The sequence below is a fragment of the Ruegeria sp. YKSD163 genome (assembly GCF_059612905.1).
In genome coordinates, this window is sequence record NZ_JBXWRM010000027.1 from 1 (window position 1) to 41939 (window position 41939).

At 60.8% G+C, this 41939-nt stretch carries 47 protein-coding genes; 24 read left to right on the forward strand and 23 right to left on the reverse strand.

Annotated features, from left to right (window positions below; genetic code table 11):
- The 11 genes from AC2FNA_RS21905 to AC2FNA_RS21955 form a co-directional block, all read right to left on the reverse strand.
- Positions 1 to 1170: TrbI/VirB10 family protein (locus AC2FNA_RS21905; protein ID WP_496830224.1), on the reverse strand; the 1170-nt coding region annotated here is incomplete at its 3' end.
- Complete coding sequence (locus AC2FNA_RS21910; RefSeq protein WP_496830226.1) at positions 1167 to 1880, reverse strand: TrbG/VirB9 family P-type conjugative transfer protein; 714 nt, start codon at positions 1878 to 1880, stop codon at positions 1167 to 1169. The genes AC2FNA_RS21910 and AC2FNA_RS21905, both read right to left, overlap by 4 nt.
- Positions 1877 to 2524 (reverse strand): VirB8 family type IV secretion system protein, encoded by a 648-nt coding sequence (locus tag AC2FNA_RS21915; RefSeq protein ID WP_496830306.1) that lies wholly within the window; start codon positions 2522 to 2524, stop codon positions 1877 to 1879. Before AC2FNA_RS21915 ends, AC2FNA_RS21910 begins: the two co-directional genes overlap by 4 nt.
- Positions 2525 to 2550: 26 nt before the next feature.
- Entirely contained in the window at positions 2551 to 3348 is a 798-nt protein-coding gene (locus tag AC2FNA_RS21920) for a type IV secretion system protein (protein WP_496830228.1), read from the reverse strand.
- Complete coding sequence (locus tag AC2FNA_RS21925) at positions 3345 to 4511, reverse strand: lytic transglycosylase domain-containing protein (protein ID WP_496830230.1); 1167 nt, start codon at positions 4509 to 4511, stop codon at positions 3345 to 3347. The genes AC2FNA_RS21920 and AC2FNA_RS21925 overlap by 4 nt, the downstream gene beginning before the upstream one ends.
- 4 nt (positions 4512 to 4515) lie before the next feature.
- Entirely contained in the window at positions 4516 to 4731 is a 216-nt protein-coding gene (locus AC2FNA_RS21930; protein ID WP_496830232.1) for a hypothetical protein, read from the reverse strand.
- The gene (locus AC2FNA_RS21935; protein ID WP_496830234.1) at positions 4728 to 7124 is read right to left on the reverse strand and encodes a VirB4 family type IV secretion/conjugal transfer ATPase; all 2397 of its coding nucleotides are present in this window, start codon (positions 7122 to 7124) and stop codon (positions 4728 to 4730) included. The genes AC2FNA_RS21930 and AC2FNA_RS21935 overlap by 4 nt, the downstream gene beginning before the upstream one ends.
- On the reverse strand, positions 7114 to 7392 hold the full coding sequence (locus tag AC2FNA_RS21940; RefSeq protein ID WP_496830236.1) for a VirB3 family type IV secretion system protein: 279 nt from the start codon (positions 7390 to 7392) through the stop codon (positions 7114 to 7116). The genes AC2FNA_RS21935 and AC2FNA_RS21940 overlap by 11 nt, the downstream gene beginning before the upstream one ends.
- 9 nt (positions 7393 to 7401) lie before the next feature.
- Entirely contained in the window at positions 7402 to 7692 is a 291-nt protein-coding gene (locus tag AC2FNA_RS21945; RefSeq protein WP_100196091.1) for a TrbC/VirB2 family protein, read from the reverse strand.
- Positions 7689 to 8456 (reverse strand): lytic transglycosylase domain-containing protein, encoded by a 768-nt coding sequence (locus AC2FNA_RS21950; protein ID WP_496830239.1) that lies wholly within the window; start codon positions 8454 to 8456, stop codon positions 7689 to 7691. The genes AC2FNA_RS21945 and AC2FNA_RS21950 overlap by 4 nt, the downstream gene beginning before the upstream one ends.
- Positions 8395 to 8754: a hypothetical protein gene (locus AC2FNA_RS21955; RefSeq protein WP_047997718.1), complete on the reverse strand. Its 360-nt coding sequence runs from the start codon at positions 8752 to 8754 to the stop codon at positions 8395 to 8397. The genes AC2FNA_RS21950 and AC2FNA_RS21955 overlap by 62 nt, the downstream gene beginning before the upstream one ends.
- A gap of 311 nt (positions 8755 to 9065) precedes the next feature.
- Here AC2FNA_RS21955 and AC2FNA_RS21960 point away from each other — a divergent pair, with 311 nt between their 5' ends.
- The 3 genes from AC2FNA_RS21960 (at position 9066) to AC2FNA_RS21970 (ending at position 13276) form a co-directional block, all read left to right on the forward strand.
- Positions 9066 to 9224: a hypothetical protein gene (locus AC2FNA_RS21960; RefSeq protein ID WP_496830241.1), complete on the forward strand. Its 159-nt coding sequence runs from the start codon at positions 9066 to 9068 to the stop codon at positions 9222 to 9224.
- Between the two features lie 179 nt (positions 9225 to 9403).
- Entirely contained in the window at positions 9404 to 10405 is a 1002-nt protein-coding gene (locus AC2FNA_RS21965) for a DUF4236 domain-containing protein (protein ID WP_496830243.1), read from the forward strand.
- Positions 10406 to 10642: 237 nt separating this feature from the next.
- Positions 10643 to 13276 (forward strand): AAA family ATPase, encoded by a 2634-nt coding sequence (locus tag AC2FNA_RS21970; RefSeq protein WP_496830245.1) that lies wholly within the window; start codon positions 10643 to 10645, stop codon positions 13274 to 13276.
- A gap of 50 nt (positions 13277 to 13326) precedes the next feature.
- On the opposite strand, the gene AC2FNA_RS21975 is transcribed toward AC2FNA_RS21970, so the two are convergent.
- Genes AC2FNA_RS21975 through AC2FNA_RS21985 form a run of 3 tightly spaced genes read right to left on the reverse strand, consistent with a single transcriptional unit; the run spans position 13327 to position 15324 of the window.
- A complete protein-coding gene (locus tag AC2FNA_RS21975; RefSeq protein WP_496830247.1) occupies positions 13327 to 14403 on the reverse strand; it encodes a beta family protein in 1077 nt (358 codons plus the stop codon).
- 11 nt (positions 14404 to 14414) lie between these two features.
- Positions 14415 to 14978: an ImmA/IrrE family metallo-endopeptidase gene (locus tag AC2FNA_RS21980; RefSeq protein ID WP_245904425.1), complete on the reverse strand. Its 564-nt coding sequence runs from the start codon at positions 14976 to 14978 to the stop codon at positions 14415 to 14417.
- Positions 14941 to 15324, reverse strand: a complete 384-nt coding sequence (locus AC2FNA_RS21985) for a hypothetical protein (protein ID WP_496830249.1) — start codon at positions 15322 to 15324, stop codon at positions 14941 to 14943. Before AC2FNA_RS21985 ends, AC2FNA_RS21980 begins: the two co-directional genes overlap by 38 nt.
- Positions 15325 to 15908: 584 nt before the next feature.
- Here AC2FNA_RS21985 and AC2FNA_RS21990 point away from each other — a divergent pair.
- Both AC2FNA_RS21990 and AC2FNA_RS21995 read left to right on the forward strand, forming a co-directional pair.
- A complete protein-coding gene (locus tag AC2FNA_RS21990; protein WP_496830251.1) occupies positions 15909 to 16301 on the forward strand; it encodes a hypothetical protein in 393 nt (130 codons plus the stop codon).
- 241 nt (positions 16302 to 16542) lie between these two features.
- Positions 16543 to 17385, forward strand: coding sequence for a hypothetical protein (locus tag AC2FNA_RS21995; protein WP_496830253.1), 843 nt, complete (start codon positions 16543 to 16545; stop codon positions 17383 to 17385).
- A gap of 67 nt (positions 17386 to 17452) precedes the next feature.
- Here AC2FNA_RS21995 and AC2FNA_RS22000 read toward each other — a convergent pair whose 3' ends face one another.
- The 3 genes from AC2FNA_RS22000 to AC2FNA_RS22010 form a co-directional block, all read right to left on the reverse strand.
- A complete protein-coding gene (locus tag AC2FNA_RS22000; protein ID WP_496830255.1) occupies positions 17453 to 18022 on the reverse strand; it encodes a PIN domain-containing protein in 570 nt (189 codons plus the stop codon).
- Positions 18019 to 18483, reverse strand: coding sequence for a helix-turn-helix domain-containing protein (locus AC2FNA_RS22005; RefSeq protein WP_496830257.1), 465 nt, complete (start codon positions 18481 to 18483; stop codon positions 18019 to 18021). The genes AC2FNA_RS22000 and AC2FNA_RS22005 overlap by 4 nt, the downstream gene beginning before the upstream one ends.
- A 156-nt stretch (positions 18484 to 18639) precedes the next feature.
- Positions 18640 to 19707: a hypothetical protein gene (locus AC2FNA_RS22010; protein ID WP_496830259.1), complete on the reverse strand. Its 1068-nt coding sequence runs from the start codon at positions 19705 to 19707 to the stop codon at positions 18640 to 18642.
- A gap of 226 nt (positions 19708 to 19933) precedes the next feature.
- Here AC2FNA_RS22010 and AC2FNA_RS22015 point away from each other — a divergent pair, with 226 nt between their 5' ends.
- From AC2FNA_RS22015 to AC2FNA_RS22050, 8 genes are all read left to right on the forward strand, one after another.
- Positions 19934 to 20818, forward strand: a complete 885-nt coding sequence (locus AC2FNA_RS22015) for a recombinase family protein (RefSeq protein ID WP_496830261.1) — start codon at positions 19934 to 19936, stop codon at positions 20816 to 20818.
- Positions 20819 to 21111: 293 nt separating this feature from the next.
- On the forward strand, positions 21112 to 22257 hold the full coding sequence (gene repA, locus AC2FNA_RS22020) for a plasmid partitioning protein RepA (RefSeq protein WP_496830263.1): 1146 nt from the start codon (positions 21112 to 21114) through the stop codon (positions 22255 to 22257).
- Positions 22247 to 23170, forward strand: coding sequence for a ParB/RepB/Spo0J family partition protein (locus tag AC2FNA_RS22025; protein WP_496830265.1), 924 nt, complete (start codon positions 22247 to 22249; stop codon positions 23168 to 23170). Before repA ends, AC2FNA_RS22025 begins: the two co-directional genes overlap by 11 nt.
- Positions 23171 to 23374: 204 nt before the next feature.
- Positions 23375 to 24508 carry a helix-turn-helix domain-containing protein gene (locus AC2FNA_RS22030; protein WP_496830267.1) on the forward strand — a complete coding sequence of 378 codons (1134 nt, stop codon included), beginning with the start codon at positions 23375 to 23377 and terminating at the stop codon, positions 24506 to 24508.
- Between the two features lie 113 nt (positions 24509 to 24621).
- Positions 24622 to 26805 carry a ParB/RepB/Spo0J family partition protein gene (locus AC2FNA_RS22035; RefSeq protein ID WP_496830269.1) on the forward strand — a complete coding sequence of 728 codons (2184 nt, stop codon included), beginning with the start codon at positions 24622 to 24624 and terminating at the stop codon, positions 26803 to 26805.
- Positions 26806 to 26904: 99 nt separating this feature from the next.
- Positions 26905 to 27378, forward strand: a complete 474-nt coding sequence (locus tag AC2FNA_RS22040; protein ID WP_496830271.1) for a UCP036055 family protein — start codon at positions 26905 to 26907, stop codon at positions 27376 to 27378.
- A 386-nt stretch (positions 27379 to 27764) separates the two neighbouring features.
- Positions 27765 to 27929: a hypothetical protein gene (locus AC2FNA_RS22045; protein WP_007803240.1), complete on the forward strand. Its 165-nt coding sequence runs from the start codon at positions 27765 to 27767 to the stop codon at positions 27927 to 27929.
- A gap of 281 nt (positions 27930 to 28210) precedes the next feature.
- On the forward strand, positions 28211 to 29263 hold the full coding sequence (locus tag AC2FNA_RS22050; protein ID WP_496830274.1) for a hypothetical protein: 1053 nt from the start codon (positions 28211 to 28213) through the stop codon (positions 29261 to 29263).
- A 189-nt stretch (positions 29264 to 29452) separates the two neighbouring features.
- On the opposite strand, the gene AC2FNA_RS22055 is transcribed toward AC2FNA_RS22050, so the two are convergent.
- Positions 29453 to 29776 (reverse strand): H-NS histone family protein, encoded by a 324-nt coding sequence (locus AC2FNA_RS22055; protein WP_496830276.1) that lies wholly within the window; start codon positions 29774 to 29776, stop codon positions 29453 to 29455.
- A gap of 424 nt (positions 29777 to 30200) precedes the next feature.
- On the opposite strand from AC2FNA_RS22055, the gene AC2FNA_RS22060 reads away from it, so the two are divergent.
- The gene (locus AC2FNA_RS22060) at positions 30201 to 30605 is read left to right on the forward strand and encodes a single-stranded DNA-binding protein (RefSeq protein ID WP_496830278.1); all 405 of its coding nucleotides are present in this window, start codon (positions 30201 to 30203) and stop codon (positions 30603 to 30605) included.
- A 213-nt stretch (positions 30606 to 30818) separates the two neighbouring features.
- Here AC2FNA_RS22060 and AC2FNA_RS22065 read toward each other — a convergent pair whose 3' ends face one another.
- From AC2FNA_RS22065 to AC2FNA_RS22075, 3 genes are all read right to left on the reverse strand, one after another.
- Positions 30819 to 31589 carry a leucine-rich repeat domain-containing protein gene (locus tag AC2FNA_RS22065; protein WP_496830280.1) on the reverse strand — a complete coding sequence of 257 codons (771 nt, stop codon included), beginning with the start codon at positions 31587 to 31589 and terminating at the stop codon, positions 30819 to 30821.
- A 164-nt stretch (positions 31590 to 31753) separates the two neighbouring features.
- Complete coding sequence (locus AC2FNA_RS22070; RefSeq protein WP_496830282.1) at positions 31754 to 32563, reverse strand: hypothetical protein; 810 nt, start codon at positions 32561 to 32563, stop codon at positions 31754 to 31756.
- Between the two features lie 19 nt (positions 32564 to 32582).
- Positions 32583 to 32801 carry a hypothetical protein gene (locus tag AC2FNA_RS22075; protein WP_496830283.1) on the reverse strand — a complete coding sequence of 73 codons (219 nt, stop codon included), beginning with the start codon at positions 32799 to 32801 and terminating at the stop codon, positions 32583 to 32585.
- Positions 32802 to 33007: 206 nt separating this feature from the next.
- On the opposite strand from AC2FNA_RS22075, the gene AC2FNA_RS22080 reads away from it, so the two are divergent.
- The 10 genes from AC2FNA_RS22080 (at position 33008) to AC2FNA_RS22125 (ending at position 39707) form a co-directional block, all read left to right on the forward strand.
- The gene (locus tag AC2FNA_RS22080) at positions 33008 to 34099 is read left to right on the forward strand and encodes an IS630 family transposase (protein ID WP_496830286.1); all 1092 of its coding nucleotides are present in this window, start codon (positions 33008 to 33010) and stop codon (positions 34097 to 34099) included.
- A 252-nt stretch (positions 34100 to 34351) separates the two neighbouring features.
- Complete coding sequence (locus AC2FNA_RS22085; protein ID WP_496830288.1) at positions 34352 to 35551, forward strand: DUF932 domain-containing protein; 1200 nt, start codon at positions 34352 to 34354, stop codon at positions 35549 to 35551.
- Between the two features lie 125 nt (positions 35552 to 35676).
- Positions 35677 to 36117 (forward strand): JAB domain-containing protein, encoded by a 441-nt coding sequence (locus AC2FNA_RS22090; protein ID WP_496830290.1) that lies wholly within the window; start codon positions 35677 to 35679, stop codon positions 36115 to 36117.
- Between the two features lie 108 nt (positions 36118 to 36225).
- On the forward strand, positions 36226 to 36744 hold the full coding sequence (locus AC2FNA_RS22095) for a DNA repair protein RadC (RefSeq protein WP_496830292.1): 519 nt from the start codon (positions 36226 to 36228) through the stop codon (positions 36742 to 36744).
- Positions 36745 to 36845: 101 nt separating this feature from the next.
- On the forward strand, positions 36846 to 37304 hold the full coding sequence (locus AC2FNA_RS22100; RefSeq protein WP_496830294.1) for a DUF6878 family protein: 459 nt from the start codon (positions 36846 to 36848) through the stop codon (positions 37302 to 37304).
- Positions 37305 to 37347: 43 nt separating this feature from the next.
- The gene (locus AC2FNA_RS22105) at positions 37348 to 37725 is read left to right on the forward strand and encodes a DUF6915 family protein (RefSeq protein WP_496830296.1); all 378 of its coding nucleotides are present in this window, start codon (positions 37348 to 37350) and stop codon (positions 37723 to 37725) included.
- A 1-nt stretch (position 37726) separates the two neighbouring features.
- A complete protein-coding gene (locus AC2FNA_RS22110) occupies positions 37727 to 37924 on the forward strand; it encodes a hypothetical protein (protein ID WP_035714343.1) in 198 nt (65 codons plus the stop codon).
- A gap of 75 nt (positions 37925 to 37999) precedes the next feature.
- Entirely contained in the window at positions 38000 to 38419 is a 420-nt protein-coding gene (locus AC2FNA_RS22115) for a hypothetical protein (RefSeq protein WP_028030772.1), read from the forward strand.
- Positions 38412 to 39056 (forward strand): DUF8835 domain-containing pootine, encoded by a 645-nt coding sequence (locus tag AC2FNA_RS22120; RefSeq protein ID WP_496830298.1) that lies wholly within the window; start codon positions 38412 to 38414, stop codon positions 39054 to 39056. The genes AC2FNA_RS22115 and AC2FNA_RS22120 overlap by 8 nt, the downstream gene beginning before the upstream one ends.
- A 57-nt stretch (positions 39057 to 39113) precedes the next feature.
- A complete protein-coding gene (locus AC2FNA_RS22125; RefSeq protein WP_496830300.1) occupies positions 39114 to 39707 on the forward strand; it encodes a DUF6088 family protein in 594 nt (197 codons plus the stop codon).
- Positions 39708 to 39823: 116 nt separating this feature from the next.
- Here the strand turns inward: AC2FNA_RS22125 and AC2FNA_RS22130 are convergent, their stop codons facing one another.
- Together AC2FNA_RS22130 and AC2FNA_RS22135 are read right to left on the reverse strand one after the other, a co-directional pair.
- Positions 39824 to 40741, reverse strand: coding sequence for a nucleotidyl transferase AbiEii/AbiGii toxin family protein (locus AC2FNA_RS22130; RefSeq protein ID WP_496830302.1), 918 nt, complete (start codon positions 40739 to 40741; stop codon positions 39824 to 39826).
- A complete protein-coding gene (locus AC2FNA_RS22135) occupies positions 40731 to 41552 on the reverse strand; it encodes a type IV toxin-antitoxin system AbiEi family antitoxin domain-containing protein (protein WP_496830304.1) in 822 nt (273 codons plus the stop codon). The genes AC2FNA_RS22130 and AC2FNA_RS22135 overlap by 11 nt, the downstream gene beginning before the upstream one ends.
- Positions 41553 to 41939 lie beyond the last annotated feature (387 nt).

Genomic DNA, 41939 nt, shown 5'->3' on the forward strand with positions numbered 1-41939 from the left:
ATCCTCGATCTGTCCAGCGGCGGCTGCGGGCAAGGCCCCGATCAGCGAGATCAGCGCGGCCGAGCCGAAGCGCTGCGCGAAGCGGGTATCGACAAAGCCGGTGGTGCCGGTGCGACCGAGCTCATCCCCACCGAAGGCGCTGATTTCCACGGTCTGGTTGTCAGGCAGGATGATGCGGTCCCAGGCTACCATGACCCGCGACTGCGCGAGCGCCACATCGGAACGGTACCGCCCCACGAGACGCGCGCCACGCGGGATCAGGACCCGCGTGCCGTCGAAGGAATGAACGTCCTCGGAGACGATGGCGCGGATCGCGCCGGGCAGTGTGCTGTCCAGCGCCGTCTCGGTCACGGCCTGGATCATCGTGCCCTGCACGACGGTGTTGCCGGGGTTCACGATCACTTCGGCCCGCGTCACTGGGGCGGGCATTGCGCCTGCCCGCACGAAGGCTTCGTCCTCATTCAAGCGCGCTGCCTCGAGGCTGTTCTCTCGGTCGGTCCCCGCCCCCATCCCAGAAAACGCGATCATGGGCGAGGCGATGCGTTCGGCGCGCGCCTCGGCTTCAGCGATCCTGCGGCGTTCAAGCTCGGCCAGCCGCAGATCCTCCTCGTTCGGTCCGAGGTCCGTGGGCGCAGGCGGGGTCAGCCGTGCAACTTCAAGATCCATGCGCAGCTGGTCGAGTTCCCGGTCGCGTTCGGTCAATTGCCGCTCGAGCGCGCGCTGCGCCTCGGTCGAGGCCTCCTGCAGCGCCGCGATCTGCGCCGTGAGGTCTGCGATGGCTTGTTCTGCCCCGCTGTCCGATGCCTCGACGGGCCGCGCGCGCAGGTCTTCGAGTTCAGCACGCAACGTGGCAAGGCTCTCCATTAGCGCCAGTTCCGACGCGGAGGGGCCGATCTCGACCGGTGGCGGCGGCGCAGGCTCGGCGATAGGCATGGGGGCCAGGTCGCCGAAGCCCGATCCCGCGGTCTGGAATTCTTCGGGAGCTGCGGTCGGCAGGGGCGCTTCCGGTGACGGCTGAAGGGCGGCCCAGGCAAGCCCCCCCACGGCCACAATCCCGGCCACGCCAAGAATCGCCGTTAGCGGGGATGGACGTGTGACCGCCCGCTTCTTGTCGCCCGTCGCCTCAAGGGCTGCAAGGCGCGCGGCAAGGTCTTCGGTGTCCTGGCTCATGATGTGGGCCCACCCATATCCTGAACACAGACCTCGTCTTCGCCGAGGCGCAGCACCCATTGCCGGTTCACGCCCGAGACGCGGATGACGCCGTCCTCGAGTGCCGTGCTGTTCACCGCCCGCTCGCCACCATTCGCATAGCGGAAGATCGCCGGGACCGGCGCGTTCCGCGCGAAACGGAAATACGTGAAGGTGCCGTCATCCCAGATGGCTGTCGGTGTGAACTCCTCGCTTGCGCTGACGGCGTAGTTCGCATTCGGCGCCTCTGCCGCGACCGCCCGGGCCGGTTGAACGCGGCTCTCGGGATAGCGGAACTGAACCACGTAATGCGGGGTCTCGCGCGCCTCGACCACGTGGAAGTAGTAGGAGCGGCGGTTCGTGTAGACGGTGATGTTGGTGGCGACACCAGAGGCGGCAGGCTTGATCGCGAAGGCGCGCCCGCCCGGAACGCCATCGAACTGGAAGCCCACCGTATCGCCCGCGATGATCGAGCGGATCGTCTCGCCCTCGCCGAATTCGACGGTGGTGACGCGGGTCAGGGTGGTGACAACGCGGTAGACCTGCCCCTCGGTCCAGGTCGCGATCCGGACGCGGTTGTCATGGGGTCCGGGGCGCGGCGTGGTCTCGGCAAAGGCTGCGGGTGCGGAAAGCACCAGGGCGCTGGCGATCAGCAGCGCGTGAACGGATGTGAGAACTGGAACAGAGGTCATTCGGAACGGTCCGATCGGATGGCATATTGGGTGACGGTGAAGCCGAAGGGGTTTTGCCAGACATCGTCGATCGAGCGGGTCCGTTCGGGTTGAAAGGCGAACATCAATGTTGCGGTGAAGGATCCGTCCTGTGCCCCTTGCGGGCTGGTCAGGCGCTTTCTGAGACGCACCTGCGCGCGGTTCTCGCCAATCAGCGTGATCGAGGCGATCTCGACGGCCATCTCGGCCGCGGGGCCATAGCGGGTCGGCGGATAGCTTTCCTGCCCAGAGGTCCACATGGCGCGCATGCTGGCCTCGGCCGCCCCGGTGGATTGCGCCAGCACCCGGCGCACGCGCAGATCGTTGTCGAGCTGGTTGTAGGCCTCGCGGTCGAGGATGTAGCGATAGATCTGCGCCTCGATGATGGCGGGTCGCTCAGCAAGCCGCACCGTCTCGACCGTGGCATTGGGCAAGGCCAGACCAGTCGCGGGATCATAGGGGACGACGACCGGCGGCGGTGTCTCGACCATCAGGGCAACGGCTGCAGCGGCAAGGCAGCCGAAGACCCCAAAGCCCGCCCCGCCAAGACCGATCATCCGCCAGAGCTGCTCCCGGCGCAGTGCGCCGTGGATCAGTTCCTCCTCAACGAGTTCGCGCGCGCTCATGCCCGCCGTCATGTCGGGACCCTTGCTCATGGCCGCAAGCTCGGCAGGGTGAAGTCCATGTAGCGGCGTTCTTCGGCGATGGTCGCGGCATCGACGACACCGGCGTTGCCAGCGCCAAGGGTCTGGATCGCTTCCAGCTCCCACATGCGCGTCATGGCGATGGCGAGTTCCGCCGTGACGCGGGTGTTGTGGTCCATCGATGCCTTCAGGTCTTCCATGTCCGGGATCAGGGAGACGAGTTGCTCGACGCGCTCCAGCGATTGGGCCGCCTCAGCGTGGCTGTTCTGTGCGGCGGCCGACATCACGGCGCCGGTCGTGGCGCGGGTCGCAACACCTTCCGCGCCTGGATTGCCGCTGGTGGCGATCTCGCGCAGCGTGTCCTCGTCGAAGCCCGCACTGGCCAGCGCCTGTTCCATCTGGGTGCGCAGGGGTCCTGCGTTGGGTCCGATCAAGCTCGACCAATCGCCTGTCTGAATGCCCCGGATCAGGCCCGGAATATCTTCGAAGTTCGCCTGGAGGAGTCCGTCGAGATCTCCGCCCATCGCGAGGCCAAGGATACTGCGCGGCCCGGTGAGCGAGGCATACATCTCCTCGAGCTGATCGAACTGCTGCTGCAGGAGGTCCAGCTGCGCCAGCGCATTGTCCAGAAGATCAGTCTGGATTCCAAAATCCTGCAGCATCTGTTGAAGCTGACGGATTTCCTGGGCGATGTTCTGGGTGTCGACCGTGGGCACGCCCTGTGCAGTGACGGGCCCCGCGAGGGCGGTGGTCAGCGCGAGGGTCGCGGCGGTGGTAGTGAGGGAACGGTACAAGCGCCGGATCATCGCAAATTCTCCTGAGTGAAATCCATGAACTGCCGCTCCGCGGCCTGGGCCGCCGCCATGGCGAGTTGTTCCTCGCTCAGCGGTTGGGTGTGGGCGGCCTTGATCCGGGTGCGTATCGCGACCAGGCGGGCCAGTTCGGCGCGCGCATAGGTGTTGAGCGCGATGGCCTCGTGCAGGTCTTCGGTTTCGCCGATGCGGGTGATGATATCCTGCACCCGCAAGGCAGCTGCGCGGACCGAGACCAGCGAGTAATCCCCGTAGACCCCCGCCCCATGGGCCGAGAGGCTGAAGCTCGCGTTCGCCAGAAGGACCGGGTCGATCGTGCCGAGCGCATCGATACCGCCCACGGCGGCGAGATAGCTGTTGTACTGCTGCGGGATCACCACGACGTAGTGCTGCGTCTCCGCAAAGGGTGGGACGCCGCCGTAATTCTGCACGTTGCCCGGGCCCGCGTTATAGGCCGCGAGCGCGTGGATGATGTTGCCATCGAACATGTTCAGCATCTGCGCGAGGTAACGCGCGCCCCCCGTGACCTGCAGCCAGGGATCGTCGTAATAGGCCGGATAGATTCCGAGATCGCCCGCCGTGCCGGGCATGATCTGGGTGAGGCCGAAGGCTCCCACGGGGGAGCGGGCTCCGATCTGGAACCGGCTTTCCTGCCAGATCAGCGCCTGCAGAAGGCAGCGCCACTGCACGAGCGAAAGGCCCGCACGGCTCACGCCTGGCAGCCCGTGCGTGTCACGTGCCGCGCGGATGATCAGTTCCTCAATCCCTTCCCGGGCATCGCCGAACATCCGGGCTGCAGCCGGATTGTTGTCCTCGGGCGCGTAGAGGCTGGCGGCTGCGCTTTCGACGTCACCAACCACCCCTTGCCCTGCCTCAAGCCCGACCACGGTACCAGCCACATCGCCCGAGCCGAGGGACATGGCATCCATCAGCCCCTCTAGCGAGGCGAGTTGCTGGCGCTCGATCTCGGCCAGTTCCTCCTCCCGGCTGAGCCGGTCTTGCTGCAGCGCCAGGTCGCGATCGGTCTGCTGAACGATCGCCTGCCGCTCTGCGAAGAGGCGCAGGTCGAAGGTCGGCACGCCCTGGGCAACCGCTGGCCCCGCCATGGGACCTGCCAGCGCAAGGCTGACCATCGAGAGGGGGAGCCAGGTCCGCATCGGCTTAGCCGCCCGCCCCCAGCATCACGAAATCGCACGCCGTGTCGCGCCGCGTGACGGCGGCCCCCATGGTCGAGATCGTGGTCGTCGCGGTTGCACCTCGTGCGGGCGCATCGCGGAAGTTGAAGCAATTGGCCTCTGCGGGGTTATGCTGCGCGCAGGCTGTCAGGCTCAGGCCAAGGCCAAGCAGCACGGCGCTGCGGATCATGGTAAGGGTCATGTCACTCTCCAGAAATCTTGTCGTTCGCGGTAATCAGGGCCGACGAGGGCCTCGCCCTTCTCCATGCCGCCCAGGATGGTCACGAGCGGGCCGAGGGCGCTCAGATCGGCGTCGATCACGACGGAACCCCGGTCATCGCGCACGAGCGCGAGCCGCGAGGCGGACCCGACGCCCAGAAGCACATCGAGTTCTTTCTCGCTGAGGCCGAGCATCGCGTAGTCAGCGGCGGAGGCGCGGATGTTGGGCAGGAGCACCTGGGTCGGCACTGCTTCCACGATGGTCTTGCCGGTCCGCGTGCGATCGAGCTGGCTCGCATACTGCGTCATCATCACGACGACGGCGTTCTGTTTGCGCGCGGTCACCAACCAGTTCGAGAGCCGCTCCGCGAAATACGCGTTGTCGAGGGCCTTCCAGGCCTCGTCGATCACGATGATCGTGGGCTTGCGGTCCTCGATCACGCGCTCGACCCGTCGGAACAGGTACGACAGGACCGCCATGCGTTCCCGCTCACTCTCGGAATCGAGAATGCCGGTCAGATCGAAGCCCGCGACATCAGCGTCGGTGCTGCCTCCGATCTGGAACGTGTCGTCTGTGTTCGCCCCGAAAATCCAGCCGTAGCGGCCCTCGGCCGTCCATTCCTGCATCCGCTCAAACAGATCGCCCTCGTCATCGGTCGAGACGAGGAGCGAGGCGAAGTCCGACCAGTTGCGCAAACCCGCGTTCCCCGCACTGGCGTTCTGGCGCACGACCTCCTGCAGGCGGTTGGTCTGTACCGGGGTCAACGGCCGATCGCGGCGCTCGAGGAGGCTTGCAAGCCAGTCGGCAAGCCAGGCCTGACCGCGCGGGTCGATCTCGGTCTGCAGTGGGTTCAGGCCCGTGGGCCGTCCCGCCCGCACGGTCGAATAGCTACCACCAAGCGCGCGGACGGCCATTTCCATGCCAGCGCGATAGTCGAAGACGAAGAGCCGCGCGCCTGCCCGCCGAGCCATGGTCATCAGGAAAGCCGCCAGCACCGATTTGCCTGAACCCGGGCGGCCGAGGATCAGCGTGTGCCCGCCAGTAGGCTCGCGGTCCGGTGCGCCCTGTTCGTGGAAGTTGAAGCGGAACCCGCTGCGCTCAGGCGTCGGGAAAAGCGTGATCGGCACGCCCCAGGGCACTTCCCGGCCAGTCTTGCCAAGCGGGGTGCGGTGGAAGGTGGCGAGATCGGCGAAGTTGTGGTTCGTGATCGCGGCCTTGCGGCTGCGCGCTCCGGTATTCCCCGGATGCTGCGCCATGAAATGCGCCCGCGCCCCGAAGGCTTCCGAGATCAGGTTGATGCCAGAGGTCGCGGAGATGTTGCGGATTTCGGCCGCGATGTCGTCGAGCGCGGTTTGGGATCGCGCATAGACAGCCACAGTCATGTGGTGCTCGCCGAAGATCAGGCGTTTGGATTCCAGATCGTCCTGGGCGAGTTCCAGTTCCTGCGCGAGGCTGACCGCCCCGTCATTGGCGGCCTGCATTAGGCGCAGCTGCCGCTTGATGCGACCCGCCATCATGTTGGCGTTGATCGGCACGAAGGAATGCGTGACCACCATGTCGACAGGCAGGTTCAGCTCGTCGAGCATAAGACTGTCGGTCTTGGCAGGGTAGTTCTTCACCGCAAAGATCGCCCCTAGCTTGTTGCCGACAGCACCATCGGACAGCGCAATGGTCGTGCCGCAGAAGGTGACGCGGGTATTGGCGACATCCTCGGCGATCACGCCGAGGCGCGACCGCGGGAAGAGCGGGTGCTCCTCACCGGTGTTCAGAGATCCGAGGAAGCCCAGAAGTTCGCCACTGCTGGCGGCAAGCAGCCGGGGTTTCAGTTCATCGAAGGACGACAGCAGAAACCCCACGACCTCGTCGAGCTTGCGCAGACGCCGTGTCGTGTCGGCAGCATTCCAGGCACGGGACGCCCCCAGACCGAAGGGCAGACGGCTGCCTGTCTCGGGGCGCTTCAGCACGGTCAGGGTCAGGGTCTTGTCGCGCAGGCCCGACCCGCCCAGATGCGAGCGCCAGCGCTGGTCCACCGCGGCAGCGAACCCATCGCCCGAGATGGGCGGCAGGGTCACATCGACCGCTTTTGAGACCTTGTGCAGGTAGAAGGAAAACTCGGTCCCCACCTGCGCAACGATGCCTGCCAGGAGCCCGCCGATCCGGTCGAGATGCGCATCCTCGCTCGTGGTGCTGTTCACCCCTTCAAGCCGGATGCATTGCATCAACTCGTTGCCCCGCGTCCGGATCGTCCGGTCGGTGACGAGGCTCACATAGGGCAGCATCGACGAGAGCCGCTTCTCGCCCTTGACCCATGCGGGCAGCGCGGTCAGCGGATCGAGGGCGTCTGCGACGCCATCGGCAATTCCATCACGGGGCATAGCTGTCGCCTCCGTGCAGTTTGCGGTTCGCCGTGGGCGGGGTTTCCTGCAAGGTGATCACCAGGACGTCGAGGAAGTTCGGATCCCAGTCCGCGGCCTTCCAGAGCGTCGGCCAGGCCAGCCCCGCGAACACAGCCACCACCCAGCTCTGCACCCAGAGAAACAGAAGCGTCGAGCCGAAGAGCCAGACCATGGCGTACATGATCGGCAAGCCCATCAGCTTGGGCGGCCTGAGAAGGCCGATGAACACGCGGGACTGGTCGGACATGGGTGCTTCTCAGGTCGTCCAGATTGCTGCGACGATGGTGGGCGCCGCGGCGATGCCCGCGATCGCAACCACGACCCAGAGCGCTTGGCGGAAATCGAGGATGCCGAAGAGCCAGGAGAGGAAGACGCCGATCAGCGCGAGCGTGCCGATCACGATGCCCAAGGGGCCAGTGATCGCATCGACGATGCCTTGCAGCAGGGTCTGTACGGGCGAGAGGTCGATGCTTTGCGCAAGCGCCGGTCCTGCCAGGACGATGAGGGCCATCGCGCCGAGCGCGACAATGGAAGGTTTGGACGTCACGAAAGGTCTCCTCTCAGCCGCTGGAACACGGCTGTCACACGGGCCACATGGCCTTGGGTTTCTCGAAAGGGGGGAATGCCACCATGGCGGGTGACCGCATGGGGACCGGCATTGTAGGCAGCGAGCGCCAGCGCGGGATCGCCGAACTGCTCGAGCATCATCAATAGGTAGCGCGCCGAGCCATCGAGGTTCTGGGCGATGTCATGGGGATCGACGCCGAGATCGTGCGCGGTGTCGGGCATCAGCTGGCCGAGCCCGATGGCCCCGACTGGGCTCCGCGCACGCGGGTTATAGGCGCTCTCGACCTCGATATTGGCGCGGTAGAACAGCGCCCAATCGGAGACCGACAGACCCGCCCGGCGCAAAGCGTCATGGCTGCCGTAACGCAGCGCTGCGGTCTCGATGGCGTGAAGGATTTCGGGGGAGGCGCGGACCGCGCGCGGGGCGACGGCTGCGGCAGCCGTCAAATCGCTCGGGGGAGCATCATCCCCACCGGACTGCGGTGCTGCAAAGAGAAAGAGGCGATCTGGAAGGGGCCCAGTCTGGGCATCGTCACCGGTGAACGAGCGCAGGCTGCTCGTGATCTCGGCCATGTCGATCAGTCGGCCATCGGGGCTGACCTGGAAGATGAAACCGTCGGCAAGGGCCGGGGGTGCTGAACAAACACCTGTACCCAATGCAACGACGAGCGCAAATGCGCGGTCAGTTGTCCTTGACCAGAACCGGGCCGGTTCGTGGCTCGGGCGTGCGCCCGGGTGCTGCATGGCGCTCGCGGGCGCCTTCGATGAGCGGGATGCTGGCGGTCGTGCAACCCATGTCGGCAAGGAAGCTGACAAGACCGACAATCGTCTTGAACTCGCGAACCTTGAGATAGCTACGGCTGGTGACGAGCATCTTGTCGTCACGCCCGTCCTCAGCAACGGCACGGATGACCCATGTGCCGTACCAACTGTTATGGCGTTTCTCAGCGCCATCCTTGCAGACCACCTCGATGAGGTAGTGTTCGGCCAGCAGGCCGCGCAATCCGTCTTCTGTAACCACATTCGGTGCTTCTTCTATCATGGCCTTCCCTTGGGTCCTTTCCTGCCTGAGGTGCAGTACCGGTCCCACGGGTTCGAAACACCGTGGGCGATACAAGACAACATAAACGTTAGCAAGACAATAATAACGACTTGACGAAGATCGCCTTGCTTCGATAAGAGTGATACCCGACAGATCGACAATCTTAAAGGCGGCAAAGGAGTTTTGCCCTGCACATAAACTGTGCGCGCAATGTAACCTTTATGCTGCTGGTCCTGGGCGTGGGAGCGGCCGGTCCAGCTGCTGCCTGCATTTCCCCTGAGCGACCGTTTCTTCCCCAGTCTCAAGAGGACATGCGCACCTACGCGGACCTCATCCGGGGGGATTTCGAGGCCTATATCGCCGATGTGCAGGAGTATTTCCGCTGCATTGACGAGGAGCGCGCTCGCGCCTTTATTGAGGCCGGAGAAGTGAGCGAGGAATACGGGCGGTTCATCGAAGTTGTCGAGTAGCCCCATTCCCGCAGGCACTGGGCGGCCTTGAGCCTGTGCCGATGATACATTGATGATTTTGTTGGAGCATGTTCGGCCTGGATCACGTCCAAGGCCGCACGCATCGGTTGCCTATGCGGCGGCCATGCGGTTCAATCAGAGTTCGTCTCCGGCCAATTTACCGAAAGGATCTACGCCCCGTGTCACTGCGTTTCTGGCAACGTATCCGTCTTGCGCCCGGGGTGACGCTGAACCTCTCGAAATCGACGGCATCTCTGTCGTTCGGTCCTCGTGGTGCCAAATACACCGTCAGCCCCCGTGGAAACCGCGCCACACTCGGGCTGCCGGGAACGGGCCTCTTCTACACCATCCAGGACCGCAAGGGCGCGCATGCAGCCACCCCAACGCGGGACAAGCTATCACTCGGGTTTTTCCGAAGGCTCGTGACTCCACCCGAGGAAAAGGCGCTCATAGACGGGCTGCGTGCGCTCAATGAGGGTGATGAGGATGCGGCACTCTCACAGCTGGAAGCCGCAAGCAATTTGTCCGACGCCGCCTGGATGGCCGGCATGATGCGCTTGAAGCGGGAGGCATTCGCGCAGGCGCGCGCGCATCTGGAAAGCGCGGTTGCGGCGGACGACAGGCTCGGCGCGCTGTTCAAGAAATATGATCTTTCGCCCCAAATCACCCTGCCGATCGCCAATGGCATTTATGCGCACATCTCCCCCACCGAGCGCGGCACACGGCTTGCGCTCGTGGAACTGTGCGAGGCGAGCGCGGACGCCGAAGGCGCGGCGCATCATCTCGAGAGGCTGCTGGTCATCGCGCCTGAGGATCCCGTAGTGCTCTTGTCCTTTGTCCAGATCGCGCTCGACACACCTCAAAACCAAAACCTGCTGGACCGGGTGATCACCCTGACCGTCGCAACCCAGAATGAGACGCCCATCGACACGGGCATTCTGCTCTACCGGGCTCGAGCGCTCGCCGCCCGTGGCCTGCCCGACGCAGCCATCGAGGTGCTGACCCGCGCTGGCCGCCGCCGCAAGGACCGCCCGAAGCGCCTGCTTCAGCAGATCCGGTATGATCGCGCGTTGCTTTATGAAGAGGTAGGTCGCAAGGCGCAGGCACGGCGCGAGTTCGAGAAACTGTATGCCGATGCGCCAGGATTTGAAGGATTGGCAGAAAGGCTGGGGTTGTGCTGAAGCCGTAGGTAGAACAGTGTTGCGAAGGGCGGATTGCCTACATTCGCCGGACTTGAAAGCTATCAAGCGCCTACCAGCGCAAGCTGGCATTCGCATCGTGGATGTATCGACATACAATGGCCTTAAGCGTCTTTGGCAATTCCAACTGCTAACAAAGGGATGAGCTTTCGCTATTGACCCAGCTTTGGAGCCCTTTGATGTTGAAGATTACATTTTGCTAGAAAGATTAATACGGTGATGTCGGACAGCGCGATCATAGGCAAAGGCGATGACACTGTCCCCAAACGTCTATTGGTTTGGTCGGAGAACCGTCCATTATGGCAACGCGATGCGCTGCGCCGCATTGTTCTGAACGGTTATCCGGATGAAGAGGCTTTCGAGGAGTTACTGGCGCTCTGCAAGAAAGAGCATGGCGATGCCACGGTGACGCTAGTGGCGAAGCCACTTTCGAAGGACCATCTGCCGATTGATCCTGGCGATGGCGAGTCGATTTCCTTGTCCAGCATCACAAATGTTTCCGGTGTAAACCAGCTCGCCACCGGCCAGACTCTGAATTTTGAGGAGTCGGGTATGACCATAGTTTACGGGCAGAACGGTACCGGAAAATCCGGCTATACGCGGATTCTCAAGAAGGCTTGCCGCTCACGGCATGCCGGCGAAATCATGCCCGATGTTTACAGCACTTCCCCGACGCGAACAGCAAAGGCCGATCTGAAAATCACCCGTACCGGCGGCGCATCAGAAACCGTCGCGTGGGAAGATGACGGCGGGTCCGCCGAGACGCTTTCCGCGATCACGGTCTTTGACCGTGACGCGGCTTCGGTACACGTTCAGAAGAAAAACGAGGTTTGGTTTCGTCCCTTCGGTCTTGATATTCCGGATGACCTCGCCGGTGTCTGTCAGGAAATCAAAACGCGCCTGACAAGCGAGAAAGAATCATTAGAGCAAAAGCGCAACTCCGTTTTTGCCAACCCGACCTGGTCTAGCCGCTCGGCGCTCGGCAAAGCCCTGTCTTCGCTTCAGCATGATACCGATATCGCGGCCATAACGCCCAAGACACCCTTTTCGGATGCGGACGAAGCGCGCCTGACCAAGCTGCAAGCTGATCTCGCCCAAGACCCCGCCGTCGCGGCAAAAGCGCAGCGTGACTACGCGAACCAGCTTGATCAACTGGCATCCTATTTGAAGCGAATTGAGCAGGCGCTGAATGACGAGGCCATTCAGGGGCTGTATGCTACGAAGAAGAGTGCTGATGACATGCGCACGGCCGCGAACACGGCCGCGCATGATGCGTTTTCCGGATTAGCGCTTGAGGGCGTTGGTGAAACCGTGTGGCGGACTCTCTGGGAATCCGCCAGATCATATTCGCAAGTGGCGAAGGAAGCTGGGGCGGTGTTTCCACCATCGCCAGGAGATATCTGCGTTCTGTGCCATCAGGAGATCGACGAGCCCACCGCCGCGCGGATGCTTGGCTTTGAGGACTTCATCAAGAAGGACACGGAAACCAAAGCGGCTGAGGCCGAGCGCACCTTCAAGGAAGCGGAGAAAGAATTCCGCGATGTCGCCGTCCACATCAACAAGGTCTCTGCGGCCTATCGGAACTTGAAGGCCGGTAACTTCACGCTCGCAAGACAAGTTCTGAGATTTATCGCGCTTGCGCGGCGTGTGCAGGTCCAGACGCTTGCGCAGCTCTCCGGCGAAGATGTGCCGAACCCGCTGGCTTTGCCTGAATCTGGCGCGGAGGCCGTAAACACCGAAGCCGCGCAGACACGCGCCTATGCGGCTTCTCTCGATGACGCATCCGGCGGCGAAGCGCGGGAAGCCGTGCTCAACGAACAGGCCGATTTGCAGGATCGGAAACAAAGTCGCGAGCTGCTGGATATCGTGAAAACAGAGATCGCGCGGCTCGCAGAGTTAAAGCGCACTGAAAACTGCTTGCGCGATACTGCCACCACGGCGATCACGCGGCTCGGAAACGAGATTGCCGATAACCTGATCACGCCACGCATGCGCGACCGGTTTCAACAAGAGATTGTCGCGCTGGCCGGTAATCGCGTGCGGGTCGAGGTCGTGCGTTCGGGGGGCAAGTTTGGTTCCCCCCAATACGAGGTGAAGCTCTACGCGAACCCAAAAGCCAAGGTGCATGATGTGCTGAGCGAGGGCGAGCAGACCTGTGTCGCGCTGGCCTCGTACCTTACCGAACTAGCCAACGCGTCACATACGTCGGCGCTGGTGTTCGACGATCCGGTTTCGTCACTGGATCATCGCTGGCGCTCTAAAGTCGCCAAGCGCCTGGCCAAGGAAGCCAGTGAGCGGCAGGTCATCGTGTTCACGCATGACATGATCTTCGTCAACGATCTGGCACAATTGGCCTCGAAGCGAAATACGCCGATAGCGCTTGCACATCTAACGCGGGGACAGGATGTCGTCGGCATCGTCAACAAGGACTTGCCATGGACAGCATCGAGCATTCGCGACCGGATCGACAAGCTCGAAAAGGAGGCGCGCGCCGCCAAGCGCCTGTTCGAGGCGCATGATGACGAAGGCTACAAAACGGAAGTGTCATCCCTTTACAGTCGCCTGCGGGCGACTTGGGAACGGGCGCTGGAGGACATCGTGTTTGCCAATGTCGTGATGCGTCACCGTGGTTATATCGACACCAAGAACCTGAAACGCGTGACAGCTCTGGAAGATGCCGATGTGCAAGGCTTCCAAAGCGGGTTCAAGAAATGCTGTGACTTCGTTGACGCGCACGATCCCTCCCGCGGGCATGATCCGGAGCCGCCAGAGCCGGTAGAGATCATGGCCGATATTCAGGCGCTGAAAGACTGGTCGGAAGCTTTACGGATTAAGATGAACGGGATCTCTTGAAACCATGACCTCATAAGGAGAGCCGGGAAACTTCCACTGGAGCGGAATTCCTAGTCTTCCCAATCTTCATCAAGGTTCATTCCGCCAATGTTACCGGTCCCATGGAATGCCTGTCGATGAAGGTGGATGTTCACCCGCGCTGCTACGTTTTTCTGTGGCGTATCGATGCCAATTTCTTCGTTGATGGTGGTCTGGTAGATCATCTCTTCACCCCAGACATTAAGGTCACCGACCCAGACGTCACTATTCTCGATCAGTTCTTGAGCGGCCGCTTCAAAGTCCCACTCTTCATCCTTGTTCCGGACGATGTACCAAGCGCCGTCCGTTGGGTAATCGATGCGGTCCAATGGGCGGCTTGCAAAACCACCCTCTTCGCGCGGGCGGGTGCTCCCCCAGTCACCATAGATTATACGCGCACGGTTGGACCTGCGCGAGATTTGGTCGATTAGCTGGCGGTTGCTGAATGGAACCGGCGTGATGCCGCTAAATGCAGAGAACATCTTCGGAATGGAAGTACACGAAAGTACCACAGGTACAGCCGCATCAATCTCTTGCAGGCTTTCGGCAATAACGCCCTCGAACCACACCGAAAGAGTCAATGGGTCCCGAGTCCAGCCTCCTTCTAAGATGATCGCGAAGTCGGCAGCGCCCCCAGCGGCGAAGGCCGCAACGATTTCTTGAATGTTGCTCGGAAACCGATCCCGCACGATTCTCATGCAATACGGACGGCCCAGCTCCTGGATAGCCTCGATTTGTCGTCTTAGGTCTGCTTCACCCTGTCCTCTGGACTGAATACAGGGCCATATACGTTCATGCCGCCCCACGAATTCGACCCAGTTCGCGTAGGCGTTGTCCGGCTCCATCAAGCGCGCCAGTTCCTGCTGCGGCCCGCTTTCAAGGTTCGTGAATTGGTAGTCGCGGTCAATATCTAGGAAATAGTTGCGATTAGGGAATGCCCGCTCAACACGGTCAATCGCCCGGTCCAAGGTGAGGGAGTTGGCCCAAGGGGCGAGCAGAATACAGGGCGACATCCTGTCTTTCGTAGCCCCTGGCAAGAACTCAAGCCCGTTCATTTCGCTGGCGCGGATAGCCAAAGTTGGAACGTAGCTCTTGTTCTCTAGGACCATGGTTCACTCACTCATGCTTCTGCGAAAGTCGATAGACGGATTTCCATTGCAGCTTTGGATACTTGGAACCGCGCTGCAAGGCTTTCTATCGTAGCCTCTGTGACTACGCCGTTGAACTCGTCGCGCAGTACTTGTTCGACAAGCGGCATGGGCATAACAATATCCGCTGCCAGACGATTGGCCTCATACTCAATACGCTCAGGCTCCCCAGAGCGATATAGGACGTTGTCCTTGATCCCTTCCGGCGAGCTGTCAATGACAGCCTTGTGCAGGAAGAAATGGGAAAGCTCGTGCGCGATCGTGAACCTTTGGCGCTCACGCGCCTCATGCCGGTTCACACGAATGGTGTAGTGATCGTCCTCCTTCATGATCTGACCAGAAATGCCGGTGCCCATGCTGGACACCTTGATGGAAACGCCCAGGTCTTTTGCAAGTTGCCCCAGCTTTACCGGATATTCAGTAAGATACCGGTCAAGGATTTCCTTGGCCGGCCCTTCAATTCGCTTGTACTCACGTGAAGTCATGGTTTCTCCCTCCCTAGCGGTTGCCCGTGTCGTCTGGATCAAAGTCTTCATCCAGTTCACCACGCGGCCCTTGTCCAAATGCGATTTCGTCAATGCGTGCCTTAATCGCTTCGTCCGACAGTTTCTCGTTTACTAGCTCGATCACCCTCTCACTGGCGACCTTCTGAGCTTCGTTCTTGATCCCGCCAAAAGTGAAGAAGGCAACAACGCCAATTCCGATAGCGACCGCAGCCAACACCGCCGTTACCGCTGTCATCATCGCAGATATAAATCCGAGATATGTGGGCAGTGCGATTGCGGGTTCTTGCATCGTGCCCGGCACTCCGTCGACTACGTCAACGACACCAAGCGACAAAAGGAGGTAGCAGAGAACCGCACCCCCGATGATGCAGGCCACGTAACTTACCACCCTCATAGTTTCGGTTTTACCTGTTCAAACATTGCACCCCGTAGTGTTCTTAATTTGTTCCTGTCAAGCGAAATATTCTTCAGTGTGACAGCTTCAAGCTGATTTGGCTAGAGTTCGGTAGCTTTAGTCTGATCCGACCCTAACAACGCCACCCACTAATGTCCGGTCTGAGCGGAACACGTCTGGAACCTCATCGCTTTGCTTCGGAACAGGTCAAATCTGCCGGCCCCATAACGTAACGATGAAATCGCCTTGCTATCGTTCGTGTTGTTTTGTATCGCGGCACCATTATAGTGGGAGTCGGCGTCATGAAGCACAGGGTCCGAAGCGCGGCAGCCGCCGCTGCTATCACCGTATCGAGCCTCATCGGTTCAGTCGAGCAGGCGCAAGCCTACCAGGTTGACTGCGCCATCTTGCTCTGCCTTGCCGGAGGCTGGCCAGCATCGGCGCCTTGCGCCCATGCTCGGGCCGTCTTCATTCGGCGGATTACACCGTGGCCGATCGAGCCGCCCCTACAGATCTGGCGATGCCCGATGGGAGTGTCGTTCAGCGCCCCTGTCCCGCTTTCGCCGATGGAACGGCTCTACGACATCGCTTTCCGAACTGAGCCTCAGATCAGCGTGCCGCAAGACCCGCCGCTCTTTTTGCCAGTGCAGGCAGAAGAACAGGCTGACATCGACATCTCAGGCGATGCCTTCGACTTCGTTCGCAGCATTCGCGTCTATCACATCCAGTTCAGCCAGCGCGAAAACCGGGATGGCGATTGCAACCGTTACGACAGCACCCGCCTCGGTTCATATGGGGTGCAAGGCGACTATCGTTGGACACGGTCGAGCGTAGCCGATGTCCCTGTAGCATCGCAACTTCCCGAGCCCGTTCACTGCAGATCGATCAGCTACCGTTCCGTCTTCGTGGACTGGCGAGACCACGAGGGAAACTACGGCTTCGAAGAGGTCCGCTACTGACCCTGCGCGGGGCGGCGTGGCGCCGGCCCGTATCCGATAAACCCTGCACCAGAGACCGTGCACCGACCCCAAAAAGGGAAACGACGCCAGACCGTGAAACCTGACGCCGCGCTAGAAAAAAACCCGTGAACAAGGTTCTTCTAGCGCACTGTCCGAACCTCTGCAACCAGCAAAGTTGTTTTGCTGGCAAAAGTGTTGTTACCTCACGGCATGGCCTCGGCTCTCTCAGGAGAAACCGACCATGGAACCCACAACCGGCCTGATCTTGCGACGGATCACACAGACAGTGCTTTCCGTATCCGCCCATAAGTTGGCAACGATCATCCTCGATGGCATCGCCTGGAAGGAAGGCTACAACGGCTTGTCACGCGGGACAGCCGCGTTCACCCTATCTGCGCTCGCAGAAAAAACGGGCGTTTCGCGCCAGTATCTGACCGTGCTCTTGACTGAACTCGAAGCCTCCCAGCTGCAACTCACCCGCCAAAAGCCCAATGGCAAGTATGCACCGTGGCTCTTTCGCTTCACAGCCTTTGATGAAGAAGGCGAGATCGAAGATGTCGCGTCAGGTAGAGACGACACATCACTATCTAGTAAAGATTATAACAAAACTGTATTCTCAGGACATATCAACATTAATGCAGTTTCGAACGTGTTCCAGACATGCTGGGCCGACTTGATCAAGGCTGCGAAGACCGTGCTTCCATGCTGGAATGTCGACACGCAAGTGATCTGGGATCGCTTCCTTGCGTTCAACCGCGCGCGCGGCAACGAGAAGGTTCCAGCGGGTTTTTTGCTCGGCTTCATGCGCAGATGGCGCACCGCGCCAGGCGCTACACCTCGACCAAGAGAAGTGCCCGAACCGCAGGTGATGCTCGATCCGAGAGAGCGCGAGTTACGCGATCAGATCAAGGCCGCGCCGAGCACAAACCGCCAATTTCATGCTTCCGACCTGTGTAGCAAGATCGGTATGGCCGCTTATGAGGCGCGGGTTCTCGAGGTCATCCGCCAGTTTGGATGCCAGCGGTTCACGGCCATGCTGGCTGTGCATGGTCGAGCTGTATTGGCTGGGGAGATTGCGCGATGACAATGGAGAGGTTAGCACCTGCAATGCCAAAACGAGTTGAGCACGCCAAGACCCGCGATGGCGCCAATCAGAGCAGATCGGCAAACTGCTCCAGGTCAGCAACAGTTGCGACCAGCCCTTGTTGCGTCAGGATCGACAGATATTCGTCAACGTTCTTGGGCGGGTTTTTGAGGCGGGCGCGAACTTTTCGCAGCGCGGAGCAGACCAGACCGGGCGCGAGAGAAAGCTGGTTCCGGAAAAAGTCGTCGGGGTGCTGAGTTTCGATGCCGAATGGTGCAAGTGCCTCTGGTGGGAAGTCCTTCAGGTTCTGCGTGACGATGGCGTCACAGCGCCCGACGATAGCGGCCGCCAGAACGTGCCGGTCGTCGGGATCCGGCAATATGAGGGCCGGCACCAAGGCCTCATAGCCGGTGACCAGACAATCGCGTGTGGCCCTGTCCATCAAGTCACGTGTTCGTTCCAGCGCCGCGCGGTCCCGATGAGGTTCATTGCGTAGAAGCGCGTCGATCCATTCCCGATGGATGTCCGCCGTCCACTTGGCCTTGAAAAGATCCGTGACCGCCAGTTGCATCAGCGCGTCCCGCATGGGCGCAGGGTAGAGGACATTCGCGTCGAAAAGGACCGTGTACTGGCTCATTTAGAGCCATAGCCCATGTCCTGGTCCTGTGCGTCGGCGGCCAGTTGATCAAGGACGGCTTCGCGCTCGTTGTCGATGGCTGCCTTGTACGACATGACGTCTTCCATGCGGATACGGCGATGCTTGCCGACCTTCCGATGCGGGATACTGCCATCCTCAAGCAATTTGATCAGGAACGGCCGAGAGACATTCAACACCTCTGCCGCCTGGACTGTCGAGAGTTCGGCGTTCTCGGGAATGATGGTGACGCCGCGACCGGCTGCCATCGCCTCAAGGATCTCCATGAGTAGCGCAACAGCGCCGGCGGGAAGTTCGATCGGTTCCATCTGCTCCGCGTCTGTAACGCGAAGCTTCAAGGGTCCTCGGGCTGCCGCAAAGCGCGACAAGGCCTGTCCAGAGACACGCGCGATCGCAGCGTCCTGCGGGGTCGGTGGAAGATGCCGGTGTGCCAACATGTTCATGGTGGTCTCCTCTCCGTTTTCTGCTGTCTACCACCATATATGAAATAAGTGCAACAAATGCATTAACTGCAAACGGTTTTCTTCGCATCCTACTGGCGCGAGGGTTATGGAGTACACCTCTGCCGTCAACAAGATCGGCGAAGTCTGCCGCATCCTTCAGTTCGTGGCACGCCACATCCGATAACGCCCCTGCCCCGTCACCTCGCGGATTAAACCACGCGCTTCCATCCAGGCGAGGTTGCGCTGGACGGCGGCGCGGCTGGCACCGGTCAGAGCTTCGGCCATCGGGGCGGATACAAGGGGCCATTCGGTCAACACGGCGCGCAAGGCGCGAGGAGTCTTTCCCGAAAGTGAGGTCATCTCGGCTTCCGCCCGCACTGACCACGCTTCAATATCGTCTAGGTGCCGCATCGCGGTCAGGCATGCTGTTTCCATCCCGTCGAGCCAGCGCGCCAGACGGTCAGCGGGTGAGCCGCCAGCACGCAGCCCACCTGCCCCGCCCATGGCCAGAGGTGCAAAGACGGCGCCCTTGCCCTCGCTGGCCGCGATCCGCGCCGCCGTAACCGCCGCCTCCATCCGGTCGCCGTGCTGCCCGAGGCCCGCGAGGCTCCAGAGGTGATAACCCGCGCAAGCACGGGCTATAGGGTGCAGCTCGGCGGCTTGTGCCATCAGATCAAGCCAACTGCCCGCGCGATCCGCGAAAGGTTCGGCCTCATCATCCAGGTTCTCGGGATCGCGGCGATCAAGGAAGGCAGACATGTCCACCTCTGGGCCTGGCCCTCCTGTCAGACGGCGCACCGCCCATCCGACCCGCGCGAGCGCCGTTGTGTCGTCGTGTACGCCACACAGTCGCATGGAGATCCAGAGTGCCAGCCGATCTGGGCCGATGCGGTCACCCGCGAACCAGCTCAGGTCTCCCGCCTCGATCAACGCAAGCCTGTGCCGCCATCCTTCCGGGCCGCGCTTCAAACGGTCGTCCAGCGCGCCGACGCGACCGGCCACACGAGCAAGACGCGCGGCATGAGCCGCCTCTGCTTTCCGCCAATCGTCGAGGACCTCGGCTTCATGCGGTTCGGCCCGTGGTCCGGGGGGTAGATAATCTGGCTCCTCTTCCATGGGACCGGGCAGGAACCAAAGATCGTCATCGGACGATTGCTCGACCTCCTGATTATCGAGGAAGAGAGCATCCGATTCATCATGCAAAGCAGGCGCTTGAGGTTTCATATGTGCAAAATACTGATATTTTGCACTTTACCCAAGGGTTTTATCATAGTGCGCTCACGCTCCTTATATAGCACGCGCGGGCGATGGTCGGCGAGGGCTCTCTGATCGCGCTCAGCCTATGGAAACCAAGGGCTTTCCGTTGAGCAATGCCACAGAGAGCGCCCTTGCATTTGTTTACAAACGGTCGTTTAGTAGCGATGTATGAAACTACAAAACGATTGTTTTGATGCCCCTGATTGGTTATGCACGCGTATCTACCGAGGATCAGACCCCCCTGCCCCAGTCGCAGGCCCTGAAATCCGCAGGCTGCGCCGAAATCCACGAAGAACAGGCCTCGGGCGGCAATCGCGCGCGGCCGGTGCTGGCGCGGGTGCTTGAACGGATCAGCAAGGGCGACACGCTGGTCGTCGTTCGGATCGACCGACTGGCGCGGTCGCTGTCGCATCTGCTGGAGGTGATCGAGCGGCTGGAGGCCAAGGGGGCGTTCTTTCGTTCCATTCAGGACCCGATCGACACCGGATCCCCGCAAGGCAAGTTCACGCTTCAGGTTCTGGGCGCCGCGGCCGAGTTCGAGCGCGCCCTGATCCGGGAACGCACCAAGGCGGGGCTGGCATCTGCGCGCACCAAGGGCCGCGTGGGCGGCAACCCTGGGCTGCGGGCCAAAGACCCTGCTGCTCTTCGCAAGATGCGGCTGGCGCGACAGGACGGCTACATGGAGCGTCTGAACGAGACTGCCCAGGACTGGGTGCCCCATGTCCGCCGCCTGCGGCCCGACTTGGCCTGGGAAGACGTGGTGCGCATCATCAACAGCCCCTTGCCCGAGGCGCGTCGCTGGACCCAAAGCCGCCTGCTGCGCGCTGTGAAGGCCTATGTCCGCGACGGCTTCCTGCCTACCAAGGTGCTGGCCCGCGCCGGGCGCCGCGAAACCGACGATCGCCTGCCTGCCATCGTCGCCGGCATCAAGGGCGCGGACCCCGACATCACGCTTCAGGCGATCTGCACCCGGCTGGAATCAATGCGCGAGCGCACGCCCCGCGGGCGGACAAGCTGGCAGCCTTCGTCGGTGAAGATGCTGCTGGAGCGGGCCGAGAGGCTGGGGTTGCTCGACTGAGATCCCCGAGAATCGTCCATCCGATTCTGCCGACTGATTTCTGTACGCACTCACAATACATCTTGTGGTCGCTTCGTAGCTGGCAACGAGGTGTTGAAGTAAAGTGAGAGCGCAGTCGCCCAAGACGCTGATTTTTAACAGTTTACCGTCGACAGAAATCAGCGCCTTCAACGCGCTCAGGCCGCTCAACGGTTTGGTCTGGATTTATCCACAATATCTGTTAAGCTTTGCAAAACAATAAAGACTTGAGGGCAGTGATGAACGGGATACGGGCCTCCCAGAGATTTGAAGTCATGTCCAAGCGGCTTGGTAGTCGGTTGCGTGAACATGCGCAGGAAACCTTCCCACCGGACGCTCAGAAGGGCCTCCGCCGCTTCGCCATGCGGGAAGCGGCTGAACTTCTTCGCATTAATCAGAATACCTTCCGCCATCATGTGTCAAACCTCGAAGGCTTCCCCGAAGGAGTTCTGGAGGGCGGCAACCGCCGTAGCTTCTCTGCAGAGGAGATGGTCGAGGCACAACGCGTACTTCTCGAGACTGGAAGGATCAAGCCAGAAGAACACCCGCACAGAAGACCGGGAGAGGCTTGTCAGGTCTTGACGATCTTCAACCTGAAGGGTGGGTCGGCCAAGACGTCATCTGTTGCCCATGTAGGGCAACTACTTGGTCTGCGCGGCTACCGGGTGTTACTGATCGACCTCGACAGCCAGGCAAGTCTGACAAACCTATTTGGGGTTACTCCCGAGCTGGATCCGGATATGCCGACGTCATACGATCTTATCCGATCCGATGATCCACTGCCCGCAGCAGAGATCATTCGCAAAACAAACTTCCCGACCGTGGATCTGATCCCGGCATCCATGGACATCATGGAGTACGAGTTCGAGGTCGCCCTGAGCTTCAGACACGGCGCCACCACGTTCCATAGCCGCATCCGGGAAGCGCTTGAGCCCGTCCTCAACCACTATGATGTGGTGATATTTGACACCCCACCGCAGCTGAACTTCTCGGTGATCTCTGCCCTCTTTGCATCGACCGGGGTCCTGATCCCGCTCAACGCGTCGATGCTCGATGTCATGTCGCTGGCGAGCTTTCTGGGCATGGCGAGCAACCTAATGGGCGTCGTCGAGGCACACGCCCCGGAACATGGACTGAACTTCGTGCGAGTTCTGATCACCCGCTACGAAAATACGGATGGTCCGCAGGTGCAGATTTCGTCTCTACTTCGGACAGTCCTCGGGGATGCCGTCCTGTCTGCCGAGTTCCTGAAATCAACAGCCGTGGGTGATGCTGCGAACACCCAGCAGAGCATCTTCGAGGTCGAACCTCGCGACGTGAACCGCAGGACTTACGAGCGCGCGATCGAGTCCGTCTCGCGCGTGACCGACGAAGTCGAACGCGAAATCCTGAAAGCATGGGGGCGTAGCCATGGCGCGTAAGGTCTTCGGGGACTCACTCAAGAACGCGATGGGCAAAACGCCGCCTTCGGACGAGGATCTGGATGTGAAGCGAACGAGCCCGACCGTAGCTCGCGCACAAGCATCCGTGCTCGAAGAGGATAAACACGCCACGCGGCTTATCGACCCAAGCGCCATACGGATGTCCGCGGTCATGGACCGCATCGATCCAAGCGATGGTCTGGATGAGCTTGTCTCGTCGATCCGCGAGCACGGTCAAAAGGTTCCAGTGCTGGTTCGCCGAACCCAGGACGGTGCGCTTGAGATCGTCTATGGACGCCGTCGGCTTCTCGCTTGTCGCCAACTTGGTCAGAAAGTGCGCGCCACGGTCATGGAGATGACCGACGAGGAAGCTCTCATTGCCCAAGGCGTAGAGAATAATGCGCGCCAAGATCCATCGTTCATCGAGAGGGCTCTGTTTGTCGCCGGGATCATTCGAGAACTTGGGAAAACCGACGAAACGCGCAAGAACGCTCAAACGATCGCGTATCGGGCGCTTCAGATCGATGAATCGCTCGTCTCGCGGATGAACCGTATCGCTACGGGCATCCCGATGGAACTGATCCAGGCTATCGGACCTGCACACGGCGTTGGTCGACGGGTTTGGGAAAAGCTTTTCAGGCTGTGCGAGAAAGACGTTGCAAGAGCCCGAGAAGTTGCCAGCGAAATCCCTCGCAACATGCCGGGCCCCGACCGTCTTGAAGCGGCGGTCACCTTGCTGACAGCCACCAAACCATCGACGCAGAAGACACACCCCAGTGAGCGCGTGAAGATCGGCCGAAAGGGCAACCGCATCACCATCGATGTGGACGCTGATCTTGTTTCTCGTGTTGAGGAGGCAGTCCGGAAACTGGTCATAGAGCTTCTTGACCGCGGTCAAGACGGGCCAGAGTGACGACCCCCGTGTCTTGACCGCGGTCAAGACATCAAAAGCAACGAGCAGAAAACGAAAGGAGGACCGGCTAGAAAAAGAAAGACCCCCCGAAAGCGATGCTTCCGAAGGGCCTCAATCAGTCTCGACACCTGATTGATACCCCCAAAACGAATCGATTTCAACACCGCTCGCGGTGAACGGGGAAGCTTTTTCTTCCGAAACACCATGAGACATGCAACTGAAACAACAACCGCCCTGGCGGAACGGACATCTCTACCCTGTCCTAACCCCTACGAGCTTCTGGGTCCGGTTCGCGTACTGAGGAAGGAGCTCGGTCTCACAACCAATGACCTCGCCGTTCTGACCGCGCTCATTAGCTTCCTACCCCGCAAAGAACGTGAGATTCAGGACAGCCAGCGACTTACGCTCACTGTCGTGTTCCCATCGAACGCTTCTCTGTCAGAGCGCGCCAATGGACTCGATGAGAGAACACTTCGACGCAGCCTGGGACGCCTCTCAGCTGCTGAACTGATCGAACGCAAGAACTCAGCAAATGGCAAACGCTTTCCGCTGCGGTATGGAGGCGTTATCAGAGATGCCTTCGGCATCGACCTGAAGCCCTTGATCCATAGGTACGGCTCGCTCTCGACGCAAGCCTTGCAACTCACCGAAGAACGCGAGCGCTTGCGCTCACTGAAGGCTGAGGCGTTGGCCCTACGAGCTTCGCTACTCCAACAGACACGCTTCGATGACGCAAAGCTCTCTACCCTCAACATGATCAGAAATGTCCTGCGTCGAGCAACATTAACCGTTGATGCAGTCCTGAGCGTTATCTCGGAACTTAGAGCCCTCGGAGCCGATACCGACGCAAGCTACGGTGAACACCATGCCGCAGAAAAAGCTGGTTCCGAAGATAATTTACAAGCTATCGAACACCGACCTTATGCACCAGAATCCAACGATCTGCCCGCCACAAACGGACAAAATGTCCGGCACATAGAGTCTATAAAAAAAGATATTAAAAAGATTGCTCCCTCTGCGGTCAATCGCAGTGAACAAACCGCAAAAACCAAACCGACGATGAACCGAGACCCAGCACGCATGGCATGGGAGGATTTCACCCATGTTGCAGGATTTTTCCCAGAACCGCCGCGGACAGGAGAAGCCCTTACCCGCATTCTATACGACCTCGGTCGATTGCTTAGAATAAGCCAAGACGAACTTCGGTATGGCATCCAGAAAGCTGGCGCGGGAAAACTGCTTCTCGTCTTCGACTACCTGATAGCAAGAGCAGACACGATCAAACACCCTGACGCCTATTTCGAAAGGATCCTACGCACACAACTTGCGCCCACATGAACTTCTTGACCGCGGTCAAGAACGATCGTGAGAGGGAAAGGAGTGTTGGTTTGAGGGTGACGGGAAGTGAGATCGGTAGAGTGGCTTCCGGCGCCCGTCGTGGAGAAGATCTGATGACAAAAGCTGTCCAGAAAATCACTCTGTCCCCTTCGCGGGATATCCCTTTCGACAAGCTGGTGCTGAGCCAGTCGAATGTGCGGCGCATCAAGGCTGGCGTGTCCGTCGAGGAACTCGCCGAAGATATCGCTCGCCGCGGTCTGTTGCAGAGCCTGAGCGTACGGCCCGTGTTGGCTGACGATGGCACCGAGACCGGCAAGTTCGAAATCCCGGCCGGTGGCCGCCGGTTCCAAGCATTGTCCATGCTGGTGAAGCAGAAGCGTTTGGCAAAGACCACGCCCATTCCCTGCATCGTACGCGATGCGGGGTCCGCGATCCTCGCCGAGGACGATTCCCTTGCGGAAAACATGCAGCGCGTCACCCTACACCCGCTCGACCAGTTCCGCGCGTTTGTGTCCCTGCGTGACAAAGGTCAGAGCGACGCAGAGATTGCTGCGGCCTTCTTCGTGACGCCGCAGATCGTGAAGCAGCGCCTCAAACTTGCCTCCGTTGCCCCTGCCCTGCTTGAGATCTATGCCGAGGATGGCATGACGCTGGAGCAGCTCATGGCCTTCACCGTGAACCCTGATCACGCGCGTCAGGTTCAGGTCTGGGATGTGATCCATTCATCCTGGAACAAGGAGCCATTCCAGATCCGGCGCATGCTTACCGAGACCTCGGTTCGGGCGTCCGACCGACGTGCGGTCTTTGTGGGTGTTGAGGCCTATGAAGCGGCGGGCGGCACGATGTTGCATGACCTCTTTCAGGGCGATGACGGTGGCTGGCTCGAGGACCCTGCCCTGCTCGATCGGCTGGTGGTGGACAAACTCCAGGCCGAGGCTGAGACGGTTGCGGTTGAGGGCTGGAAGTGGATCGAGGTCGCGCTTGACCTGCCCTACGGCTACAGCCACGGCCTGCGGTCCCTGTCCGGTGATCCGGCACCGATGACGGATGACGAAGGTGCGGCTCATGCCAAGCTGCTCGACGAGTACCGGGCGCTGGAAGAGGAGTACGCGGGTCAGGATGAAATCCCCGACGAAATCGACACGCGGCTTGGCGTGTTGGAAACGGAGATGGAAAAGATCGAGACCCGGCCGTTGATCTTCGACGCGGAGGAGATCGGGCGGGCAGGGGCGTTCGTCACGCTCGACCGCTACGGCGCGCTGGCCGTCTATCGCGGGTATATGCGTCCAGAGGATGAGCCTGTTGAGGAGACCGCGGTCCAGTATGGTACTGATCCTGCAGTGGCGGGGCAGGGGGCTGATCGTGATTTCACCGATGGCCATGCCAGTGCCGGTCATGGCGGAACCGTCATCATGTCGGGTGGCCAGCCGATTGGCGGCGATCTGCCGGAGGATGAGGATGACGGAGCGCTGAAGCCACTGCCCGAGCGGTTGGTCATGGAGTTGACGGCACACCGGACGCTGGCTTTGCGTGAAGCGATCGGGCGCTCGCCGGATGTCGCGCTGACGCTGCTGCTTCTGAAGCTGGTGACGGACACCTTCCGCACTTCCTCTGCTTCGGGCAGCTGTCTCGAGGCATCCGTGCGTCACGTCTACATGTCGGCGCAGGCGCCCGATCTCAAGGACAGCGTGGTGGCCAAGCTGGTCGACGAGCGTCACGCGGAATGGGAAGCCGATCTGCCGCTTGGCGACGATGCGGCGCTCTGGGACTATCTGACGGTCCTCGACCAGGGCAGCCGTCTAGCTCTGCTGGCGCATTGCCTCAGCTTCGGTGTCAACGCTCTGCATGAGAAGGTGAATCCTTACGGGGCAGGCATCTCTGTAGGCGGTTTGACCCGGCGGATGGCGCATGCCGATCTCGTGGCGCGTGCCACAGGTCTCGATATGGTCGAGGCGGGCTGGGAGCCGACGGTCGACACCTATCTTAACCGTGTGCCCAAGGCCCGCATCCTCGAGGCCGTGCGCGAGGCGAAGGGGGAGGGGACTGCCCAACTCCTCGATCACCTGAAGAAAGGCGAGATGGCCAGTGAGGCCGAGCGCCTACTCAAGGGCAGCGGTTGGTTGCCCGAGGTCCTGCGCCGGAACGATCTCGTGGCGCTGGACGGTGAGGACTGTGCCGAAGGGCAGGGGGCGGATGTTGATGCCGAAGTGGCCGACAGCGTCAGTGAAGCTAACCTTCCCGCGTTCCTGACGGATGACCTACCTGCTGAAGGTGTGTCGATGCTGGCCGCGGAATAACGTGATCCAGCGGGGGGCGGGGATTCCGCCCCCAATCACCCTATAGTGTAACAATATCAATAAGATGAATGCGATTGCTCGCATTCGGAATGAGGAATCATGTCTGCAACAACCATCATCGACACCGCCCCCCTCGGGGCGCTCATTCGCTACACCGACGGCAGTCCCAAGCCGCCGGCACGCTTCACCAAGAAGCTTGCAGCCTGGGAGCGCTCGAACGGCGTTGGCCGTCTTGTGAAAAAGGAACCACCCCGGCCCTATCCGACCTGGACGGCTCCCGCGTCGTTCACGCTGCATGAGGGTAACTTCTCCTCGGAGGGGGTGATCCTCGTGACCATCATGCGTACCCATTCGGCTGACAGCGCCCTCGTTTTCGAGGTGGCCGAGGAGCCGAAGCCCGGGCAGGTGCGCGTGCTCCTCGACTTCAGCGGCAACACCGAGCTGCTGCATCTGGCGGAAACCATCACCGCGGCCGAGCTTTGGATCGCCAAGGAAGGATACCGCAACGCGCGGCTTGAAATCGTCGGCGATGAACAGGGCGAAAGGGCAGGGGGCGCGGACCTGGCCGCCTGAGCCCAACTGAAACCGAGGGGCCCGCCCAAGCGCGGGCCTCTCAACTATCACAACCTCGTCCTTTGAGTTAGCGGGGCACCAAAGGATCAATCCCCAAAGATGGAGTCTTCAACCAAGAGCGTGGCCGGGAGGCTGGCGGCGTTCCAAGCATCAGCGGGACAACAGGCTCCAGTCGTCAGGGTACCATCCCCCGCTCGCCATTCCCTTCCTTGCCCCGAATCCCGTCTTCGAGATCAACCCGCGGGGGGTCGGACTACGGGCGAGCCCGTGCCGCCGGGCGGATTCGGACGAGCCGAACGCACCCGGTGATGTCAGCCAGTCTTCGGGCCTTCGAGGTCCTGTCGCGCGGGGGATGGTCCCCCGCCTCCAAGACAGGAGCCAAACAGATGTCCCGCAAAGATGCTCACGCCTTCGCCGCCTCCCTCGCCGCCACGCTCATGGTCTCGATCGTCGTCTTCCAGGCAGGGGATGGAACCTTCGGCGCCGTCCCCGCCGACGAAATCGACGGCGACGAGGTCGTGATCGTCTCGGAGTACGATCCCTTCGGGTGAGGCTTCGGCCTCACTTCTCCAGCGCCCGGGCGCGGCGCAGGTGCGCCCCGAGTCTATCGGCGACCGAATGATCGTCGGTGCCGATCTGAGGAACGCCCGTGTGCCGGTTGGCGGATACATTGCTGCGCGCAGGGCGGGGGAGCGGGCGTTCGCTGCGTGATGGGCGAAGGTCCGCTGTGCCGAACGGAGCCGCCGTTTGCGTTGCGGCATTGAACGTCCGCTTTTATGCTTCGTGCCAGTAAAGTATACACTGTGAAACAACCGGCCACCCAAGGAAATCAATGACATCAATTCATTCTCTCGAAGTCCCGAAACCGAAGAATTGGCAGGATTTCGAAGCCATTGCCTTGGATGCTCTACGTCTCCGTTGGAATTCGCCTGATCTGGCCGCGAACGGTCGTCCGGGTCAGCAACAGCAAGGTGTCGATATCTTCGGGCCGGACGACATCGGACGGAAGATCGGAGTTCAATGCAAACGGTACGCAGCACCGTTGAAGATCGATCTAGTTAAAGCGGAAGTGGAGAATTCCGACGCTTTCGAGCCTGCACTCAACACGATATATATTGCGACCACTCGGGATCGTGACGCAAAGCTTCAGATGGAAGTGAGGTTGTACTCCGATAAAAGGGTCAGTGAGGGCAAGTCAGCTGTCAGCCTCCTGTTCTGGGACGATATCGTGGGAAGCCTAGGTACCAACCCGTCAACGTTCAAAACCCATTTCCCCAACTTTACCCTTCCGGAGGCTTATGCCTTCCCTCGAGAACGTCTAGTAGCGGCATTGAACCTCGGCTACTTCGGCAGCCCTCTGTGGGATTACGCCGAATTGATCCACGGCGAGTTCGGTTGGATGGCAAATACCGATCCTCACGAGTTCCAAATTGTCCTGGGCATAGTAAGGCAGTACTCTCATTCGTTCCTTCCGGCCAAGGAAAGAGATGCCGTAGTGGGCTCGTTAGACGAAATCGTAGCGATCATGAGCACCGAGAAAGCTTTGAACCGTGGCGATTGGGAGGTGATCGAGACCCTCTGTAAACGAGTTTCCAGACGGGTAGTCTCGCTCTCATCAGTTGTTATCTTAGAGTCGAATACGCTCGAAGTTGGTCGTCGCCTTGGTTCGATTTATTTTGGACCGGCCGAGAACGTTGGTGCAGCCACAAGTGCTGAAATGAAGAGGCAAGTAGACGCAATTTTGCCTAGTGAATGTGTTAAACGAACGGCTGCGAAATTCGACGAAGCGGATACAATGAAATATCCATACGGATACTACTGGGCACCTAAAATACTCGCTTATGTTGAGCGGGAGATAAGGTTCGCCAATCCCATGAACCAATAGGCACAATGCGGCAAGCGTTCACAAAGAGTGCACCTATCAGAGACAGCCACAGAACAAGGTCTGGCCGTTTTAGTGGCTTCCTCCCAGACTTCTGAAGGCGCTGCTAGGCAGCTTAGGCTCCAAATGAAACAACCGTTCGTGCGATGAAGTCGGACGGCCGCTCTGGGCCGGATCGCGTACGTCAAGTCTTCAACTGATGGCCAGGTCGCTCGCGGTCTTCCCCGCCTCCAACGCCTCAACGAACCACTGCGGTTTGCGCCCCCGGCCCGACCAGGTGAGTGCCGGGTTTTCAGGATGCCGGTATTTTGCCGCGGCAGGCGCGCGCGCGGATTTCGTATCGGTGCCGACAAGTTCGGCAAAGGAGCAGCCCAGTTCCCGGGCGAGAGCTTCTACCTTGGCGCGGGCTTCCGCCTTCTGCCGATCCTCATAGGTTGAAATCGCCTTGGCGACGTCCTTCTTCTGCATTTTCTTCAGCTCGCCGAGCGACAGTGCGTCGAGATCGAAATCAGCCATTGATGCGCTCCGTGTCCTGAATGTCCCGGTATCGATACTCCGCCGCAGTGGGGCGCTGCAACTCCCGGAAGGCAAGGGCAGGGGTGGCGGGGTGTTGTTTGTCGTCGCCGCCAGTGAGGTGCTGAACTGGGGGTCAAGTTGCCCCGATTGGCAGGGTGACAGGGTCTGGCTTGGGCTCCCCGCGCATCTCTGGCTTCTGGGCCATCCCTTCGACTGACAATCCCCTAATCCCGTTCGGTCTCCTGCGCGCAACCCCGCGTCAGCCCGGGCCGTGTTGGCCGCCTATGGCGTCCTGCCCGCTCCACCCCGGTCCTTTGGGGGTTTCCGGTGTCCATGCTGTCCACCGTGCACGCATCACCCGACGGGCTTTTTCCGGGTCTTGTCGAAGGGACGGTCCCGAAGACAGGACACACAGGAGCTTACCATGCAGAACATCGTCATCCTCGCCGGCAACATCGGTCAGAAACCCGAAACCCGCACCACCCAGGGCGGCACCAACATCACCAACTTCAGCCTCGCCACCTCGCGCCCCCGCCTCTCGGAAGGTCGCGTCCTGCGCGACGAAAACGGCTACCGGGTCATGGACACCGAATGGCACCGCATCACCTGCTTCAACGGTCTGGGCAAGACGGTCGCGGAGCATTGCGAAAAGGGCATGAAGGTCCTCGTCCACGGCCGCATCCACTACACCAAGTGGATCGACACCATGGGGAACGACCGCTACGGCTGCGAGATCATCGCCGAGAAGGTCGACTTCCTGAGCCGCCCGAAGTCGGCCGAGAATGAAAACCCCGAGCTGGTCGACCGCGACGACGAGATTCCGTTCTGAAGAACGGGGTCTCCCCCTCGGGCCCGGCGGGGAAACCCGCCGGGTTCGCTGCACTGCCGCAAGGCAGCTTTGAGCCCAAACCTACTGAATGCTGCAGGATGCACGGATGTCTGCAATCACGGCGAAACCAAAGACATTAGACCGTTTCGTGGGGTTTGAACTGGGTTTGTTTTTTGAGCTCTAACACTGGACTATTCACAAGGACTTTTAGCCTCAATACTTCACATCGATGGTTCCAACCAGATCATAAAGAGCTGTTAAGCTTGCGTCTGAAAGCGGGGTGTCGTTCGCACGCATCATGTCGATTTCCGTTTTCTGGTTGCGGATATCGAGCTTCTTAAGTGATCGCATCCGAGAGATGTCAGGCGTGACATGAGTCAGCCTATTTCCGCTCAGGTCGATCGCATGTACATCCGCGAGCCTATGAATTCCATCTTCCACCCGGCTGATTTGATTGTCCTCAAGATCAAGCCTCTGCAGAGATACGCAATGGTATAGTTCGGTGGGAATGGCGGTAATCTTGTTGTTTGTGATGCAGATGCCTTGGAGCAAGGGAAGTTTTGCAATTTCGGCCGGGATCTCCGTGATCCCATGGCCTTCGGTCACCAACAAGAAACGCAAATTGTTGAGATCACGAACATTCCGGGGCACTCCAGCCTGCTTGTAGAAAGTTGCATCAAAGCGCTGAAGTTGAGGCAGGTTGTGGTCATTTGCCCACTCAATGATGCGGCTGAAGTTGCGAGACGTATCTACGGCACGTTCGTTAAGGGCGCTGCTGCTACGATGCAGCTTGTTATTGATCGCTGTATAGTCGCCGCTCTTGGCAGCATCGACAAGCGCCGATGAACTCACCCCCGCCATAGAGGTGATCGTATATGACAGGTTGATGGCTTCTTGGACTTCGAATGCGACATCAAGGGGAAGCCCCATATTCCAACCGCCAGCTACATTTTCAAACCACTCCAGACATTTGGCATTCTCCATTAGTGCGCTGAACTGTTTGATCAGGGGATGTATTTCACTGTTGGATTTCGTTTTTGAAAAGGGCCACATACTTTTTTCTCACAGTAATTTTTTGAACGGGCCGAGTGGCCTGTCTCTTTTGGTTACACTTGCACAGCTGAACCCAAGGGATCGATCCGTTTGCGCTAGCTCTCTTGGCTCAAAAAATCCGCTGCCGATTGAACGACCTCTGGCTGCGGATTTGTCATCGACCAAAGTTGGTCACCGTAATCACGGCGCAAAAGGTATTCATGGATGTCGTAAAGCATCAAGCGCCGCAGCTGGCGCATGTCAGGTTCGTCGTAGGAACATAGAAACATGTTGAGCAGGGCTTCCGAGTGGGAGTATGCTGCGAAATCAACAGGGCCATTCACTTTTTGAGCGATGAATTTCGCAGGGTAGAGCGCAAGAAACTCTTTGGCTTCCGGGTAGAAATTGGGGTCTTCAAATCGCGCGACATTGTCCAATTCGTTGAAGAAATGGTATTCTGAAAGGGGGTGGCGATATGGCTCATACTCGCTTCCAGCGCCCCTGAAAGTTACCCCCCAAATGCGTTGTGCGACATACCGCAAGTCGGAGAATGATTCATTGTGGGCACGGAAATCTTCAACCAGTTTTTCCCTTGTCCCGTTCCGATAGTTTTCCAAGTAGGGGGATACTTCTTGGATATCGGCCTCTATCTCGCTGATCATCTCTTGATTTTGTTCTTGATCTAAGCGCAGCGCCTGCCAGAGATCGTCAAGCGCTTCTTTGTGGCGAATCTTTTTTACCAAAACTCTTGCGCGATTGAGATAAGGGGCGGGATTTGGGCAGGCCTCAATCGAAGCTGAGTAGAGCAGAAACGCATCGTGAAAATGTTCTTGGGCCGCTGCGGCAACGCCAAGGTCAAAAAGACGTTGGCCCTCGGCGTAGCCTTCCGGTTTCTGAGGAGAGGTCTTTCGAAATTTTGTAAACAACCGAGTTCTCCTGAGGAATCTACGAGTGATTTCCGTCTGTTGAAGTTACAGGGATCCAGTCAAGTGAGCTACGATCAAAATCAAGAACCGTCATCTTGCCTCCACCTGCAGGTGTAATTTCTACCCGGATACGCCCTTCTGTTTCTTTGTGAGATATCGCCTTCGCAAGCGCGTCATCAAGGCTTATGCAGCGAATGAAATCCTCGTTTTCGAAGGTAAGCAAAACGAGGTCGTGCATAGTTGTTTAGTCCTTATTGCTTATTCGTTACCGGCACTTCCGAAGCAAAACACCGATAAGAGAGCCTTACCGCTATCTTGTCATTGAACGCGGTTCCGGAGCACCCTACGCTGTTGCTCTTGTATCTGACAAGACCGTCGAACCGGCTAGTGTTGGTCACCTGACGGACGATTCCCATTCTTGATGCCGTGTGCCATGTTCGGGGCATGAGACGAGATGACATCTGCCTTTACCTTGGCCCCGCTGACCGTGCGCGGCTTCAAGTTCTGCTCACCGACCGTAACACGCCGCGCAAGGTTGTCTGGCGCGCCGAGATCGTGCTGGCGACGGCAGATGGTTGCGGCACCAATGAGATCATGCGGCGCGCGAACACGTCCAAGCCCACCGTCTGGCGCTGGCAAGCGCGTTATCTTGACGAGGGCGTGGACGGGCTCAGGCGCGACAAGACTCGGCCGTCCCGGGTGCCGCCTTTGCCCCGGGAAACACGCCTCAAGGTGATCACAATGACGGTGCAGGAGACCCCGCCCAATGCCACCCATTGGAGCCGCGCCCTGATGGCGGAAACCGTGGGCATTTCGCCGTCGAGCGTTGGGCGTATCTGGGCGGAAGCCGGTCTCAAGCCGCACCTGACGCGCGGGTTCAAGGTGTCGAACGACCCGATGTTTGAGGAGAAAGTCACCGAGATCGTCGGGCTTTACCTCAACCCGCCGGACCGGGCGGTCGTGCTTTGCGTGGACGAGAAGTCGCAGATCCAGGCGCTCGACCGGACCCAGCCGGGGCTGCCGCTCAAGAAGGGGCGCGCCGCAACCATGACCCATGATTACCTCCGTCACGGCACGACCACGTTGTTTGCAGCACTCGATGTGAAATCGGGCATGGTCATGGGCGAATGCATGCCCCGCCATCGGGCCAAGGAGTTCCTGGCATTCCTGCGCCGCATTGACCGCGCCGTCCTCAAGCCGCGCGATATCCACATCATTCTCGACAACTATGCCACCCACAAGACACCTGAGGTGACGGCTTGGCTGGAGAAGCATCCGCGCTTCAGGCTGCATTTCACGCCCACCAGCGCGTCGTGGATGAACCTGGTCGAGCGCTTTTTCGCCGAGATCACCACAAGGCGCATTCGCCGGGGCAGCTACTGCAGCGTCGATGATTTGGAAGAGGCGATCTACGATTACCTTCTGCTTCACAACACCAAGCCGAAGCCCTTCGTATGGGCCAAATCCGCCGAGGATATCCTCACCCGAGAACGCCGCGCTCTCGACGCCCTCGATGAAATCCGCAGAAACCGGTAGCAAGCGTCAGACTCAGAACACTAGCCTTAACTGCACGCCCTTCTATCTGCGCTTTCGCAAACCCTAAGAATATAACGGTTCGTTGAACGGCTTTCATTGAAGCCGACATGGGCGCAGCCGCAGCGAAAGTTCACTTTGTCCGCATTGCGGCCGATCATGCCAAGCTTTCGAGAGTGAGAGGAGTGCCGGTTTCCCGGTGACGGGTTGATGGCTGGGAGAGTGGCTCCCGGCGCCCGTCGCGGGAGATAGCCGATGGGCGTTGTAGAAGTTCTGGATCCGGTTCAGCCGGCGCGGGCTGGTGGCTGGAAAGTGGATGTGAGCCGGGGTGAGCGGAACGGGCGGGTGTCGTCCGAATGGTTCAACCGCCCGGATGACGAGCGGTATCTGTCGCTCGACGATCTCTGGGCATCGGTGAAGGGCCGGTCGGAACGCAGCCGCAGCCGGGTGGTGCAGACGGCAGATATCCGGGTCGAAGCCGCGCGTGACAACCCCGAGCGGCTGCACCTGATGCTGCCGAAGGCGCAAGAACCGGTCGCGCCCACGCATTGGGCGTTCGGCCAGCTTGCCAGCATCGTTGGCGCACCGGCGTCCTACCTGCGCCAGTTGCCCGCGCCGCTGGCGGGGATCAATCTGCAGTATGGCCTGACCAACCACCGCGCCGAGCAGGTGAAGACCTTCGAGACCGAAGATGGCCGCACGGAACTGCGCGCCGTGACCGGCCCGGACTACGGCCGCATCCATGACCATGAACTGGTCGAGGCGGTGCAGCGCATCGCGGGCAATGGCACCGGCGACACGCGCTGGAAGGTGCCGGGTGTGCTCGACTGGTCGACCGGGGTCTACAACCCCGATGTCGAGATCAGCCGCGACACGACCACGCTCTACGCCTCGGACCGCGATGTCTTCCTGTTCCTCGTTGACGATCACAACCCGATCGAGGCGGGCCGGTTGCCGGATGGCTCCCCCGATCTCTACTTCCGGGGCTTTTATTGCTGGAACTCCGAGGTGGGTGCCAAAACCCTCGGCATGGCGAGCTTCTACCTGCGGGCGGTGTGTCAAAACAGGAATCTGTGGGGCGTCGAGGATTTTCAGGAGATCAAGATCCGCCACTCGAAGTATGCCGCCTCGCGCTTCGCCCATGAGGCGGCGCCAGCGCTGACGCGCTTCGCCAATTCCTCGCCTCAGGGGTTCGTGAATGGCATCAGGGCCGCGCGGCAGCAGATCGTGGCGCGGACGGACGAGGATCGCGATGAATTCTTGCGGAAGCGCGGCTTCTCGAGGGCGGAGTCGGGCAAGATCATCGAAAAGGTGCTGATGGAAGAAGGCCGCCCGCCCGAAAGTATCTTCGACTTCGTGCAGGGCATCACGCGGCTTGCACGCGTCAAGACCCAGCAGGATGCTCGCCTCGACATGGAAGGGCGCGCCAAGAAGCTCCTCGACCGGGTCGGCTGACGCCGGGCTCGACAACGCGACCGCCTGCATCGGCGGCGGTCGCGCTTTCCCCTTCCAAATGCATGCCACTGGCCCCACCCGAGAGGGCAGGGGGGCTTCGGCCTGCGCATTTCAGCGAGACCCCCATGACACCCCAGGAAGAAACTATCGTCCTCGAGGCCCGTGACATCCTCGGCCGCTACCTCAACCAAAACCCAGTCATCGGCAGCTGGCAGGCGCTGATCGACTATTGCGCGCTCACCGTCCGTGGCCCGATCGAGCGATTCCATGTCCTCTATCTCGACCGCAAGAACCGCATCATCGCCGATGAGCTTTTGTCGACCGGCACAGTCGATCATGTCCCCGTCTATCCGCGCGAGGTGATCAAGCGAGCGCTGATGCTGAACGCCAGCGCCCTGATCCTGATCCACAACCACCCATCGGGTGATCCGGCGCCGTCGGAGGCCGATCTCAGCATGACCAAAGAGATCCACAAGGGGTGCAGGTATCTCGGCCTGACTTTGCACGACCACATCATCGTCGGTGCCGGGACGGAGCTAAGCCTGCGGTCCCTCGGCAAGCTCTGAGGGCCCATCGGACCCCTCGCCGCGGCCCCTTCGAGGAAGAGGGCGGCGGTTTGGTCTTTGACGGATGAGGCGGGGAGAGAGGCTTCCCGCGCCGTCGGAGATCTTCCCATGTTCGACCTGCCATTGCCCATCCACCCGACCACTTACGCGCGGGTCGTACCACCGTACTTTTCAACTGGTGATGTCGACCCCAATCACCCCTTCGCCCTGACCCTGTCGCGCCGCGCACCGGCCGATCTGATGTCGGGCTGCGCCGCGCCCCTAGTGCTCGCCCGCTTCGCGACGCTGGCCGAGGCCATGCAGGGCGCGATCGACCATGCCGAGGGCATCGCCCTGGATGCCACGCCCCAGCTTCTTGCGATCCTTGACCGCGACGAGCGCCTTGTTCTGGCCGGGGCCGCCAGCGACCACGCCGTCGCCTGGTGCCACCCGGTAACGAGCGCGGTCGAGGCGAGGGGCGTGGTGACCGAGGCAAGCCAGCTGCGCGCGCAGGCGGGCCGCGCGGCCGACTGGGGCGAGTCCGATCTGGCGGTTCGACTGCGCCACCGCGCCGATCTTCTCGATGCACGGCTCGTAGACCCGCTCTGGCGCGCCTTTGCCGCCCGGGCGCTGCAGATCGCGGCGTGACGCCCGAGAGACAGAGGAGTGCAGGGGAAATTTGGAGCTTGTCCGGGGGAGAGAGATCGCCCGGCCCGGCTCCGATCCCTTCCCCTGACTGGAGACACCCGATGAATCTGAGTGAACCCACCCTCGCGCCCCCGATGGCGCCCTCGACCGTCGACATGGCGCAGATCTTCGCGGCGCACGCCGAGCGTGCTGCTCGGATCGAAGCGCTGCGCCCCGGCAACAAGGGCCGCCTCTTCGACGGCCTCATGGCCGCCGGCATCACCCATGTCACCGTCACCTTCGATGGTGCCGCGGACAGCGGCCAGATCGAAAGCATCGGCGCCTGGGCGGGAGAGACCGCGGTCGAGTTCCCCTTGACCGAGATCGCATACGCCGCGCTCACCTGGGACGATACTGAGGTCGAAATGCGGCAGCTCTCGCTGGAGGATGTCGTCGAGCAGCTGGCCTACGACTTCCTCTCCGACACCCATGGCGGCTGGGAGAACAACGACGGCGCCTGGGGCGAGTTCTGCTTCGACGCGGCCGCCCGCTGCATCCACCTCGAGTTCAACGAGCGGTAGACCTCGTCCGAACTCTACACCCATGATTTCTGAGGGGGCGGCGATGGCACATCCCTATCACCACGCCCTCTCCTCGGTGAAGAAATGGGGCGGCACGGTCGAATGCTACATGGCCGTGCATTCCTGGTTCGACCAGAGCAAGGAGATCACGGCCGACTTCCGGCACCGGGCGCTGCGCCACCATGCCGAGGGCATCTTTATGGCCGAGACGATCTTCGGGCCGACCCTCACCCTTTCGACCGGGCGCATCATCCCGATCCGATGGGTCGGCGAGCAGCATGTGAAGGAGGACCTCGGCTTCATCCCGAGTTTTGCTGACTGGGTGAAGGCGATCCGTCCCGAGCCCTGGATGGGCCGGACGGAACGGATCGAGGCTCTGGTCGATCCTCATCTCGCCTCGTCCGTGGTCGAGGTCACCTGAGATGACCGATCCAGCCTATCAGCGCCTCGGCGTGCCAGCGACGGCTTCGCCCTTCGCCGTCCTTCGGGCAGCGGTCCGGGCGCTGCACCCCGACACGCGCGCCGTTCGCGGCTTCCGGGCCGCGCGCAAGCGCTTCTATCGGCAGATGCTCTGCGCCCATGCCGCGCGACAGGCGGCGGGCGACAGTTCCACAGGCTAATCGCCCCCGACCACCCCTTCATCCCAATCGAGTGCCCGGCCTCTCGGCCGGGTCTTTCCCATTCAGGAGGTCCCCATGGCGGATTACTTCACCCATTTCTCGTGCCTGCTCGATGTCGGCACCCCCGACAAGGCTGCCCGCGCGCTCGCGCTGTTCCAGGAACTTCGCGCCGCAGATCAGGACGCAGACGACCCGGAGGTCGCAGGCTTTGATCTCGTGCTCCAGGACGCGCCCGAGGGCAGCGCCATCTGGATCCATGACGACGACCACGGCGATGTCGAAGCCGTCATCCGCTTCGTGTTGCGCCTTGCGGAAGAGATCGACCTCGCCGGCCTCTGGGGGTTCCAGTACGCCCTGACCTGCTCCCGGCCGCGCCTCGACGCCTTCGGCGGCGGCGCGCATGTCATCGATCTCGGTGCGCGGAAATCCTTCGGCTGGACCAGCAGTCACGAATGGCTGGCCGCGGCTCTCAACGGGGAGGACATCGATGCCTGAGCTCATCTGCACCACCGTCTACCAGTTCCCAGAACTTTCAGATGCCGCCAAGGAAAAGGCCCGCAGCTGGTATCGCGAGCTTGGCCCCCACGACGATTGGTGGGACGCGGTCTACGAGGATTTCGAGCGGGTCTGCGAGATCCTCGGCGTCCGCCTGAAGACCACGCCCGTCCGCCTGATGGGCGGCGGGACGCGGGCCAAGCCCTGCATCTGGTTTTCAGGGTTCTGGAGCCAGGGCGACGGCGCCTGCTTCGAGGGCTACTGGTCCCACGCCAAGGGCGCGTGCGCCCGCATCCGGGACTACGCGCCCACGGACGCGACGCTGCATGGTATCGCGGATCGGTTGCAGGCCATCCAGCGGCGGAACTTCTACCAGCTTGCCGCTGAGGTAAGCCACCGCGGCCGCTACTGCCACGAATACACCATGTCGATTGACGTCACGCGCGACAGTCCGACCTGGCAGCCGCCGACTGATGACGCGGAGGAGATCGTGACCGAAGCGCTGCGTGATCTGGCCCGCTGGCTCTACCGCCAGCTTGAGGCTGAATACGACCACCTCACCTCGGATGAGGCAATCGAGGAGGGGATCATCATCAATGAGTACACCTTCACCGAAGGAGGGCGCCGCTTCGGGTGAGACCGCACGGTTGAAAACTGTCAGAAAACTGCGCATGTTTCTGACAAAGGAGTGATCATGGAGCGTATGGCCGAGAGCATTATGAATGTCGCGACGACGTTGCCGGAGGGAGTGCCCTTGGCAGCGAAGGGGCTCCTGCACCTCGGCTCGCGCGCGGCGGTCGATCAGACGCTGTCGCGTCTGGCCGCGCGCGGCGAGTTGATCCGTGCAGGACGCGGCATCTACCTGCGCCCCGTTCAGACACGCTTTGGTCCGCGCAGTCCGTCCGCTGAACAGGCGATTGAAGCGCTCGCTGTGCAGCGGGGCGAGACGATCGTGCCGAGCGGTGCTGCCGCGGCAAATGCTCTGGGCCTGACCACGCAGGTGCCGGTCAAGTCTGTTTATCTCACCTCGGGGCGAAGCCGTGTGCTGAACCTTGGCCGGCAAGCAGTCGAACTGCGTCATGCGCCCCGCTGGCAGTTGGCCCTTGGGAGTAAGACCTCGGGCCAGGCCGTCCGTGCGCTGGCATGGCTCGGACCGGATGAGGCTCCCAAGGCCCTGCAAATCCTGCGATCCAAGCTCACTGAGACGGCAAAGACCGAACTGATGTCCGCCGCGCCGCAGTTCCCGACTTGGCTGGCACGATTGATCGGAAAGATGGTCCATGGCTGAGGCGTCAGTGCGCTTCAGCGCTTTGCCTGGTGCCCATTCCGAGGCGGGGGGCAAATTCAAGACAGTCGACGCAGGGGGCCAGTGCTCACCCGCCTCGCGACGGTGCGGTGCATGGCTCAGCTCAGAAGCATCAGCAGGGCGTCGCGCTGCGCGGCGTGCTTTATGGGGTTGTCGCGCTTCAGCTTGTTCAGGTTGAGGAGTTTCCACTGCACGGCTGGCAGGTGAGCCGCCTGCGACCGGTCGATGGCCGCAAAGTCAGGCTCCCCGTCTTGAAGTGTTAGAAGGAACTGCCTCGCCTTGTCGTCGAGGCGCGATTGCACATCGGTGATCAATCTCAGGCGCGTAGCCAGAAGCGTGTCGAGAGGGACCGGTATTCTGGTCATGCCCTCGAATTCCCGCGAGTAGGGTTGCCCGAGATCGATCAGGTTCGGATCGAGCAGCTCATGCGCCGGACGGGGCGAACTGGCGACGTAGATCAGGAAGGTCTGGAAGAGGTCCTGGGTCAGACCCTCGTTTTCGTAAAGGAGCGTGACGTCGTAGAGATCCCGGGGATGCTGCCGGTCCAGGGCGGCGTGCAGTTTGCCTGCGAACAGATCCTCGAACGAGACGATCTGCATTTCAGCATAGCCATAGGCATCCTCGACAGCGGCCGAGACGGTCCGGATTTCCGGGTCGTGGACGACGCCACGGGTGACGGGCGAGGTTTCAATCTTGATCTCGGCATTGCCGAGGCGCGCCAGCAGCCGTGTGGCTCCGCCGCCGCCGCCTTGGATGCGCTGAGATTTTGCGCCGCGGATACCGGTTTCGATGGCAGCCGCGATGCGATCCATCGCGGCATTGATCTCGTCCAGGCTCTCGGCGCGTTCCTTGATCGGAAGGTAAGTCAGGTCGATATCTACCGATAACCGCGGCAGGTCGCGGTAAAAGAGGTTGATCGCCGTCCCACCCTTGAGCGCGAAGACGCTTTCGCCCGCGACATGCGGCAGGGCGCGCACCAGGAGTGCGACTTGGGCTTCATAGGTCTCACGCGCCACTGTCGGCCTCTGGTTTCAAGAAATCTTCCGGCACCATTATCCGATAGCGTGGGTGGATCTTGCCGCCTCGGACCAAGGCTCGGTCGCCGCTGCCGAGGTCGAAGGCCTGCGGGTCGATCCTTTTGCGCCAGGGATGGTCGTGGCGGTCGGCAAAGACGAAGAACAGGCGCTTGACCTTGATCTTGCGGCACGCCTGGAGGAGGTCGGCAAGCAGTTTCGGGCGAAGGGTCGTCAGGCTCTCGAAGACCATATCGAGCGTGTGGAAACTCTCATGGTCGGGCAACTCGTCCATGGCCTCAAGGATCGCGCGCTCCGGCGTCGACATCGTCAGACCCCAGTCCCATGGCTGGCCGGTCGTTTTGCCATCAATCAAGCCCAGTTTCGGATCGGTAAACAAGGATCGGGGGCGGGTTCTGATCGTGGCATCCATCGGCAGTTTCGCCAGCCAGTTGGGGATACTTTCCCCATAGACCCAGACCGGACCGCTTTCGCCGAGGCGCAGATAGTGGGCATGCCCCTGTTCGCCGAGCGCCGTGGTGCCGCCCACATGCAGGTCGTGGCCCATAATATGCTGCGTGGAGAGGATGCAGGTCTTCCAGTCGATGCTGTTCGATGTCGGGGTGGCTGCGGTGCTGGGGAGTGGGCGGCGGAATACGCCTCGGGTGATGCGGTCGAGCCAGCCGCGCTTCACATAGTCACGGAAGCTCTCATAGGCGATGCCTTGGGAGACCAGCCACGCGGCATCGACCAGATACCCGGCGGGCACTGCATCGAGCAGTTTCTTCAGATTCTGTGACCTTGCGGCGTCCATGATGCCCAAATTGACATATTTTCAAAGAGATATCTACAGATTTCTTTGATGAGGATGCTTTTCCAGCGCTATGGACACTCCAATATCACCATTTCCAAAGAATTGAGGGACTAGCCCCAAGTGGAGGGAGATCTGAAGACTCTGGGTCGAGAGAAGGCAACGACTTGCGGTGGTTGCCGAAGGTCGCAGCGGTGTACCTCCCGGCGTGCCGCCGCGACCAGACCTTGGTCCTTCGGACAGGAGCTTGACCGAGGCTGATGTCCCAAAGTGCCCCTGCCAACCTGTAGGTTGGCAACTACGCTCGGTTTGCCAAGCCGCGGTATGGCAGAAGCTCCGGAAGGCCGGAGCCAGCCGGTGCCGTCCTCACCTATTCCCGTCGATCCACTT

What these genes read in the sequence shown, in the direction of transcription:
- AC2FNA_RS21910 (WP_496830226.1), bottom strand. Translation starts at nt 1,880, where the DNA reads ATGACCTCTGTTCCAGTTCTCACATCCGTTCACGCGCTGCTGATCGCC.
- AC2FNA_RS21915 (WP_496830306.1), bottom strand. Translation starts at nt 2,524, where the DNA reads ATGAGCGCGCGCGAACTCGTTGAGGAGGAACTGATCCACGGCGCACTG.
- AC2FNA_RS21920 (WP_496830228.1), bottom strand. Translation starts at nt 3,348, where the DNA reads ATGATCCGGCGCTTGTACCGTTCCCTCACTACCACCGCCGCGACCCTC.
- AC2FNA_RS21925 (WP_496830230.1), bottom strand. Translation starts at nt 4,511, where the DNA reads ATGCGGACCTGGCTCCCCCTCTCGATGGTCAGCCTTGCGCTGGCAGGT.
- AC2FNA_RS21930 (WP_496830232.1), bottom strand. Translation starts at nt 4,731, where the DNA reads ATGACCCTTACCATGATCCGCAGCGCCGTGCTGCTTGGCCTTGGCCTG.
- AC2FNA_RS21935 (WP_496830234.1), bottom strand. Translation starts at nt 7,124, where the DNA reads ATGCCCCGTGATGGAATTGCCGATGGCGTCGCAGACGCCCTCGATCCG.
- AC2FNA_RS21940 (WP_496830236.1), bottom strand. Translation starts at nt 7,392, where the DNA reads ATGTCCGACCAGTCCCGCGTGTTCATCGGCCTTCTCAGGCCGCCCAAG.
- AC2FNA_RS21950 (WP_496830239.1), bottom strand. Translation starts at nt 8,456, where the DNA reads ATGCAGCACCCGGGCGCACGCCCGAGCCACGAACCGGCCCGGTTCTGG.
- AC2FNA_RS21955 (WP_047997718.1), bottom strand. Translation starts at nt 8,754, where the DNA reads ATGATAGAAGAAGCACCGAATGTGGTTACAGAAGACGGATTGCGCGGC.
- AC2FNA_RS21960 (WP_496830241.1), top strand. Translation starts at nt 9,066, where the DNA reads ATGCGCACCTACGCGGACCTCATCCGGGGGGATTTCGAGGCCTATATC.
- AC2FNA_RS21970 (WP_496830245.1), top strand. Translation starts at nt 10,643, where the DNA reads ATGTCGGACAGCGCGATCATAGGCAAAGGCGATGACACTGTCCCCAAA.
- AC2FNA_RS21975 (WP_496830247.1), bottom strand. Translation starts at nt 14,403, where the DNA reads ATGGTCCTAGAGAACAAGAGCTACGTTCCAACTTTGGCTATCCGCGCC.
- AC2FNA_RS21980 (WP_245904425.1), bottom strand. Translation starts at nt 14,978, where the DNA reads ATGAAGACTTTGATCCAGACGACACGGGCAACCGCTAGGGAGGGAGAA.
- AC2FNA_RS21990 (WP_496830251.1), top strand. Translation starts at nt 15,909, where the DNA reads ATGGAACGGCTCTACGACATCGCTTTCCGAACTGAGCCTCAGATCAGC.
- AC2FNA_RS21995 (WP_496830253.1), top strand. Translation starts at nt 16,543, where the DNA reads ATGGAACCCACAACCGGCCTGATCTTGCGACGGATCACACAGACAGTG.
- AC2FNA_RS22000 (WP_496830255.1), bottom strand. Translation starts at nt 18,022, where the DNA reads ATGAGCCAGTACACGGTCCTTTTCGACGCGAATGTCCTCTACCCTGCG.
- AC2FNA_RS22005 (WP_496830257.1), bottom strand. Translation starts at nt 18,483, where the DNA reads ATGAACATGTTGGCACACCGGCATCTTCCACCGACCCCGCAGGACGCT.
- AC2FNA_RS22010 (WP_496830259.1), bottom strand. Translation starts at nt 19,707, where the DNA reads ATGAAACCTCAAGCGCCTGCTTTGCATGATGAATCGGATGCTCTCTTC.
- AC2FNA_RS22015 (WP_496830261.1), top strand. Translation starts at nt 19,934, where the DNA reads ATGCCCCTGATTGGTTATGCACGCGTATCTACCGAGGATCAGACCCCC.
- repA (WP_496830263.1), top strand. Translation starts at nt 21,112, where the DNA reads ATGTCCAAGCGGCTTGGTAGTCGGTTGCGTGAACATGCGCAGGAAACC.
- AC2FNA_RS22025 (WP_496830265.1), top strand. Translation starts at nt 22,247, where the DNA reads ATGGCGCGTAAGGTCTTCGGGGACTCACTCAAGAACGCGATGGGCAAA.
- AC2FNA_RS22030 (WP_496830267.1), top strand. Translation starts at nt 23,375, where the DNA reads ATGAGACATGCAACTGAAACAACAACCGCCCTGGCGGAACGGACATCT.
- AC2FNA_RS22035 (WP_496830269.1), top strand. Translation starts at nt 24,622, where the DNA reads ATGACAAAAGCTGTCCAGAAAATCACTCTGTCCCCTTCGCGGGATATC.
- AC2FNA_RS22040 (WP_496830271.1), top strand. Translation starts at nt 26,905, where the DNA reads ATGTCTGCAACAACCATCATCGACACCGCCCCCCTCGGGGCGCTCATT.
- AC2FNA_RS22045 (WP_007803240.1), top strand. Translation starts at nt 27,765, where the DNA reads ATGTCCCGCAAAGATGCTCACGCCTTCGCCGCCTCCCTCGCCGCCACG.
- AC2FNA_RS22050 (WP_496830274.1), top strand. Translation starts at nt 28,211, where the DNA reads ATGACATCAATTCATTCTCTCGAAGTCCCGAAACCGAAGAATTGGCAG.
- AC2FNA_RS22055 (WP_496830276.1), bottom strand. Translation starts at nt 29,776, where the DNA reads ATGGCTGATTTCGATCTCGACGCACTGTCGCTCGGCGAGCTGAAGAAA.
- AC2FNA_RS22060 (WP_496830278.1), top strand. Translation starts at nt 30,201, where the DNA reads ATGCAGAACATCGTCATCCTCGCCGGCAACATCGGTCAGAAACCCGAA.
- AC2FNA_RS22065 (WP_496830280.1), bottom strand. Translation starts at nt 31,589, where the DNA reads ATGGAGAATGCCAAATGTCTGGAGTGGTTTGAAAATGTAGCTGGCGGT.
- AC2FNA_RS22075 (WP_496830283.1), bottom strand. Translation starts at nt 32,801, where the DNA reads ATGCACGACCTCGTTTTGCTTACCTTCGAAAACGAGGATTTCATTCGC.
- AC2FNA_RS22080 (WP_496830286.1), top strand. Translation starts at nt 33,008, where the DNA reads ATGAGACGAGATGACATCTGCCTTTACCTTGGCCCCGCTGACCGTGCG.
- AC2FNA_RS22085 (WP_496830288.1), top strand. Translation starts at nt 34,352, where the DNA reads ATGGGCGTTGTAGAAGTTCTGGATCCGGTTCAGCCGGCGCGGGCTGGT.
- AC2FNA_RS22090 (WP_496830290.1), top strand. Translation starts at nt 35,677, where the DNA reads ATGACACCCCAGGAAGAAACTATCGTCCTCGAGGCCCGTGACATCCTC.
- AC2FNA_RS22095 (WP_496830292.1), top strand. Translation starts at nt 36,226, where the DNA reads ATGTTCGACCTGCCATTGCCCATCCACCCGACCACTTACGCGCGGGTC.
- AC2FNA_RS22100 (WP_496830294.1), top strand. Translation starts at nt 36,846, where the DNA reads ATGAATCTGAGTGAACCCACCCTCGCGCCCCCGATGGCGCCCTCGACC.
- AC2FNA_RS22105 (WP_496830296.1), top strand. Translation starts at nt 37,348, where the DNA reads ATGGCACATCCCTATCACCACGCCCTCTCCTCGGTGAAGAAATGGGGC.
- AC2FNA_RS22110 (WP_035714343.1), top strand. Translation starts at nt 37,727, where the DNA reads ATGACCGATCCAGCCTATCAGCGCCTCGGCGTGCCAGCGACGGCTTCG.
- AC2FNA_RS22115 (WP_028030772.1), top strand. Translation starts at nt 38,000, where the DNA reads ATGGCGGATTACTTCACCCATTTCTCGTGCCTGCTCGATGTCGGCACC.
- AC2FNA_RS22120 (WP_496830298.1), top strand. Translation starts at nt 38,412, where the DNA reads ATGCCTGAGCTCATCTGCACCACCGTCTACCAGTTCCCAGAACTTTCA.
- AC2FNA_RS22125 (WP_496830300.1), top strand. Translation starts at nt 39,114, where the DNA reads ATGGAGCGTATGGCCGAGAGCATTATGAATGTCGCGACGACGTTGCCG.
- AC2FNA_RS22135 (WP_496830304.1), bottom strand. Translation starts at nt 41,552, where the DNA reads ATGGACGCCGCAAGGTCACAGAATCTGAAGAAACTGCTCGATGCAGTG.